This is a genomic window from Ornithinibacillus caprae (genome assembly GCF_009728145.1).
In the GTDB taxonomy this organism is placed as follows: domain Bacteria; phylum Bacillota; class Bacilli; order Bacillales; family Amphibacillaceae; genus Ornithinibacillus; species Ornithinibacillus caprae.
Genome location: NZ_WOCA01000013.1, coordinates 57672 through 115342 on the forward strand (window position 1 = coordinate 57672; position 57671 = coordinate 115342).

Below are 57671 nucleotides of genomic sequence, written 5' to 3' on the forward strand. Positions count from 1 at the left end.
GTACTGGAATTGGTATGTCTATCGCAGCGAATAAAGTAAAGGGCATTCGCTGTGCACTAACGCATGATGTATATAGTGCTAAACTAACTCGCATGCATAATGATTCGAATATGATTGCAATGGGTGAACGTGTGATTGGCCCAGGTTTAGCACGTGAAATTGCAAAAGTTTGGTTAGAGACAGACTTTGACGGTGGTCGCCATGCGAACCGAATTGGTAAAATTGCAGAATACGAAGGGCAGTAATTCAGGGCAATTTTAGGTAGGTGAAAAATGATGGGAACTCATGATAACATACAAGAAAATTTGGATGCAGTCGTTTCTGAATGGCTGCAAACCTCCTACCTTCATGAAGATGATCTTTTTGTCATCGGTTGTTCTACTAGTGAGGTAGCTGGGAAAAAGATTGGGACTGCAGGTAGTGAGGAAATTGCAGCACATATTTTTAATGCGATGCAAACATTAAATGAAAAAACGGTAGTCCATCTCGCTTTTCAGTGCTGTGAACATCTGAATCGAGCAATCGTCATGGAACGTTCAACCATGAAGCAATACCAGCTTGATGAAGTTTCGGTTATTCCTGTACCGTCAGCTGGTGGTTCTATGGCTTCTTATGCATATAAACATTTTCACGATCCAGTAGTAGTAGAATCAGTTCAAGCACATGCTGGAATTGATATCGGTGAAACAATGATTGGCATGCAATTAAAGCATGTCGCAGTTCCAATCCGTCTCAACCAACGGTATATTGGAAATGCTCGAGTAAATGCAGCTAGAACACGTCCAAAATTGATCGGTGGAAAACGTGCAGTGTATGAACTAACGAAAGATAATAATTCGTGTACATAAAGGGACGAGACTGCTAAACTAGAATCTGTATGAATCTATTCAAAGCGGGATAAAAACGAAGGGGGTTTTACGATGGAACATGTAAAACAAGCAGATGTAGAATTGTATGAAGCGATACAAGCGGAGAAAAAACGTCAACAGGAGAAAATTGAATTAATTGCCTCCGAAAATTTTGTTTCTGAAGCAGTAATGGAAGCAATGGGTTCCGTTTTAACGAATAAATATGCAGAAGGCTACCCGGATAAACGCTATTATGGTGGCTGTGAGCATGTGGATGTGGTAGAAAACTTAGCTCGTGATCGTGCGAAACAATTATTCGGTGCGGATCATGCAAATGTACAACCACACTCTGGTGCACAAGCGAATATGGCTGTATATTTTACGGTTTTAGAGCCAGGTGACACTGTTTTAGGAATGAACTTAAACCACGGAGGACACTTAACACATGGAAGTCCCGTGAACTTCAGTGGTACACTTTATAAATTTGTTGATTACGGTGTTGAACAAGAAACGGAACAACTTGACTACAATGCTGTATTAGAAAAAGCAAAAGAAGTTAAACCAAAATTAATTGTAGCAGGGGCAAGTGCATATTCACGTATCATTGACTTCGAAAAATTCCGTGAAATTGCTGATGAAGTTGGTGCTTATCTAATGGTGGATATGGCACACATCGCAGGACTTGTTGCAGCAGGTCTACATCCAAATCCAGTACCATACGCAGATTTTGTAACAACAACAACACATAAAACATTGCGCGGACCACGTGGTGGGATGATTTTATGTAAAGAAGAATACGCAAAGAAAATTGATAAATCTGTATTTCCGGGCATGCAGGGTGGACCATTAATGCACATCATTGCTGCAAAGGCAACAGCATTTAAAGAAGCATTAACGGATGATTTTAAAGTATATTGCCAACAAATCATTAATAATGCCAAAGTTCTTGGAGAAGCTTTAGTTGCGGAAGGAATCCGTGTTGTTTCTGGTGGAACAGATAATCACTTATTATTATTGGATGTTACGCCACTAGGATTAACAGGGAAAGTCGCAGAAAAAGTACTAGATGATATCGGAATCACAACAAACAAAAATACAATTCCATTTGATACAGAAAGTCCATTTATAACTAGCGGTGTCCGTATTGGAACAGCAGCTGTTACAACACGTGGCTTCAAAGAGGAAGAAATGAAAGAAATTGCTGCCATCATCTCTCTAACATTGAAAAATCATGAAGATGAATCCGTCTTAAAAGAAGCAGCAGAACGTGTTCTTGAATTAACTAGTAAAGCACCATTATATGTTTGAGATGTGTTTGAGTGAGGAGGATGCCCTGATTAGGGCGTCCTTTTGATTTTGGGACAATGGAAGTAGGAGAGCAACTATTGGACACAAAAGCGAGAACATCGGACACAAGCGCGAGAACATCGGACACAAAAGCACAAACATCGGACACAAGCGCGCGAACATCGGACACAAGCGCGCAACCATCGGACACAAAAGCGCGACCATCGGACAGAAGCGAGCAAACATCGGACAGAGGAGCGTGAACATCGGACACAAGAGCGAGAACATCGGACACAAGCGCGTGAACATCGGACACTGGAGCGGAAACATCGGACACAAGAGCGAGAACATCGGACACAAAAGCGCAACCATCGGACACAGAAGTGAGAACATCGGACACAAGCGCGCAACCATCGGACAGAAACGCGAGAACATCGGACACTGGAGCGGAAACATCGGACACAAGAGCGAGAACATCGGACAGTAGCGCTTGAACATCGGACACAAGCGCGCAACCATCGGACACAAGCGAGCAACCATCGGACACAAAAGCGCGACCATCGGACAGAAGAGCGCGACCATCGGACACAAAAGCGCAACCATCGGACACAAGCGCGCAACCATCGGACACAAAAGCGCGAACATCGGACACAAAGCGCAACCATCGGACACAAGCGCGCCAACATCGGACACAAACGCGCAACCATAGAACACAAACGCGCAACCATCAGACACAAAAGCACAAACATCGGACACAAGCGCGCAACCATCGGACACAGATCCACACCTCCCCCAAAAACCACAATTCCAAAACAAAAACCACCACATACTTGAAAGCAGCTCAATTTTTAAGTACAATTTGATAGATATAAATAAATTTAAGGAGTGGTGAGCAATGGGAAATGTACACGTACTAGATCATCCGTTAATTCAGCATAAACTAACGCACATTCGAGATAAGAATACCGGCACGAAAGAGTTTCGTGAGCTTGTAGACGAAGTTGCGATGTTAATGGCCTTTGAAATTACTAGAAATCTTCCGTTACAAGAAACAACAATTGATACGCCGGTAATGGAAGCGAAAGCTAAAATACTTGCTGGTAAAAAGATCGGTTTAATTCCAATTCTTCGTGCAGGGTTAGGGATGGTTGATGGTGTATTAAAACTTATTCCTGCTGCAAAAGTGGGGCATGTTGGTTTATACCGTGATCCAGAGACGTTAAAACCAGTTGAATATTACATAAAATTACCTTCTGATATCGAAGAGCGTGAATTGATTGTAATCGATCCAATGCTTGCTACAGGAGGATCTGCCAATGATGCCATTGCTTCCTTGAAAAAGCGCGGTGCAAAAAATATTCGTCTTATGTGTTTAATTGCTGCTCCTGAGGGTGTAGAGGTAATTAAAGAAGCACATCCAGATGTAGACATTTACTTAGCGGCAATGGATGAGAAATTAGATGACCATGCATATATTGTTCCTGGACTGGGAGATGCGGGCGACCGTTTATTTGGAACGAAATAAAATAAGTTGGAGTGTCTATTATGGCGAAGCGTATTAAAGTAATGACGATTTTTGGGACAAGACCAGAAGCAATTAAAATGGCTCCACTTGTCCTAGAATTACAAAAGCGTTCGGATGAATTTGAATCTATAGTTACGGTTACCGCACAGCATCGTGAAATGCTTGATCAAGTGCTTGAGATTTTTAATATCCATGCAGATTATGACTTAAACATCATGAAGCAGAAGCAAACACTTGCTCAAATAACAACACGCGCATTAGAAGGTCTGGATGACGTAATGAAAAAAACGAAGCCAGATATTGTTCTTGTTCATGGTGATACGAGTACCACCTTTGCAGCTTCCCTTGCAGCACTTTATAATCAGATTGCTGTTGGGCATGTGGAAGCAGGACTTCGGACATGGAATAAGCAGTCACCATATCCAGAGGAAATGAATCGCCAACTTACAGGTGTTTTAGCAGACTTACATTTTTCGCCAACAGAAAAGTCAAAACAAAATCTCCTAGCTGAAAATAAACCTGAAGAAAGTATTTACGTAACTGGAAATACTGCCATTGATGCGCTGAAAACTACTGTAGATGATTCGTACACTCATCCGATTTTAGACCAACTAGAGGGCAAACGTCTTGTCCTCATGACGGCACACCGCAGAGAGAATTTGGGGGGGAATATGCAACAAATGTTTCGCGCGATTAAACGTTTAGTAGAGTCGCATGATGATATTCAAGTTGTATATCCGGTTCATTTAAACCCACTTGTTCAACAAACGGCAAACGAAATTTTAGGAAACGATGAACGAATACAATTAATTGAACCCCTTGGGGTTGTTGATTTTCATAACTTTGCTAGTCGAGCACATCTGATCCTTACTGATTCTGGTGGAGTTCAGGAAGAAGCTCCATCACTAGGTGTACCAGTCCTTGTTTTACGAGATACAACGGAACGGCCTGAAGGAATTGATGCGGGTACATTAAAATTAGCAGGTACGGATGAAGATACGATATTTAATCTAGCAAATGAATTATTATCCGATGAAGGGGCACATCGAAAAGTGGCCAAAGCTTCTAATCCTTATGGAGATGGAGAAGCGTCACGAAGAATCGCTGAGGCTATCCTTGAATATTTTAACTAATGAAAGGGGGAATCCTAATTTACTGGATTCCCTTTTCCTATGCATGTTTCCTCCTAAATTACACAATCTATTGGAAAAGGAGGTTTCCCTACATGCGCTACTTGATCATAACCATCCTATCTATAGGAACCATCACGCTATTAAACCTCACAACCAATTCATTATATGCAGAAGAAAAGAATGATAAAGAATCCATCATCATTGAAGTTGAGGGTGACCCCCACAAGCATAAGGAATATTTGGAAACCTACCATCCTTTTGTTGAAGTTATTGCAGTTTATGACAAGTTATTGAAAGGCTTAGCATTACAAGCCCCTCCAGAAAGACTAACAAAGATGGACACATTAGATTTTGTAAAAGCGATCCATCCTGTTCGTGAATATTCCATTGATGTTACAGAAAAAGATTTTAAAAAAGCAGCCGAACAACCAAATATTGTACTCCCATCTACAGTTAATAATACAACCTACACGGGAAAAGGAGTAAGAGTAGGGGTAATTGATACGGGGATTGATTACAATCATCCAGATTTACAGATCAACTATATGGGAGGGTATGACCTTGTAGATTTAGATGAGGATCCGATGGAAACACTCGCATCAGAGGGGATGCCAACCATTCATGGCACACATGTTGCCGGCATTGTTGCTGGAAATGGAATGTTTCAAGGGGTGGCACCAGAAGCGGAAATTTATTCATATCGTGCTCTCGGTCCAGGAGGTGTAGGCACTTCTATTCAAATTATTGCTGCAATGGAACAAGCGATAGAAGATGGAATTGAAGTAATTAACTTGTCATTAGGGAATACGGTTAATGTACCTGACTATCCAACAAGTATTGCTGTGAACCGTGCAACGGAACATGGCATTGCTGTTGTGATTGCTAATGGTAACAATGGTCCAGATAGGTGGACTGTTGGTGCCCCAGCAACAGCTTCAAATGCATTATCCGTAGGGGCAACCGCACCGCCACAGGAGCTTCCTTTTTTATATGATGCACTTGCAGATAAATCGATCCAAATGATGCCAATGATGGGATCTGTACCATGGAGTTTAGAAAAGGATTATAGGGTAGTAGATGTTGAACAATCTTCTACTTCTGTACGTGGAAAAATTGCTCTAGTTAAAAGAGGGGAGGTTCCATTTTATGATTTGGCAAAGAATGCTGAACAACAGGGAGCGGTCGCTGTATTAATTTATAATAACGAGGAAGGACAATTCCAGGGATCGATTGCAGGTGGGGAGGATCCAATTCGTATACCAGTTGCATCTGTTTCTGATCAGGATGGAAAGTGGTTAAAAAACTATGCAGAGCAAAGCTTTTCCTATATTGAAACCGAGTATGAAAAAATAGAAGATGGAATTGCGCCCTTTAGTTCAAGAGGACCTGTTACCGTAAACTGGGATATCAAACCAGATGTTCTTGCTCCAGGTACAAATATAATCAGTACCGTTCCTGGAGGCTATCAAGCACTGCAAGGAACGAGTATGGCAGCGCCACATGTAACAGGCGCCATTGCCTTATTGAAGGAAGCACATCCAAATTGGTCAAATGAGCAAATTTTTGGCGCGTTACGAACAACTGCTTTACGGATGGAGGATGAAGAGGGCATAGTGTTTGACCCTATTATCCAAGGTGCTGGGAGTATTGATCCGAAAAAAGCGATTGCAACATCAACCATTATCCATGATTCTGCCTTACCCTTTGGAAAAGTTGGTGGTTTTGTTCATTCAAAAACAATTGAAGTAACTATTGAAAATACGACAGATCAGCCACAGACGTATTCCTTTGATATTCCGAATAAACAAAAGGGGGTAAGCTGGAAATTACCACAATCATTTACAGTAGAAGGTAATGATAAGAAGACGATCCCAATTGAATTAAGAATGACCTCTTCTCAATTAGAGGAAGGAGTTCATCAAGGGTGGTTGTCCCTGAACGAGCAAGATCATACCTATTATCTACCATATCTATTTATTAATGAAACAGCTGATTACCCAAAAGCGGCAGGCTTTGATTTTCATGTAAAACCTTTTTCCGATGAAGAATACTTCTATCAAATATATTTAACAGAGGATACAGAAAGTGTGCAAGTTGATCTATATCAACCAGATACACTGCTATATGATAGAACATTACTTCAGTTAAAAGATGTAGAAGTAGGAATGAATGAAGGTTACCTGAAGAAATCGGAATTAGGAGATCCTGGTAGTTATAAAGCATTGATTACCATACAGCTAGACAGCGGAGAATATGAAAGTTATGAAGTAGAATTGTATATCGATCCATAATTAGGTTGGTATACAATTTACTTTACTTTATAAGTTCACAAAAATTTCATAAATAGCACTCTCGATTTTACGATATAATGTGATTGAATAACCATTTTTAGACTATCATTACCATGCAAAAAAAGTATGTACATGCTAGTAAAAATTGGGATTCAAAATATATGTAAAATAACTCACATACCAATTGACAATGGGTTAGTGCTATTGTACACTTGCTTAGTGTGGAATGAAAATGGTTTCATTTACGTTTTTAAAATAATTATTATACCTCATTCATTCTACAAAAGATGTGATTTCCATCACTCATTATTCTATTTTACATAGAACGTAAACTAGTTGTGAGGAAATCATTTAAAAGTCTGCATATTAGCCAAACCACCCTATCAGAAAAGTATGATAGGTAGAGGGATTTTACAGGAGAAGATTATTCATGTCAGATTATGAAATTATGACTAATAGACAACGTAAGTGGATGTTTTATCTTCTCGCAATTTTGGTAATTGGGGCGGGCTTTACCCCGTATGTCCGTATTTTCCTCGGTCTTCTGCTAGGAAGCATCGTCAGTTTTTATAATCTATATCTCTTACAAAAAAAGACGAGTGATTTTGCAGATGCCGTTGTAAAAGAACAATCCCCAAGAGGGTTAGGCACAATATCTAGACTTGCCGCAACCGCACTAGCAGTCATTATTGCGCTTCGTTATGAAGAATACTTCGATATGATTGCTCTGGTAATTGGATTAATGACTTCCTATCTAGTCATTATGATAGATTTTATTTTTTTCCAAAATAAAGATAGTGCTTGAAAGAGGGGTGAATAAGGTGGATCATGAGGCACCGATAGTACACGATGTCTTTGGTATAAGTTGGCTTGATTTTAACTTGTCAAATGTATTGATGATTATCGTTACTTCATTAATTGTCTTCATTCTTTCTGTGTTAGGGGCAAGAAAGTTACAGATGAAACCAACAGGTGCGCAGAATGTGATGGAATGGGTCCTTGATTTTGTTAAAGGAATCATTAATGACACAATGGACTGGAAAACAGGGAAGATTTTCTTACCTTTAGCACTAACATTATTTTCTTACATTTTAATTGGAAATATGTTAGGGGTTATCACTAATGGAGTAGTAGGACATGAAGTATGGTGGAAATCACCAACAGCAGATCCAGGTATTACGCTTACTCTAGCAGCGATGGTAATTGTGCTATCACATTTCTATGGAATTAAGTTGCGTGGTGGAAAAGAATATCTTAAAGATTATTTCCGACCAATGTGGCCACTATTTCCTATCAAAATTGTCGAAGAATTTTCGAATACATTGACACTTGGTTTACGTCTATTCGGTAACTTATATGCCGGAGAAGTATTATTAGCATTATTAGTAAGTTTAACAACATCTGGAGTATTGGGCTTCCTTGGAGGAGCTATTCCATTCTTAGCATGGCAAGGATTCAGTATATTTATTGGAGGAATCCAAGCATTTATCTTCACAATGCTAGCGATGGTTTACATTTCGCACAAAGTAAGTGAAGAACATTAAGGGATTAATTAACCTGTTTTAACTTAAAACGGGAAATTATTAAAAATTTATATAATTATTTTGAGGAGGATTTATATTATGGGAGCTTTAGCAGCAGCAATAGCAGTAGGTTTAGCAGCACTTGGTGCAGGTGTAGGTAACGGTTTAATCGTAAGTCGTACAGTTGAGGGGATTGCTCGTCAACCAGAATTAAAAGGTCAACTACAAACAACAATGTTCATTGGTGTAGGTTTAGTTGAGGCAATGCCGATTATCGCAGTAGTTATCGCATTAATGGTAATGGGTGGCTAATCAAATAATAAATGTTAAAATGGCGAAGATTATCTTCCATAGAACCTTCGCCGTTGTTTATACTTGAGTGTAAAATAATGATAGATTAATGTTCACGATTTAGGGTGAAAGGAGTGAATTACGTGCAAGCATTCACCGGATTTTCATATATTCATGCAGTTGGTGGTTTCCAAGTAGGAGACATGTTAACGCAATTATTCTTCTTCATCGTACTACTATTTTTAGTGGGTAAATTTGCATGGGGTCCAGTAATGAACATGATGCAAAAACGTGAAGAATATGTAGCTAATGAAATTGAATCAGCTGAAAAAAGTCGTGCTGAAGCTGAAAAAGCAGCGAAAGAGGCGACAGAGCAATTAAAGCAAACAAAACAAGAAGCACAAAAAATTATTGAAGATGCAAAAAATGCTGGTGTGAAACAAGAGCGAGATATTATTGAATCTGCACGCCTTGAGGCAACTCGTATTAAAGAGGCAGCTCAAGAAGAGATTCAAAATGAAAAAGAAAAAGCACTTCAAGCACTTCAAGATCAAGTTGCATCATTATCCGTTCTTATTGCAAGTAAAGTAATAGAAAAAGAACTTAATGAACAAGATCAAGAGAAATTGATCAACGACTACATTAAAGAGGTAGGAGAAGAGCGATGAGTGAAGCAGTAGTTGCCAAACGTTATGCAGATGCTCTTTTTCAGTTAGGACAAGAAAAGGCTACACTAGACCAACTTGTAGAAGAGTTTCGTGTAGTGAAAAATGTTTTTCAAAATGATAATCAACTTAACATTTTCCTAGCACATCCTCGAGTGAATAATGGAAAGAAGAAACAATTTTTAGATGAAGCATTTCAAGGAGTTTCTAAAGACGTATTAAACACGTTAAAGATCCTTGTTGATCGTGGACGTACTGAAATGGTTTTATCCATTATTAATCATTTTACTCAAAAGGTAAATGACGCAAAAGGAATTGCTGAAGGAAAAGTTTATTCTGTTCGCAAACTTTCTGACACGGAGAAGACGGAGCTTGAAAACACATTTGCTAAACGTTTCAACAAGCAAAAAATCCAGCTTGAAAATGTGGTAGATCCTTCGTTAATCGGTGGCGTGAAAATTCGTATGGGTAATACAATCATTGATGGTTCAATCAGTGGTAAACTACGTAGTTTTAAACGCAATCTTAAACTTGGCAGCTAAGAAGGCAGAATCTTTCTTACCTGCATAGTACAACTTGGATTATTGCGAGTAGCGGTAAACTAAGTTTTCTAACGAACAAGATGATAGGGGTGAAATGGTATGAGCATCAAAGCTGAAGAAATCAGTAAGTTGATTAAACAGCAAATCGAGACTTTTGACTCGGAATTAGAAGTTAGTGATGTCGGAACGGTTATTGAAATCGGTGACGGTATCGCACGTGCTCACGGTCTTGACAATGTCATGTCCGGTGAGTTGGTTGAATTTTCAAATGGTGTTATGGGTATGGCGCAAAACCTTGAGGAGTCTAACGTAGGTATCGTTATCCTAGGACCATATACAGATATTAAAGAAGGCGACGAAGTTCGTCGTACAGGACGTATCATGCAAGTACCTGTTGGTGAGGAATTATTAGGACGTGTCGTTAACCCATTAGGACAGCCAATCGATGGTAAGGGTCCAGTGGAAACTTCAAAATCACGCCCGATCGAATCTCCAGCACCAGGGGTTATGGCACGTAAATCCGTTCATGAGCCATTACAAACTGGTATTAAAGCGATTGACGCACTTGTGCCAATTGGCCGTGGTCAGCGTGAGCTTATTATCGGTGACCGTCAAACTGGTAAAACAACAGTAGCTGTTGATACAATCTTAAATCAAAAGGACCAAGACATGATCTGTATCTATGTTGCAATTGGTCAAAAAGAATCAACTGTACGTGGAACAGTTGAAACATTCCGCCGTTATGGTGCATTAGATTACACAATCGTTGTATCTGCTGGTGCATCTGATCCTGCTCCATTACAATATTTAGCACCTTACTCTGGTGTATCAATGGGTGAGGAATTCATGTATAACGGTAAGCACGTGCTTGTTGTTTATGATGATTTATCAAAACAAGCAGCAGCATATCGTGAACTTTCATTACTATTACGCCGTCCTCCAGGTCGTGAAGCATTCCCAGGGGATGTATTCTACTTACATTCACGTCTCCTAGAGCGTGCAGCAAAATTAAATGATGATTTAGGTGGCGGTTCATTAACTGCACTACCATTCGTTGAAACACAAGCAGGAGACATTTCTGCATATATCCCAACAAACGTTATCTCAATCACCGATGGACAGATCTTCCTACAATCAGATCTATTCTTCTCAGGTGTACGTCCAGCGATTAACGCAGGACTTTCCGTATCACGTGTTGGTGGTTCCGCACAAATTAAAGCAATGAAAAAAGTTGCTGGTACACTTCGTCTTGACCTTGCGTCATTCCGTGAGCTAGAAGCATTTGCTCAGTTCGGATCAGACCTTGATAAAGCAACTCAAGCTAAGTTAAACCGTGGTGAGCGTACTGTTGAGGTACTAAAACAAGGACTTCACAAACCACTTGTAGTTGAAAAACAAGTTATGATCATCTACGCATTAACAAAAGGTTTCTTAGATGATATTCCAGTAGAAGATGTGGTACGTTTTGAAGATGAATTCCATACTTGGTTAGATTCTAACCGTGCAGAGCTACTAGCATCTATCCGTGAAACTGGAAACTTACCAGATGACGCTGATATGAAAGATGCAGTAGAGTCATTTAAGAAAACATTTTTACCAACTGAAAAATAGAAAAGCGAAAGTGGGCTTGATAGGCGGAGAAAAGCATAAGCAGGGGGCCGAAGAACGCATGGTTTATTGCGTTCGGAGTGTCAAATGCTTATGACTCGAGCCGTTAGCCCACGTAGCTAGACACGTAGAACTAGCCTAATACTTTATATATAGTTTTCAACCTTTCAATGAAAGTGTGGTGAAAAAGCTTGGCATCACTAAGAGATATTAAAGGTCGGATCGACTCGACCGCCAAAATGAAAAAGATCACAAAAGCGATGGAAATGGTATCAGCATCGAAAATGAATAAGGCAGAACAAAATGCCAAATCATTTGTTCCTTATAGTGAAAAAATCCAAGAGGTTGTTGCTAGTATTGCAAGCAACACAGATGCAGATCATCCAATGCTCTCTAAACGTGAAGTGAAAAAGACAGGATATCTTGTCATTACATCTGATCGTGGTTTAGCAGGTGCATACAACAGTAGTATTTTAAGAAGCCTGTATCAAACCGTAAACGAGCGCCATCAATCTTCAGACGAATATACAGTTATTGCAATTGGGCGTATGGGTTATGATTTTTGTAGAAAACGTAACATGCCAGTTGCAAAAAGTATATTAGGGTTGGCTGACCAACCGAACTTTGCTGATATTAAAGAATTAGCATCGGAAACGGTTCAAATGTTCAGTGATGAAGAAATTGATGAACTATACATTTTCTATAATCACTACGTAAGTGCCATCTCTCAAAAAGTTACGAAGAAAAAATTATTACCGATTACAGATATGGCAAATAGCGCAACTGGTAGCCAGTATGAATATGAGCCAAATCAAGAACAAATTTTACAAGTGCTTTTACCTCAGTATGCAGAAAGCTTGATTTACGGTGCACTACTTGACGGAAAAGCTAGTGAACACGCAGCACGTATGACTGCAATGCGCAGTGCAACAGATAATGCGAATGACCTTATTGATGGCTTAACATTATCATATAACCGTGCACGCCAAGCAGCGATTACGCAAGAAATTACCGAGATTATTGGTGGAGTAGCTGCGTTAGAATAGAATTTTTTTGGCAGATAGGAAAACACTCCTATCCTGCTTTAAGCAGAATATGGCTTTCGCCGTGAAGGCTTGGTGATTATCCAAGTGTTCAAAAGAGTTAGTTAGGAGGGAAATCGATGAGCAAAGGACATGTTACACAAGTTATGGGACCTGTTGTTGACGTAAAATTCGAAGACGGCCAGCTTCCAGATATTTATAATGCATTAACTGTCCAATTGGAATCATCTGAAGGTGAAGGAGTAAGTGGTGAGCTTACGTTAGAGGTTGCTCTTCACCTTGGAGACAATTCAGTACGTACCATTGCAATGTCTTCAACAGATGGTGTAAAACGTGGTATGGAAGTAGAAAACTTAGGTAGACCGATTTCTGTACCAGTTGGAGAGGTAACACTAGGTCGTGTATTTAACGTAATGGGAGATAAAATCGATCTTGATGATCCACTACCATCAGATACACGTTTAGATCCGATTCACCGTGATTCACCTAAGTTCGAGGACTTATCAACTGAAACAGAAATTTTAGAAACTGGTATTAAAGTAGTTGACCTTTTAGCACCATACATTAAAGGTGGTAAAATCGGTTTATTCGGTGGTGCTGGTGTAGGTAAAACCGTATTAATCCAGGAGTTAATCAACAACATCGCACAAGAGCACGGTGGTATTTCCGTATTCGCTGGTGTTGGTGAGCGTACACGTGAAGGTAATGACCTTTACTACGAAATGAAAGACTCTGGAGTTATAACTAAAACAGCAATGGTATTCGGTCAGATGAACGAACCACCAGGTGCACGTATGCGTGTTGCCTTAACTGGTCTAACAATGGCAGAATACTTCCGTGATGAGCAAGGACAAGACGTATTGTTCTTCATCGATAACATCTTCCGTTTCACACAAGCAGGTTCAGAGGTATCCGCACTACTTGGTCGTATGCCATCTGCCGTTGGTTACCAACCAACACTTGCAACAGAAATGGGACAATTGCAGGAACGTATTACATCAACTGCTAAAGGTTCAGTAACATCAATCCAGGCTATTTATGTACCTGCCGATGACTATACGGACCCAGCACCTGCAACAACATTTGCTCACTTAGATGCAACAACAAACTTAGACCGTGGTCTTTCAGAGCAAGGTATTTACCCTGCCGTGGATCCACTAGCATCTACATCACGTGCACTTGACCCTGAAATCGTTGGTAGTGAGCATTATGAAGTAGCTCGTGAAGTACAGGCGACACTTCAAAAATATAAAGAATTACAAGATATCATTGCAATCCTTGGTATGGATGAGCTTTCAGATGAGGATAAATTGACTGTATCACGTGCACGTCGCGTTCAATTCTTCCTATCTCAAAACTTCCACGTTGCTGAACAGTTTACAGGTCAACCAGGTTCTTATGTACCTGTAAGTGAGACAATTAAAGGATTCAGAGAAATCTTAGATGGTAAATATGATGATTTACCAGAGGATGCATTCCGTCTAGTTGGACGTATTGAAGAAGTAATTGAAAAAGCAAAAAGTATGGAATAATAAGTAGACATAAGGTAGTTTTGATTTTATGGTCATGTTGATGAACGTGTACTATAACACGTTCACGAACTACCTGTCTAAGGAGGGGTTACATTGAAAACACTAACTGTGAGTGTTGTTACTCCTGATGGTCCTGTATTGGAAGATAGTTTTGAAATGGTTAGTTGTAAAGCAGAAAATGGGGAACTCGGTATCTTACCAGGACATATTCCATTAGTTGCTCCTCTTGCAATCAACGTTGTCCGTCTAAAAAATGGATCCGACGTGCAAAAGCTAGCAATCAGCGGTGGATTTTTAGAGGTAAGACCTGATAAAGTAACCATTCTTGCCCAATCTGCTGAAAAACCTTCAGATATCGATGTAGAGCGTGCGAGAAAAGCGAAAGAACGCGCTGAACGTCGCTTGCAGTCTAAACAAGATGATGTCGACTTCCTAAGGGCTGAATTAGCACTCAAGCGAGCAGCAAACCGAATCGATGCTGCTCAACGATAAAGAATAAAAAAGTCTCCCATGATGATATTGTGGGAGATTTTTTTATTTAGGAGCTGGTTTGGGGTTGGAGTATTGTCGCATGTTACGTGGTGTGGGGGCGTGTACGGTGAGCGGTGGATTCAGCACTTGAGTAGGATAATTCAGCATAAATAGTGATAATTCGATATATGGAAAAGATAATTCAGTATTATAGACAATAATTCAGCACATCACCAATATAATTCAGTATTTCCTCCAGAAGAGTAATACAGCATCAGACAATACTTTTACAATCTATGTCGATATTTCCCGGGAAATGGGAAAATATTTGTCAAAATAAAACCATGTCGAAAAGCACTCTCCTAATTGACATTTCCCATTATGAATGGCAAAGTAACTATTGAGTATTACATAGACAGTATATAGGTTTGATTTATTTTAAATAAGGAAATCCTATTATCAATTAGTTAAACAAGGTGGTTAATATATGTTTTCAATCGGGCAATTAGCAATCATGAGTATGATTTCTCATATCATATTTATCACAATTACTTGGAGATTAGTTCAAACATTAAACTTAGATCCATTAATTCGAAAAGGTAAAGCAGGTGAGGCAAGAATTCTTCTATTACTCATTACGATTGTAATAGGATCTGGAGTAAGCCGGTTCTTCTTAGAATTTATTCAATGGTCTCAGGACTTAAACTTTCTATTTTAACAAGTGGCAATACCATTAATTTGGTATTGCTTTTTTTATTCTATTAATCTATTGTTTTATGTATGTATTTTCGAGCCCTTGTTCATACTATGAATATAGTAAAACAAGGGAGATATTGATATGAAGAAAATGGTTCTTATAAGCCTATTTATATTATTAATAACCAATAATGTGATGGCACATGAAATATATTCTGATGAATTAATCGATATGGCAACGATTGTTTTAGAAAACGATGTTGAGGTTGATTCTTGGCAAGTTACGATTAAAGAAACAATGCATGAAGAACAATTAAAAAACGTTATGAAGAAATTAGAAAATAGTTATTTAGTCACTAGGAAGGAAAATGAAAACAGTATAAAATATTCATTTGGAGACGTCCAAAAAACGGGTAAGATCAACGAAAGATATAGTGCGATCATTCCTAAAAATCCATTACACCAAGGCGAACTAATAGCTGTACTGGAAGGTGATTCCTGGGATGCCACCACAAAAGCGGCATATCAAGAAAAAACCAAGTGGATACAACGGGAATATTTTACAAAAAACGTTCAAATATTTGCTTGTCTGACAACATCTGATAATGCTATAATAAATAGTGATTATTTTTTGTCTAAATTTAAGGAAAAACTTAACTTAACACATATCGAAAAACAAGAAGATACGGAATTAGAGCAAAGAGATATAATTTATGGCTATACGTCACAATGGAGCCGTAAAATGACCATCGTGGATAAGCCTGTCAATATACAAATCGTCGTAGAAAATTTGGATAAGGACAACGAAAAATACACAATTGGAACACCTATCCTAATAAATGAATATTAATATAGTGAAATTGGATCTGAAGGAGAATTGCAATATGGATAAAATCATCGTAAGAGGCGGACAGCAATTAAATGGTACTGTTCGAGTAGAAGGTGCGAAAAACGCAGTACTACCGGTAATTGCTGCCAGTATTCTTGCTAGTGAAGGACAAAGCGTTATCCATGATGTACCTGGCCTAGCTGATGTTTATACAATTAATGAAGTAATACGTAATATGAATGCTGATGTAAATTTTGAAGAAAATACAGTAACTGTTGATGCTACAAACAAGTTAGAAACAATAGCACCATTTGAGTATGTTCGTAAAATGCGTGCATCCGTACTTGTATTAGGTCCATTATTGGCACGATACGGTCATGCAAATGTTGCAATGCCTGGTGGGTGTGCAATCGGCTCTCGCCCGATTGATTTACACTTAAAAGGCTTTGAAGCTATGGGAGCGGAAGTCCACGTTGGTAATGGTTTTGTGGAAGCTCATGTAAATGGCCGTCTAAAAGGTGCAAAAATATATCTTGATATGCCAAGTGTTGGTGCCACAGAAAACATTATGATGGCAGCTGCTTTGGCAGAAGGAAAGACGATATTAGAAAATTGTGCAAAAGAACCTGAAATAGTTGATTTAGCAAACTTCTTAAACAAAATGGGAGCGAAAGTAGTTGGTGCGGGAACAGATACAATCCGCATTGAAGGAGTAGAGAGACTACATGGAACAACTCATTCAATAATTCCTGATCGTGTAGAGGCTGGAACATTTATGGTTGCAGCAGCTATTACTGGCGGAAATGTATTGATTGAAAATGCAGTTACTGAACATTTGCGTCCCATTATCTCAAAACTTGAGGAAATGAATGTTACGGTAATGGAAGAGCACAATGGAATTCGTGTCATTGGGCCAGATAAGCTAAAAGCTACAGATGTCAAGACATTGCCACACCCGGGATTCCCTACAGATATGCAATCCCAAATGATGGCACTCATGTTATTTGCCGAAGGAACAAGTGTAATTACCGAGACTGTTTTCGAAAACCGTTTTATGCATGTAGAAGAATTCCGTCGCATGAATGCGAAAATGAAAATTGAAGGCAGAAGTGTATTCATTGAAGGACCTTCTGATTTACAAGGTGCAGAAGTAGCTGCAACAGACTTACGTGCAGCAGCTGCATTAATTTTGGCTGGACTCCGTTCTGAAGGATTAACTAGAGTAACTGAATTAGTCCATCTAGACCGTGGTTATGTTGACTTTGCAGGAAAACTTGCTTCATTGGGAGCAGACATTGAACGTGTAGATGAAAATGGAGATGTAGTTAATCCAATAGTCCAAGTAGATTACCAGACTGATAGAATTGTCGCAGGATTGAAATTATAAGAGAATACTAAATTTGAAACGAAGTCCCTGTGGGGCTTCGTTTTTTCGTGTTGGGAATCTTTATGGTTAAGGGACTTGAGAGCGGAACCATCGGACACGAGAGAGCGAACATCGGACACAGAAGTGCGAACATCGGACACGAGAGTGGAAACATCGGACACGAGAGCGCGAACATCGGACACTGGAGAGGAAACATCGGACACGAGAGCGAGGATATCGGACACGAGAGCGGAACCATCGGACACAGGAGCGCGAACATCGGACACAGGAGCGGAACCATCGGACACGAGAGCGGAAACATCGGACACAGGAGCGGAACCATCGGACACGAGAGCGGGGACATCGGACACAGGAGCGGGAACATCGGACACAGGAGCGGAAACATCGGACACAGGAGCGGAACCATCGGACACAGGAGCGGAAACATCGGACACAGGAGCGGAAACATCGGACACAGAAGCAGGAACATCGGACACAGGAGCGTGAACATCGGACACAGAAGCGAGAACATCGGACACGAGAGCGCGAACATCGGACACGAGAGCGGAAACATCGGACACAGGACCGAGATCATCGGACACTTGAAAGAATTCATCGGACACAGAAGCAGCGAAAGCCTCAACCCCCCAACTCCCCAACCCAATAAACAAACCATCATCTATGCTATCATTCTATCATATACTATATTAAAAACGATAAAGGTGGGAATATCCAAATGAAATTATATCTTTCTGTAGACATGGAAGGAGTTACTGGACTACCAGATTATACATATGTCGATTTCAGGGAGCATAATTATGAACGAGCTCGTAAAATCATGACGGATGAGGCAAATTATGTGATTGAGGCTGCATTTAAGCATGGATGTACGGATATTTTAGTGAATGATAGTCATTCAAAAATGAATAACTTACTAATTGATCAGTTGCATCCAGATGCCCAGTTGATTACTGGAGATGTAAAGCCTTTATCTATGGTACAAGGACTGGATAGCACGTATGCCGGGGCGATGTTTATCGGATACCATTCACGTGCAGGTCAGCCTGGCGTCATGTCTCATTCGATGATCCATGCAGTACGTAATTTTTATATCAATGATAAGCCAATTGGTGAAATGGGATTTAATGCATATGTAGCAGGATATTTTGGTGTTCCAGTATTACTCGTTTCTGGCGATGATTATGCGGCTTTGGAAGCGATTGAGTTGATTCCTAATGTGACAACAGCGGTTGTAAAGGAATCGATTTCCAGGTCTGCTGTAAAGAGCTTAACACCTAAAAAAGCTGGTGAGTTATTAACAGATAAAGTTGCAGAGGCTCTAGAGAAGCGTAACCAAGTGGAGCCGCTGTTACCACCAGATAAGCCGGTTCTCGAAATCGAGTTTGCGAATTATGGTCATGCGGAATGGGCAAATTTAATGCCTAGAACGGAGATCATTCCGGGAACAACCGTCGTTCGATATGAGGCAGAGGATATAGTAGAAGCATATAAAGCAATGCTTGTCATGATCGAGCTGGCACTTTGTACGAAGTTTTCATAAGGATGTGTAACGATGGAACAGCTTGCGGAAAAAATAAGCCAAAAAATCGAACAAGTTGGTGGAACTTGGGGAATTGCGTTAGAGGATTTGGATACAGGTGAGGTATGGTTAAGGAATTCAGACGAAACGTTTTACGCTGCGAGTATTATAAAAGTTCCCATAATGATTGCGGTTTTTCATGCGCATGAATATGAAGGACTTTCCTTAAGTGAAACGATTAAATTAAGGAGCGAAGACATTGTTGGTGGGTGTGGGGTATTACAACATCTCACACCTGGAATAGAGCTTTCTCTGCATGACTTAACTACATTAATGATCATTCAAAGTGATAATACAGCGACGAATATGTTAATTGATGTTCTGGGAAAAGAACAGATTCAACAAGTAATGAAAGACTATGGATTAAATAAATCTGAATTTCATCATAAATTAATGACTGTTCCAGTTGAAAAGGAAGGTTCTAATTGTATCACCGCTTTTGAGATGACAAGTCTCTTAAAAAAGATCGTGACAGGAAAAGTGGTCTCTTTTCATGCCTGTGAGAAAATGATTGAAGTATTGATGAGACAACAAATAACAAATGGTTTACCGGCAAAATTACCAACACCAAACCCAGCTATAATTGGTGATGCAAAATCATGGATGTTTGCACATAAAACAGGGAATGTTCATCAAACGAGACATGAAATAGGGATCTTCTATATTGGTAAGCGAAAAATGATTGTCTCTGTTCTAGCAAAGGGGATAGATGATCGTATACTACAGGAAGCGTTCACGGAGATTGGATTATTAATCTATTATTCTTTGAATAAATAAAAGAAAACAAGCATAGATATCAGTAGTAATAACTACACGCAACTATCACACAACCATGCAGGAGTAGAAGAAAACGGGAGTTGGGAACATGCTCAGGTATATGTTAAAACGATTGCTTATTATGGTCATTACGTTGTGGATCATTGTGACATTAACTTTTGTGTTAATGGTGTCAATTCCAGGATCTCCGTTTAACAGTGATCAAACGTCGAATGAGATTGTCCAAGCCAATTTGGAACGCCATTATAATCTGGATAAGCCGTATCATATTCAGTATTTACTCTACTTAAAGTCAATTGCCACACTCGAGTTTGGTCCATCTATTAAACAACCAAACCAAACGGTAAATGATCTACTAGGGAGAGGATTCCCAATCTCCTTTGAACTTGGGATTGTAACCATAATAGTAGCGGTTGTGTCTGGAATTATTTTAGGGATATTGGCAGCGCTACGGCATAACGGAATAATTGATTATATGGCTATGGGAATTGCTGTCCTTGGGATATCCATTCCGAACTTTATCCTAGCAACACTGCTTATACAGCAACTAGCGGTGAACTTGGAATGGTTCCCAGTTGCAACCTGGTCAAGCCCAAAGCATATGGTACTTCCTGTTTTAGCTCTTGCAACTGGACCGATGGCAATCATTGCTAGGCTAACACGATCGACGATGCTAGAGGTCTTAACCCAGGATTATATAAAAATGGCTCGAGCTAAGGGGCTGACCCCTTGGAAGGTTATTATGAAGCATGCACTTCGCAATGCGCTCATGCCAGTCGTAACGATTATGGGAACACTTTTAGCTGGAATATTAACAGGAACCTTTGTCATCGAGCAAATTTTTGCCATACCTGGAATGGGAAAATATTTTGTTGAAAGCATTAATCACCGAGATTACCCAGTCATCATGGGAACGACCGTATTTTATAGTGCATTTTTAATCATCATGCTATTCCTCGTAGATATCGCCTATGGAATATTGGATCCACGAATTAAAGTAAATAATAAGGAAGGGGAGTAACATGAAACAGAAACATAATCCCCGACACATAAAATTACAGTCGCAGGTACCTGATGAATGGTTTAGATGGAAGGAACGGGACCAGAATCAAGCAGAGGTAGTATCCAGACCATCCTTATCCTACTGGCAGGATGCATGGAAACGGCTCGTTAAAAATAAATTAGCCATGTCTGGTTTGTTTTTTCTTATTGTTTTAGTGATCATGGCCATTATTGGTCCAATCGTATCACCGTATGAAGTAAATAAAACCGATCTACCAAACCAGTATCAAGCACCATCTGCGGAGCATTGGTTTGGAACGGACTCCCATGGACGTGATGTATTCACAAGAACTTGGTACGGAGCCAGGATATCGTTGTTTGTCGGATTTATGGCTGCACTAATCGATGTAACGATCGGTATCATTTATGGTGGAATTTCTGGCTATAAAGGTGGTCGTACCGACAATATTATGATGCGTATTATTGAAATTTTATATGGGCTGCCCTACTTATTAGTTGTTATCTTACTGTTAGTTGTTTTAGGCCCTAGTCTAACGACGATCATTATCGCTTTAACGGTTACAGGCTGGGTAGGGATGGCCCGAATAGTGCGGGGACAGGTTTTGCAAATTAAAAATTATGAATTTGTCCTCGCTTCCAAGTCATTTGGTACGAGATCCTCACGTATTATACGGAAAAATTTACTCCCAAACGCGATGGGGCCAATTATCGTACAGATGACATTAACTGTACCATCTGCGATTTTTGCAGAAGCATTTTTAAGCTTCATTGGACTTGGAATCCAAGCCCCATATGCAAGCTGGGGTGTAATGGCTAATGATTCATTGGGTGCAATTTTATCAGGAAATTGGTGGACGTTATTTTTCCCTGCATTTTTCATATCGTTTACGATGTTTGCCTTTAATGTATTAGGAGACGGACTTCAGGATGCACTGGATCCGAAACTAAGGAAGTAGGTGCCTGAGATGGAAAAAATTCTTGATGTAAAAGATCTTCATGTAACCTTCTCCACATATGGTGGAACTGTTCAAGCGGTTCGTGGAGTTAACTTTCATTTAAATAAAGGCGAAACACTTGCGATTGTTGGAGAATCGGGATGTGGGAAAAGCGTGACATCCAATGCAATCATGCGTTTAATCCCCAATCCACCAGGTAAAATTGCCGACGGAAAAATTATGTTTAAAGGGAAGGATTTAACGAAAGTCTCCGAGAAGAAAATGCGCTCTATTCGCGGTGTCGATATATCGATGATTTTTCAGGATCCAATGACAGCATTGAATCCAACACTAACGATTGGCACACAGCTGATGGAAGGACTTAGACAGCATCAACAAGTCTCTAGAGAAAAAGCAAAGAAAAGAGCGCTAGAAATGATGGATTTAGTTGGCATTCCTAATCCAGAAGAACGATTAAAGCAGTATCCACATCAATTCAGTGGGGGAATGCGACAACGTATTGTAATAGCAATTGCATTAATATGTGAGCCTGAATTGTTGATTGCTGATGAACCAACAACAGCATTAGATGTGACCATCCAAGCGCAAATCCTGGAGCTTTTTGAAAAAATTCAAGACATAACTGGTGTATCCATCATTCTGATTACGCATGATTTAGGAGTTGTTGCCAAAATAGCGGACAGGATTGCTGTGATGTACGCTGGAAAGATTGTCGAGACAGGCACAAAGCGAGATATTTTTTATAATCCGGAGCACCCATACACAAAGGGATTATTAAAATCTGTTCCAAGATTGGACGTACAAGGAGAAAAATTAATTCCAATCGATGGAACACCACCAGATTTATTCTCACCTCCTAAAGGCTGTCCATTTGCACCACGATGTCCATTCGCAATGGAGGTGTGCAATAAAATGTACCCTGATGCCGTAGAGCTCAATGAATCACATCAAGTGAATTGCTGGCTCCAGGACGAACGGGGTAAAAAGCTATTGGCTATGAAAGCCACGAACTAATTATCAAGGGGGAAAAAGGATGAAAAAGTTTCTCATGTTGCTATTGGCATTACTAACGGTTATGGTTATAGCCGCATGTACTGCTAATGAGGATGCTGGGGAGGACCCAACAGATTCGGAAGAACCAGACACAACAGAGGAAGGCACAAATGATGATGACGAAGATGCAACCGATGACGGTACTGAAGAAAAAGTTCTTCGCTTAAATAATGGCATTGAGCCATCATCACTGGATCCATCGATCGGATTTGATGCGGTATCATGGGATCCACTGAATAACTTGATGGAAGGGTTGACACGCTTAGATCAAGACTCCAGAGCTGCAGAAGGAGTTGCGGAAAGCTGGGATATCTCCGATGATGGTTTAACATACACCTTCCATCTACGTGAGGATGTCAATTGGTCTAACGGAGATCCAGTTGTTGCAGAGGATTTTGTTTTTGCATGGAAATACATGCTTGATCCTGAAACGGCATCTCCAGCGGCATTTCTAGGATACTTTATTGAAGGAGCAGAAGCATTTAACAGTGGAGAAGGATCTGCAGATGATGTCAACATCACAGCAGTAGATGAAAAAACGCTTGAGGTCGTGTTAGAAGCACCAACTGGATTTTTCCTAGATCTTTTAACAAACCCAGCTTTCTTCCCAATTAATCACCAAGTAGCCCAGGATAATCCAAATTGGCATACCGAAGCGGAATCATTTGTTGGCAACGGTCCATTTAAATTAGAGTCTTGGGAGCATGACGTTGAAATGGTGTTTACGAAAAATGAACACTATTGGGATGCGGATACGGTGAAGTTGGATAAAGTTCACTTTGCAATGGTTAATGATTCAAATACCCAATACCAAATGTTTGAAAGTGGGGAGCTAGATACAGCTAGTATTCCACCAGAGCTATCTGATGAGTTAATCGATGGTGACAATGTATTTATCGGTGATTACGGCGGTTTAGAATTCTACCGTTTTAACATTACCGAAGAGCCATTCCATAATAAAAATATTCGTAAAGCATTTGCATATGCCGTTAATCGTGCAGACATTGCCGAGTATGTTGTGAAAAATGGTGTAGAACCAGCATATGGCTTTGTGTCACCAGGATTTACAAGCCCAACAGGTTCAGACTTCCGTGATGAAAACGGAGATTTGGTAACCTTTAATCCTGAGTTAGCTCAGCAATATCTAGAAGATGGAATGGCTGAAGAGGGCTATAATGAGCTGCCTGAAATTGTGTTAACGTATAACACGAGTGATTCCAATAAAGCAGTTGCTGAAGCACTACAAAGTATGTTCAATGAACATTTAGGTGTAGAAGTAACATTGGAAAACCAAGAATGGAATGTATTCGCTGAAGCACAGCAAAACCTCGAACTCCAGTTTTCGCGTAGTTCATTCATTAATGACTATAGTGATCCAGTCAACTTCTTAGAGAGCTTTGTAACCGATTCCTATATGAACCGTACTGGATTCTCTAGCGCGGAATACGATGAGTTGATTGAAAAAGGGAAGTCAGAGACAGACGAAGAGCAACGCTGGGAGTATCTATATGAAGCAGAAAGAATGCTAGCAGAAGAAATGATAGCAATGCCAATTCGCTACTACAACACGGTTGTTTTAGAAGCGGATGGTGTAAGCGGAATTTTACGTCATCCAGTAGGATATTTTGATCTAAAATTTGCGGATAAAAACTAACGTATAAGAATATCATTTGAAGAGCTGGCTCATTTACATTCGTATGTGAGCCACTCCTTTTACATAAGAGTTTCATAGGTTAAGAATATAGAAGGAAGGTCATACATATGCTTTATCCTAAAGCCATTCAACAAGGGGATACGATTGGAATCGTTGCCCCAGCAAGTCCAATTGAAATGGATACATTAAAAACAGCAATTCCTTTCTTTCAGGACATGGGTCTATGTGTCGAGTTGGGTAAAAATATTGATGCTGTGCATGGATATTTAGCAGGTACAGACGAACAACGACTTGCTGACTTCCATGATATGATTGCTAATCCGAATGTGAAAGCAATAATTTTTGCCCGGGGCGGCTATGGAACAGCTAGATTTGCAGCGGATATCGATTACGACCTCATCTACAGTCATCCAAAAATCATCTGGGGCTACAGTGACATTACTTATTTACATACCGCCATTCGCCAACAAACAGGATTAGTCACATTCCACGGACCGATGCCTGCTTCTGATATAGCTTCACCTGAATTTGATTTACTATCAGCCAGCATGTTTAAACAACTATTTAAGGAAACAGCACTCTGTTATAGCGAAGCGGTTAGTGAATTAGAAGTTTTGCAAGAAGGAAGGGTGACAGGAACCCTCGTTGGAGGAAATCTATCATTAATTGTAAGTACACTCGGAACGCCATTTGAAATAGATACAAAAGAAAAACTGTTGCTGCTAGAAGATATTGATGAAGTACCGTACCGAGTGGATGGAATGCTGAACCAACTAAAGCTTGCAGGAAAACTTGATCAAGCAGCTGGAATCGTAATCGGAGACTTTGCCAAATCAGCCCCCAAAAAAGAACCTTCATTAACGTTAGATCAAGTATTTAATGATTATTTTAAGGAGCTTGAAGGACCAGTCATGTCTGGATTTAAAATAGGCCACTGCTACCCACACTTTGCGGTGCCACTAGGTGTGAAAGCAACGATGGATACAGAGAGGAAAGAATTACGTATTATGCCTGGGGTACGAGGGTAGGGGATTGGAGTGGAGGAGTGAGAGAATCGGTTTTAGGAGTGAGAGTATCGTTTTTGGGAGTGAGAGTATCGTTTTTGGGAGTGAGAGTATCGGACACGAGAGCGCGAACATCGGACACGGGAGCGCGAACATCGGACACGGGAGCAGAAACATCGGACACGAGAGCACGAACATCGGACACGAGAGCGAGAACATCGGACGCAGGAGCACGAACATCGGACACAAGAGCGGAAACATCGGACACAAGAGCGGAAACATCGGACACAGGAGCACGAACATCGGACACGAGAGCACGAACATCGGACAGAGGAGCGCGAGTATTGGAAAATTCCCGCACAAGGAAACTGAACAAACCACTCTCCAGCAATCCCAACCTACACCCCTTGAAAGGAGCACTATAACATGTTTAAACAAACGTTTGATCAACTTGAAGAGGAATTATGGATAACAGCTGTGCAGGTAGCGACTGTATGGACATCACCGGAGTCAGCTAGAGATATAGATCTACCAGGATTAACGAATCCAACCAATATCAATCAATGGTTGAATAGCTTGAGCTATGAAACTACTGTTGCATTATGTGATGAAAACCGAGTGCAAACGCAGCTACTACTTGGTGAAGCAGTTATTGTTACTGAAATAAAAGGAGAATGGGCACATGTTGTGATCCCATCCCAGCCATCTAAAAAAGATGATAGAGGATATCCAGGTTGGGTTCCACATAAACAGCTTAAAAAAATGGATAAAAATGAATGGTTCCGTGCTAAAACGGCAGCAGTTACAGCTCCTAAAGTGTGGTTAGAAGCGGCAAATGGGGATAAGCAGATGGAGGTTAGCTACATGACCTGCTTGCCAGTAGTTCATCAAATTTCCAACCGAGTGAAGGTAAAGACTCCAGATGGGGATTATTTTTTACCAACTGATTCCGTATCCGTATTTCATACAAACCATGGAATAAAGGAACCGGGAACTGGAGATGACATTGTAAACTCAAGTAAACAGTTTCTTGGACTCGATTATTTCTGGGGTGGAATGAGTTCCTTTGGATATGATTGCTCTGGGTTTGTCTATGCAATGAATAAAGCTAATGGGTATCAAATCCCGCGTGATGCGTCAGATCAAGCTAATGCAGGTAAAGAAGTGTCACTCCACAAAATACTGCCAGGCGATTTGCTATTTTTCGCCTACGAGGAAGGAAAAGGAAGGATTCATCATGTCGGAATATATATTGGCAATGACCAGATGGTTCACTCACCTAAGACGGGAAAGCCGATTGAAATTACGTCAGTAAAAAATACAACATATGAAAAAGAGCTTTGTAAGGCAAGACGTTATTGGAAATGGAGGTGAATGAGATGGATGAAAAAGTATTACAGGTACAGAACCTGACCAAGTATTTTAATCTTGGAAAAGGCCGAATTCTCCAGGCGGTGAATGATGTTACTTTCCATATTTATAAAGGGGAAACATTCGGTCTAGTTGGTGAATCTGGTTGTGGAAAATCCACAATCGGTCGAACCATCATGGGCTTGTATGAACGCACAGCTGGGGAAGTGATCTATGATGGAGACAATGTACATGAATTAGATGAGAAGGGAAAATTTAAGCTGCGCAGAAAAATGCAGATGATTTTTCAGGACCCATATGCGTCATTAAATCCTCGTTCAACGGTTAAAGAAGTAATCTCGGAGCCGATGGAAGTCCATAAAATGCATACGAGTAAAAAAGAGCAGCTGGAAATGGTGTATCAATTATTAGAAGAAGTTGGTCTAAACCGAGATCATGCCAATCGTTACCCACATGAATTTAGTGGGGGACAGCGACAACGAATTGGAATTGCTCGTTCTTTAGCATTGCGTCCGAATTTTATCATTGCTGATGAACCAATCTCTGCACTTGATGTTTCGGTGCAAGCACAGGTAGTTAATCTGTTGAAGGAGCTTCAGAATGACAAAGGGCTAACCTTTTTATTCATAGCCCACGATTTATCCATGGTTAAACAAATATCCGATCGTATAGGGGTTATGTACTTAGGAAACATGGTTGAATTAACGACTAGTGAGGATTTATATAAAGATCCTCTCCATCCATATACACAAGCACTCTTATCCGCAATTCCAATCCCAGACCCCGACGTTGAAGAATCGAGGGAACGCATCATTTTACAAGGAGAGCTGCCTAGTCCGATTAATCCACCGAGCGGATGTGTATTTCGAACAAGATGCCCATTTGCGATGGATATTTGTGCACAGGAAAAACCAGAATGGCAGGAAGTAGAGGAGAATCATTTTGTTGCCTGTCATTTATATAATGATAAGCATAAAAATAAGAAGCAACAAGAAACAATAGTAAATATTCGATGAGGCATCCATTCACAATGGACAGCCTCTATTTTTTTCCAGATAGAAAAGTATAAAGCTTTCTTATCCTGCATGAAAAGCTAAATTATATAACTAGATTTGTCCACTTCGATAAATAATTTTCCCAATCTTAAGTTCTATTGTCCCCTCTACTTGTATAAGTTTAATAGTAGGAATACTAGAAAGGCTTGTTCTATATCCACTACATTCCAAAAATTGTAAGGAGGGTACCGACTAATGCGTAACCGCAAATATAATAGTAAGCTAATCCAGAAAAAATTAAAGCAAAAAGCTTCTTTACAACAGTTATCCAAAACCAACAAAGTCACCAATCGTAATCTGCCTTCGCCTAAAACGTTAGGTGCCAAGATGAATAAGGGGCACTCTAAGTGGAAGCTACCAAGTATTTTTATTGTCGGCCTAATTGTTATCATTCTAGTTATTCCTACACTAATTGTTGTACCATCCATCTCCAAAGATCAGTATCAGGCTTCAACGATGGAACAAGAATCTGAATATGAGGATTTACTAGAAACGGATTCAGCCGTTACCGTTTCCGTCATGCGTACTCAAACTAACAGCATAGAAGATGTACCGTTAGAGACTTATGTTTCGCGGGTTGTCGCAAGCGAAATGCCAGCGGAATTTGAGATGGAGGCATTGAAATCACAAGCACTTGCAGCGAGAACATATATCGTCAATAAATTGATATACCAAGAAGAGGATGCTGAATCAGATGTGAGTGATTCGATTTTTGATCAAGTATATAAAAGTGAAGATGAATTGCGAGATATCTGGGGAAAAAATTATAATTCGAATATGAAAAAAATTGCTGAAGCAGTAGCAGCAACGGAAGGGAAAATTTTAACCTATAATAACTCTCCAATTGATCCGCAGTTTTTTTCAACAAGTAATGGTTATACCGAGAATTCCGAGGATTATTATTCAAATGAAATACCATACTTACGAAGTGTAGAAAGTCCATGGGATGAAGCTTCCCCTTACTTTTTAGACCAAGAGACGTTTGAAATTGCAGATGTAGAAAATAAATTAGAAATCGATCTACCTGACAACAATCAATTTGCCATTGAAACAACACGTACAGAGAGTAACCGTGTGAAAGAACTGAAGCTAGGAGAGTACACATTCTCTGGAAGAGATGTCCGTGATGCACTTGAACTAAGGTCCAGTGATTTTACAATTGAGCAAAAAAACGATTACCTTATATTTAAAACAAAAGGAAACGGTCATGGAGTTGGCATGAGTCAGTACGGTGCTAATGGAATGGCAAAAGAAGGAAAAACGTATGAGGAAATCGTAACTTATTATTATAAGGATGTTGAGATCAGTACCGTATCTGATTCTGCTCCTGCAATAGTTGCAAGGTAATATCATCAACCAGCCTTTTTAATAGGCTGGTTTTTGTTTATCCAAACGAAACATAAATGATAGAAAGCTATCAAGCAAACTACTAAAAAAAGCTTCATATATAGGTTGTAAACGCTTAATATACCCAATTTTTTATAAAAAACACATAAAAATAGAAAAAAATTTGCTTAGAATGTATAGTTTTCCCTTTTTCTGATCAGAATGGTTGTTGAGGTGATGATCAATGAAAGAGGAAAACAAAGGCGCTTCAAAAAATAAGTGGAGCAGCATTTTCCGCAAGAAATGGTTCTTCCCAGCAGTTTATTTAACAGTTGCTGCAATTCTGTTAGCTGTAGTTGTTTGGTATAACAACCTGGATAATCAAGTTCCAGATGTTACAGAGGGAAATGAAGAGTTAACAGATAACTACTCTCCAAATCCACATGGAGATGATGCAGAAACGGTTATGGATCAACAAGAGGTAGTTAAAATGCCTGTTAATGATCACGATCAAGCAGAAATCGTAACTAAGTATTATGACTTCAACGCAGAGGAAGAGGATCAAGCAAATGCACTGATCCTATATAACAATCGTTACTATCAAAGCACTGGTATCGACATTAAGTTTGCAGATGACCAAGCATTCGATGTTGTTGCATCCTTAAGTGGTACGGTTACTGAGGTAAAAGAAGATCCTTTACTTGGTAATGTCGTCATTCTATCACACGACAATGATGTAACTACTTATTATGCTAGTCTTGGTGAGGTTAATGTTGAACCAGAAGATGAAGTTAAACAAGGCGATGTGATCGGAACAGCTGGACAAAACTTATTCGGTAAGGATAATGGTACACATGTACATTTTGAATTACGTAAAGATGGAAAAGATGTGAATCCTGAGGAATTTTTTAACCAGCCGTTAAGTAAATTAGATGCTTCAGAGGAAACTACTGAACAACAAGATAATGAAAACAGTGGTGACCAAGAAGAAGGCATGGATGAAGAAGAACCAAGTGAATCATCTGAGGATGACGCAGAAGATGATGATGAACAAACTAGCGGAATCTCTACAGATGATGAGGAAGCTGACTCTACAGATAGTGCTGAATAATGTAAGTAAACTTGAATCCTAGTAAATTTAATTTACTAGGATTTTTTTTGGCAGATAGGAAAGTATAATTTCCTATCCTGTATAAATGCAACGAAGGCTTTTGCCATAAAGAATTGGCAAAAACCAAGTATTCTAAAGTAAATATAACAAAGGCTACTAAAAAGATAGTAATGGGTCTTTTCTCTTATAAAGATGAAGAAGTATAGTTGCAAGGTTCTTTTAATAGATACTACTTGAAAAAAATATAGGTCTTGGGATATACGAATAATTAGGAAGTATATCATTTCTCCTATTCAACAACCTTCGACAAAACCTCGTCTAGTTCTATGGTAGCTAAAGAAATTTGTCGAACGATTCTACCTTGTATTTAGCATAATATGTGATAATATAATTTTAGCTTACAATTTCAGACAGACAAATCTAGCAAAGCTTGTAAAAGAAACTCTCCGACATGTTTTACAAACTTTTTTGTGTTATTCCACTAGGAAAATACTACTATTAGAAAACACCTCAAAGAAATACAAACCGATTACAACATGCTAGAAATAAATCTCCGTGTATTAGAAAGGCAGGATCCCCGATTATGAACTCTGAAAGTATCAAATTAATTCCTGGCTATATGTCGTCTATGACAGAATTAACGATGAGTCAAGTCATCTTATTACTAAGCCAGGAACACGATGAGCATGTAGCAATGGACTTGACTCGAAAATACTGTTTACAATCCACTTCCAGCGAGATACAAAAAAAAGGGTTAGAATTTTTATATATCAACGGTTTTTATGAAGACCTAAAACAGCTAATATACATTAATGAAAAGTCAGAACATCTTTCTAATCGTCAATGGGCAAAAGTATATCAGCTAGAATTGGACAGAAGAGCAAGACGCTTATCTCAGGAAGAGTTACGTCGAGAATTGTTAGGCATTCATACAAATTCTCCAGAATTAAGATGTTTAATAGAGTTCACTATAGTGAATACATACTATAGTCAGCAAGAGTTCGGCAAAATCGGAAATCTACTATCTAAACAGCAAGAGTTATTTGATGCTATTGACGATCAATTTATGCTTTCATCTCTTAACTTGAGATTATATCAAAAGCTGTTTGTTTACTATTGGAAACGAAATGAATTAATTATGGCTCGAAAATATGCATTCCGTGCGATTAACCAAAGTAAGAACCCGAGTACCAAAATTGGTCTCCACATTAACCTTGGACTAACCTATACATTTGATACCTATAACCAGGGAATGTATCACTTAAAAGAAGCGTTGAAAATCGCCAAAAAATATAACATGAAAAAAGTTATCTACTCCATTGAAAATAACAATATTCCATTCCTTTCAGCGAATTTTAATAAGGTAGAAGGTATATCTACAGATGATGTAGCCGAACAAGCCCATATTGAAATTGCAAAGGGAAATTATACAAAAGCAATTGAACTTTTAGAGAACGTTGAGCTAAACAGTCCATTTAAGCTCTATTATATGGGACTAGCAAAACAAGATAAAAACATGTTGTTGGAATCATCAACATTATTTTTAGAGAAAAGAAGTGATTACTTTTTCAGCAGGCTCCCAATAAATGCACTAAAGAAGCTAGGTGGCATATAAATTTGGTTGTTATAGGATTCAACTAAATATCACAGATAGTACTTTTAGGTGAGAGGAGGAATAGGATGAAAAACATAAAAGCGTTAGTCTTTTTGACATTTTTAGTTTTTATGTTTGCCTTTTCTACAATTCAGGACAACACCCAACTACTTTGTGATCCAGAGTACGGTGAACTTGATAATTTAAACACTTCATCATGAGTTTTATAAATAGAGAAAAAAGATTATTGATGGGATGAGAAATGTCAGTTTCAACTAGTTGAATCCAATTATATAGCAAAGAAAAATTCCATGCTTATTTAAAGCGTGGAGTTTTTTATTTAGCAGTTCATAACCTTGAAAAATCTCATATACGAATGAATGTGAGGCGTAAATTTTAAATATATTTTAATAATTACAAAAAAACTTCTTGTCCTCCTCGTCCATTGTTTATTTTTAATCATAATCCCCCCACCTTCGTAATAAAATGTTACAAACACAAGCATTCAGTAAGTCTGAGGTGAGAGCTCATGTGGCTCTTATACTACCTTTACAAAATACATCATATACATAATCTCAGTGAAGAAAAAGTACATATGGATAAACGTTACTTAAAACTTAAAACAACCATATAACCATTGTAAAAACGTTGCACTATCATTTATCGCTCATTAACATGTCCCACGAATATTAGTTAGCCACAATGATTGTATTGCCAGCGTGTTCAGAAGTGTGAAATCGGAAAAACGACGGAATTTGCCAAGTGAACAGGCAATCATTAATTTTTTCGAATCACCTAGTCTCAACCCACACCTCGGAAATATTCAACATAGGGAGGCGAACGGTGTGCACGATTACATCAAAGAAAGAACTATCAGGATAGGTGAATATGTCGTGGAGACGAAAAAAACCGTCCGAGTGATAGCAAAAGAATTTGGTGTTTCTAAAAGCACAGTTCACAAAGATTTAACAGAACGCTTACCAGAAATAAACCCAGAGCTATCTCAAAAAGTAAAAGAAATTCTCGAGTATCACAAATCAATACGCCACCTCCGTGGAGGAGAAGCAACCCGAAAGAAATACCGGACCGACTCTAAATCCGATAAAAAAGTCGAACCAGTAGGGTAATAGGGGTATTGAAGCTTGAAAGTAAGTAAGTAATAAAGTAAGCGGAACTTCTCACTACCAACTAAAAGGAGGTGGTTAGAAGGGAACAATTCGGTAAATCGCGAACATAGTAGAATCAAAAACGCAGCCTTTGGGGGGCTGCGTTTTTGTGTGGGAGGGGAGAACGATCGGACACACGCGGGAGAACGATCGGACACACGCGGGAGAACGATCGGACACACGCGGGAGAACGATCGGACACACGCGGTAGAATATCGGACACACGCGGTAGAATATCGGACACACGCGGTAGAATATCGGACACTCGTGGTAGAATATCGGACACACGCGAGAGAATATCGGACACACGCGGTAGAATATCGGACACACGCGGTAGAATATCGGACACTCGTGGGAGGATATCGGACACTCGTGGGAGGATATCGGACACTCGTGGGAGGATATCGGACACACGCGGGAGACCATCGGACACACGCGCGGGACCATCGGACACTCGCGAGAGACCATCGGACACTCGCGCGGTAGAATATCGGACACTCGTGGGAGACCATCGGACACACGCGTGGAAATATCGGACACAAGAAACGAGATATCAGAAGTTGGAAACGATCATAGATTTTAACTTATTTTCACAATAAATCTTACCTTATTTCTATATTATAGTTTTGGGAATTGATATCATTTGGGATGGATGAATTTTGAGGGAATTCATGAAGTGGAGGTGCATGGTATTTTCTAGCACTATTGTTGCCAGTGCTTTCAAGGTTCATAGCCCTGAGCAAACGGTAGGCTGTTTTAGAAGATTTTAATTGTAACAGTTCTCTACATTCCTTATTTGTAATTGTAGTATTAAACAATAGAAAGTAATCAAGAATAACTCTTTCATGTGCTTTTGAATCTACATGGTGACATTTTTGACAAAACCAAGTTTTATTCTGACGGACCATTGGATAATGTTCGCATTTCGAACAAGGAATACCTTTGATGAGGTTATTTTCTGTAACGTTAAATTGTTTAATTAAATCTGTATCAAGTGGGTTGTGTGCATTTAATAAATAATTATTTAATTCAGTAATTGTTTTCTTATCAAATCTGTTCACATTGTACTTATCGAAAAGATCATTAAGAATGGGTGGAAGATTTTCTAAATTAATTAGTTTGTTGAAAATACTGGGGTCATCCTGGACATTTACCAGAATTGATGAAGGATTACTAATAACAGCGATTGTCTCAATAGGAATAGGAGGGAATCCTCGGTCATTTAACCATTTAATTAAATTCATTTTTTGAGCCTCGGCTTGTAATATGGGGCTTTTGTGACGTTTTTTAACATTACCATATTTTTGGATTAGCTGCTGAGTTCGAGAATCATACTCTAATTCTCCCCTTAAATTTTTAATTTCTAAAATAATTATTAACTTTGCAGTGACAATTAATGTATCAATTTGAAAATGAAAGGGACCATTATTTAGTCGGAGGTCTTGGTATATCCAAGAGTTTTTATGAGGGTAAATGGATAAAGTATAATCAGTAGCTTTTTCACCACGGTAACCTGCGAGGTAACTTGCGTATTCCTCTAGAAGAAGGTTAGAGTTCCTTACTGTTTTCTTTAAAAATCTAAACAATGCTTCAAAACAGAGAATAATATGTGGTTTTGTACGAAACTTATTAATCAAATAAAATCACTCCTTTTTAAAATATAATTCGACATAAAGAACTATAATTCCTTCTTCAAATTAAAAAAAATTATTATTGAATATTTTAATGTACTTTGTGACTTGTAAATTAGTTATATCGGACAGATTCAGTGGAACATCAGACAAATCCGTATAAGCATCGGACAGGTATTCACCAACATCGGACACATTCCAACAAACATCGGACAGATCTCCCCCAACATCAGACACATCCCCGCCACCATCGGACACATCTCCCCCACCATCGGACACATCTCTCCCAACATCAGACACATCTCCCAGAAAACCACCCCCAAACCCCACAAAAAAACAAAAAAATTCCAACCTTTTTCCTATTATTGCAGTTTATTGTATATTTTTGTGGTAAAATATCATATAAGTGGCATTGTGTTTTCGGACAGGTGCAAGTAGTAATTAATGTTAGGAGGATATATCGGACATGTTTTCTAGGGATATAGGAATCGATCTTGGAACAGCTAATGTATTAATTCACGTAAAAGGAAAAGGAATTGTACTTGATGAGCCTTCTGTTGTTGCGATGGACCGCAATACAGGGAAAGTGCTTGAAGTCGGAGAGGCAGCCCGTCGAATGGTCGGACGTACGCCGGGGAATATTGAAGCTATTCGCCCGCTAAAAGACGGAGTTATTGCTGACTTCGATGTAACAGAAGCAATGTTAAAATATTTTATAAATAAAATAAATGTAAAGGGCTTCTTATCTAAACCGAGAATGCTTATTTGCTGTCCAACAAATATTACAAAAGTTGAACAAAAAGCGATTAAGGAAGCTGCTGAGAAATCAGGAGGTAAAAAGGTTTATTTAGAGGAAGAACCAAAAGTTGCAGCAGTCGGAGCTGGTATGGAGATTTATCAACCAAGTGGAAACATGGTTGTTGACATTGGTGGCGGTACGACAGATGTAGCGGTGCTTTCAATGGGAGATATTGTTACTTCGGAATCCATTAAAATGGCTGGGGATAAGTTTGATGTAGAAATTCTTCAGTATATTAAGAAAAAGTACAAGCTCTTAATTGGGGAACGAACTGCAGAAAATATAAAAATCAATGTAGCAACAGTATTTAAAGACTCTCGTGATGAAGCAATGGATATTCGCGGACGCGATATGGTAACGGGACTACCACGTACGATTACCGTTCGTTCGAATGAAATTGAAGAGGCGTTACGTGAGCCGGTATCACTTATTGTTCAAGGTGCAAAAACGGTACTTGAGCGCACACCACCTGAGCTTTCAGCAGATATCATTGATCGCGGTGTGATCTTAACTGGTGGTGGAGCATTGATTCATGGAATCGATGAGCTGTTGGCAGAAGAACTCAAAGTTCCAGTATTCATGGCGGAAGAACCAATGCATTGTGTTGCAAAGGGAACTGGCATCATGCTGGAAAATATTGATAAAATCGAACGCCGAAAAATCGTTTAATTCCTGACGAAAATAGCCGAAATATAAGAGTAGACAATTATTATTACCCGTTAAAAATAGATTTGAAACCTAAATAAGGGAGGGGAACCATTTGTTAAGAGGTTTTTATACCGCAGCAAGCGGAATGATTGCACAGCAGCGACACCAAGAAGCGTTATCAAATAATATTGCTAATGCAAACACACCTGGTTATAAAGCAGATCAAGCAACCTTACGTTCATTTCCAGAAATGTTAATGCATCAAATGGGTTCAAAAAATATCCCAACACAACATAATATAAAATATCCGGTAAGTAATCCTATTGGATCATTAAGTACTGGAGTGTATGTACAGGAATACGTTCCTAATTTTGCACAAGGTGATATTCGTGATACAGGGATTACAACCGATTTAGCACTAGTAAATGGCAATATGCCAGATGAAACAGGAAGTATATTCTTCACGGTGCAAAACGATGCAGGTGAAGTAAGATATACAAGAAATGGTAATTTTACCGTTGATGGACAAGGATATCTTGTAACAAATCATGGCCATTATGTGTTGGATCAAGCAGGTAATCCAATCCAAACTGATGGGATGGAATTTACCGTAACACCAGAAGGGGCAATTCAAGTGAATGGACAAAACATCCCACTTGGTATTGCCTACACAGCTAATGCTAATGACTTTGAAAAAGAAGGAAATGACCTTTTTAATGGGGAAGCGGGAGCTGTTCCTGCTGATGCAACATTTACGATCCAACAGGGTTTCCTTGAAGGGTCAAACGTTGATTCAATGCAATCCATGACAAAAATGATGGAAGCATACCGGATGTTTGAAACAAATCAACGTGTATTAAAAGCTTATGATGAAAGCATGGACAAAGCCGTTAACGAGATTGGCAGAATTAGCTAATAAAGTAATTACTTGCACGCATATACTAAATTAACCATGGTGAGATTTTGATCAGGAGGAAAGATTATGTCTAGGATAATGACTCAAGCTGCAGTTACGATGAACCAGCTGCAAAATAAGTTAGACTTAATTGGAAACAATTTAGCTAATAGTGATACAACTGGATACAAAACACGTAATGCAGATTTTTCGTCCCTTTTAGTTCAACAAATAAATAATATGAATAACCCAGCTAATGCAGATGGGAGATTAACTCCTGATGGAATACGGGTTGGTTCAGGTGCCAAGCTTGGGTCGATTAATATTGATTTATCATTAGGGGCAATCAAAGAGACTGGTCGATCGCTAGATGTAGCTTTGCAACAATCAAATCACTTATTTCAAATTCAAGTAACAGAAAATGATGTAACCGAGACAAGATATACAAGAGATGGTTCATTTTATTTAAGTCCGATGGATAACAATCAGGTGATGCTTACGACAAAAGATGGTCATCCAGTGTTGGGGGCAAATGGACCAATTGTTTTTGCAGATGGATTTGATGAAATATCAATTAGTGAAAATGGATTAATAAATGTTCGCCGTGGAAATCAAACGGAGCTAGTTGGGGAATTAGAAACCGTAGAAGCAATTCGCCCGCGGTTACTTGAAGCTACAGGTGATAATAATTTCCGTCTGCCAAATTTAGCTGAGTTAGGCTATCAATTTGGGGAAATTATCCAAGGTGTAGATCCATCACTACGAAGTGGAGCACTTGAGAATTCAAATGTTGATCTATCGAAGCAAATGTCAGAGATGATTTTAACACAACGTGCGTACCAATTTAATGCGAGAACCATTTCAACTTCAGATCAAATGATGGGTCTGATTAATCAGTTACGTTAATCATCGTTACTCTAATTCAGTCCTAATTGCTCTTGGTGAAAGGTAGAGTAGGATTTAAAGTAAATTTTAGATGTAAGGGTAAGGAGAACCAAAATGTCAACAACTAACCAATCGGAACAAAAAGCCAATCGAAACCAAAAACAGCCCAAGCCAAAAAGTAATAATCATTCTGTTGAACGTAAGCGAAAAAGATCCCGTAGCTACGAAGAAGAGCTGACCGAGACAAATAAGCAAACACGAAAACAACAGAAGAAAAAACAAAAAGCAGAAAAAAGAAAACTGAAAAGATCTCGCCGTCGTATTTTCCCGATTTGGCTACGTATCATTGTAGTTCTTTTACTTGCTGGAGCGGCTTTAATAGGTGGATTAATGATTGGGTTTGGCGTGATCGGTGACGGGGATCCAAAAGATGCATTGAATAAAGAAACATGGCAACATATTATTGATATTATTAAGAAAGAATAATTCAAGCTTGCACTTCTTAAAGAGAGGTGTAGGCTTTTTTAGTGGGAGTGAAGGCATCGGTGAGATATTGTCATTACGACAGTACGAGGAAGCTCACCAGTCGCTCGCGGCAAAGTAGACACTGTAATCGCGACTAAACGGAACTTGATCATGTCGTCCTTGTACTGGAAGTGAAAGCCAAATGAATTTCGGTGCGATATCAGGGGAGTACATTACATCTCAAATTTTAACCAAGTTTCTCATACCATAATTTACTGCGCATTCTACATCAAATAAAAAACTCACCCACAAAATACATCCGAAAAAATACAAGCAAATGCCAACACCTCTTATCTTCTGCTATAATAGTGGAAAAGCTGAATACATAAAAAGGAGCATCATATATGAATATTGAACAAATAAAAGAAGTAATCCCTCATCGCTATCCATTTTTATTAGTGGACAAGGTAGAAGAAATGGAGGAAGGAAAGCGCGTAGTAGGGATTAAAAACGTTACAGTGAATGAACCATTTTTTCAAGGACATTTTCCAGAATATGCAGTAATGCCTGGAGTATTAATTGTTGAAGCATTAGCACAAACAGGTGCCATTGCCATGCTTAGCAAAGAAGAAAATAAAGGTAAGTTAGGGTTTCTTGCTGGAGTAGATAAATGTCGCTTTAAACGTCAAGTAAGACCAGGGGATCAACTAAAGCTTGAGGTAGAAATTACGCGACTAAAAGGCCCTGTTGGAAAAGGAAAAGGGATTGCAACGGTTGATGGTGAAGTAGCATGCGAAGCGGAGATTATGTTTGCGATTAAATAAAAGAATAATATTTGTGTACTTACAGAATATATAGTGACTTTGCAAAAAGTCACTATTTTTTACGCGGAAAATTATTGTAGGTAGTTCCTTCCAAGAAATGATTTTTGAATAAATTAGTATCACTTTATGTAAAAATGGGTAAACTATTGTCGAAAGTGAACAACTAAAGGAGGAAATTATCATGAAAAGGAAATGGCTACTTAAGTTTGGGGCTCCGATATTAGCTCTATCGTTGGTCACTACTGCTTGTGGAACTGATGATGAAGATGATCCGATGGATGAGGACATTATAGAAGATCCTGTTGAAGAAGATGATGCACCATTGAATCAAGATGAAGATGATATGGGCGGATTTGATGATGACGGCATGGATGACACGGATCAAAATGGAGACCAAAACGGGAATAATGGCTTGGAAGAAGATAACGGTGTTGACGACGGCCTAGGTGAAGATAATGGTCTTGATGAAAATGATGAAGGCATGAATACAGAAGACGAAAATAATAATGATGACGAATAATCGTCATGCTAAAAAAATCCCCTGTTAATGTAATTAGCAGGGGATCACTTGCGTTTTTATGTACATCAAACTTGAATGTCTAATTGTTTTCCAAGAGATGGATGCGGGGCACTTACAGATTGTTGAAGCATTTCTTTTAATTGTGCACCTTGCTGCTCCATTAAATCCTTCACATTCCCCATAACCGCTAGGCTTGCATCTGAACGAACTTGTGCCTGATTCATGACTACTGACATTGCTGCAATGTCCATGGTAAAACCTCCAATAATCCTTTGTTATTGTTAGTGTACCATAAACTAAAGTAACAAGCATCACTAATTCCTACGTATATTCCACTACTTACCAAGAATTTCTGACCAAATAGTCAATTTATCCCGCATATAACGGGCAGTAAGACTCCCACTTCAAACCTACGAGGAGAAACCAAGGAGGTTAAGTGAGGGATCACCTGCCCGTAAATGTCCGATTCGTTCATAACAATCAGTGGGGGATGTAGATAACCCCCACTGATTGACGATTCACTTTATAAAAACTTAACGTTATTTCGCTTGTTATTAAACCGTGTACCTATGTATAATAAGAATTGCGTTATTTATTTATGTTTATATGACTGACTGGTCAGTCACGGCAGAAAAGAGGTGACTTATCCTGAACCCAAAACAAATAAAATTAATTGAGGTAGGACTAGATTTGTTTGCTGAAAAGGGATATCATACGACATCCATCCAGGAAATTGCAAAAGCAGCAGGCATTTCGAAAGGTGCCTTTTACTTATATTTTCAATCCAAGGAAGATTTTATCACGTCTGCATTTCAATATTTTCACGAACAAATAACGAAACAATTGGAGCAAATAAAACGTACTAACGATGAGCCGAGTAAAAGTCTAGCAGACCAAATTACGGCAATCACAGAGTATATTCACGCACATAAAGGCTTTATTACCATGCATCTTCGCGAGGAAATTTCGATTAGTAATAAAACAGATCAGCTAATTAAACAAATGAAAACCGAAAATTTTCAGTGGATGAAGGACAGCATTTTAGCTATTTATGGAGAAAAGGTTAGCCATATATTACTCGATTGTATTATCCAATTAGATGGCTTAATAAATGGATACTTTAAGTGGATCATTATTGATGATATTAAAATTGACCGTTCAGAATTTGGAGCCTATATCGTTAGGAGGTTAGATAATCTTGTTCAATCGATGCTAGTAGAACAAGAAAATGCACTCGCTACGGTTGATCAAGATCCTGTTGGAAAACGAATGCAACAACTGGATATACCACAAATTTTATTGCAGTTGCGGGAGAAAATAAAAACATTACCGCTAGATCGGTCAAAGATAACCGAATTGAATCAGGTAGTTGATGAAATTGAAGTAGAAGCAAACAAGGATGAACCAAAAAAACTGCTTATTCAAGGGCTATTGGTACATTTGCAGCGGTATCCAGTTGTACACGATGAGTGTGAGCACTTAGCAGCCCGTTTCAATATGGAATTATTAGATTAATAAAAAGGAGCATGAACGATGAAAAAATTGATGATAATCGCAGGCATACTACTTATTGGTTTGCTTACTGCGTGTACGGAAGAAGACCAATCCAATGAGGAAGAACAGGAACGAGTAGCACCAGTTGAGATAGCTGAAGCTACAGAAGGGGATCTAGTTGTAGAAAGCTCCCTATTTGGGCGAACTGCACCAAATAGCATGACACCAATTATGCTACAAAACCCAGGGGAAATCGATGTATTAGAAGTAGAAGATGGGGATATGGTGGAAGAGGATGACTTAATCGCAACGATCCTTACCCCAGCCGGGAAGCAAAATGTGTATGCAGCTAAGGATGGAAAGATTGTAAACCTGGAAGCAGAAGAAGGCGCAATGGTTTCCAATTCTGATCCATTAGCAATGATTGCCGACATGGATACGATGAAGCTGCAATTTAATGTAACTGCAGATATGCTTTCTCATATTGAAAAAGGTGATACCTTTACAGCAATTATAAATGGAACGGAATATGAGGCAGAAGTATCAAAAGTTGGTCAAATGCCTAATGATACGGGATTATATGCCGTAGAAGCAAGTGTAGATAATGAAGAGGGCGATATAGTAACTGGCGTTGTTGCACAGATGAATGTACCTGTATCTCGTGTAGAAAATACCATTCTTGTACCAACGGCAGCCATTGTTGATGAAAGTGATGAAACATTTGTTTACATCGTTACAGATGATCAAGCAGTTAAAACCACTGTAACGATCAAAGAAACGCAGTCTGAGCAAACAGCAATTGAAGGTGACATAGCAGAAGGCGACCAAATTGTTGTAAATGGTCAGCTCTTGCTTTCTGATGGAACCAAGGTAGATATTATAGAAGAAAGCGGGGAATAGACAGTGAAGCTAGTCAGTACATCCGTAAAAAGACCAGTTGGTGTCATCATGATCGTACTAGCTATTATTGCACTCGGTGTTGTATCTCTCCGCAGTTTGGCAGTTGATCTTTTTCCGAAAATGGATTTGCCTATCGCAGTAATAGCAACATCTTATGATGACGCAGCACCACAAGAAGTAGAAAATTTAATCAGCAGGCCGATTGAGTCCGCTATTAGCTCTGTTGAAGGTATTGATACGATTCAATCCCAGTCTCAATCAGGGGCATCCCTTGTTGTTATGATGTTTAATAATGGCGTCGACCTCGATCAAGCATTGCTTGATGTTCGGGAGCGAGTCGACCAAATTAAAGGATTTTTACCACAAAGTGCTGGGGAACCAAACATCATGCGTTTCAATCCAGATCAAATGCCAGTTTTATGGGTTAGTTTGACTGGAAAAGAAGCAACCGCACTTACAGAAATAGCGGAAGACCAAATTGTTCCGTACTTTGAACGTCAAGGCGGTGTTGCATCCGTAACCGTTGAGGGAGCGAAAACACGTGAAATTCAGTTAATCCTGGATGAAGCTAAAATGCAACAATATGGAGTTAATCCACAGGTTATTATGCAAGCCTTGAATAATCAAAATCAGTCCTCCTCTGTTGGAACAGTAGAACGAGGAGATAAAGACTTACAGCTACGTGTGACAGGTACATTTGAGTCACTTGATGATATTGGAAAAACAGTTATTCAAACCCAAAGTGGAGCAACGATTCATGTAGAAGATGTTGTCGATGTACAGGATTCATATAAGGAATCGAATGGCTTAACCTTAGTAAATGGTAGCGAATCACTTGTATTATCTATCATGAAGAAAACCGATGGTAATACGGTTGAAGTTGCCTCTAATATAAAGGACGGAGTTGCAGATTTAAATAAAGAATTACCAGACGATATAAACCTAGATGTGGTTATTGATACGTCTGAGTTTATTGAGATGTCAATTGACTCTGTAGTAAAAAATATTTTACTCGGTGGAATCATGTCATTAATTGTGCTTTTGTTATTCCTAAAAAGCATTCGTGCAACGATTGTAATTGGGCTATCAATCCCAATCGCAATTATCTCTACCTTTACACTTATGTACTTTACAGGTGAGACATTAAATATCCTGACTCTAGGTGGATTAGCATTAGGACTTGGGATGATGGTGGATAGTTCAATAGTTATATTGGAAAATATTTATTCCTATAGACAACGGGGTTACAGCCTGAAGGAATCAGCGATTAAAGGTGCTTCGGAATTAGCACCGGCAGTTATTGCTTCGACTACGACAACATTGGTTGTATTTTTACCAATCGTGTTCGTTGAAGGAGTAGCTTCAGATATGTTTACTCCACTAGCGTTAGCAGTTGCGTTTTCATTAATTGCATCGTTAGTTGTTGCCTTGACATTGGTTCCAATGCTTTCTTCTAAATTATTATCAAAAGCAATGGAAAACCATGGACGTAGATATTGGTTCAATAGCTTTTTAGAGCGTGTTGGTAATGGCTATTCACGTGTTCTAAAATGGACGTTGAAACATCGTAAAACAACTGTTTCTGGAACAATTATAGCGATTGTTGCTAGTTTGGCTTTAACTCCATTGATCGGAGCAGAGTTCATCCCATCTGCAGACCAAGGTCAAATGCAAATTACAGTAGAAACAGAAACAGGGTCTTCCTTAAGTCATACGGAAGATATTGTTGAGAAAGTTAATGAACGATTAACTGGATATGAGGATTATATTGAAACCAATTATGTCAGTGTCGGCGGTGGAAGTCCAATGGCAATGGGTGGAGGTGGAAACTCCGCTACCTATATGATCCAGCTCATACCTGCTAGTGACCGAGATAAAACCACCACTGAAATCGTTCAAGAAATAGATGAGGATTTACAAGGCATACCAGGTGCAGAAATTATAGTAAGTGCATCAGATGCAGGTATGGGTATGGGAGATCCAATTCAAATTCAATTAAATGGACCAGAGCATGAAGTATTAAATGAGCTTGCTGAGGAAGTTGTAGCAGAAATACAAACCGTTAACGGTGTTTATAATCCAACAACAGCTGCATCAGAAGGTGTTCCACAAATGAACATTGTGATAGACGATGAAAAAGCAGTGATGTACGGATTAACACAGGATCAGATTTTAGGTCAAATTAGTCTACAATTTACAGGACAATTGGCAACTCAATATCGTGAGGATGGCCATGAGATGGATGTAACACTCCTGTACCCTGAAGGTCAGCGTAGCTCTATCAGCGATTTACAAGATTTAAAAATTACTACGCCAACAGGAGCGGTTATTCCGTTAGAGGAGGTATCTGATTTTCAAGAAATGCAAGGACCAGTTTCTCTATTAAGGCAAAATCAACAACCACAAATGAATATTACCAGTGATATTGTTGATCGTGATTTAGGTAGTGTTGTTTCTGATATAGAAGCGGCCCTTGGAAATATGCAATTCCCAGAGAATTATAATTACTCTATCGGTGGGCAAGCAGAAGATATGGCAGAATCATTTGCCGACTTAGCATTAGCGCTCGTATTCTCTATTTTCCTAGTGTACGCGGTAATGGCAATACAGTTTGAGAACTTCTTGTTCCCATTCATCATTATGTTCTCACTACCAGCTACCGTTGTTGGTGTTATGCTAGGCTTGTTTGTAACTGGTCTACCATTAAGTATTCCAGGCTTTATTGGAATCATTATGCTAGCCGGAATTGTTGTAAACAACTCCATCGTACTGGTAGATTATATTAATATTCTACGCAGAAGAGGGATGGAACGTTTTGAAGCAATTATTGAAGCAGGAAAAAGTAGGCTACGTCCAATCCTAATGACAACCTTAACGACGATTCTTGCGATGGTACCATTAGGTTTAGCATTAGGAGAAGGGGCTGAAATGCAACAACCATTAGCAGTAACGATTATATTTGGACTAAGTGTTTCAAGTATATTTACTCTAGTATTAATTCCTGTTGTCTATAGTATGTTTGACGATCTTACTAAAAAATTCGTAAGACGGAAGAAAAAAGAAGAAGTTGAAGTTGAATAAATAGATAGGAAAGCTCCCTATTAGGGGGCTTATCCTGTTTATAAGAGCAAGATTTTGGGAAAAATGATGATATTATCGGTAAAAATAGCTAAAATATCTAATAAATTCAAAAAAAAACTATTAAAACCTTGCTAAATATTGCCGATATAGTAAAATAGAAACATCAATAGAAAATTAATAGGAAAGGTTGATACATAATGAACAAAACAGAATTAGTAAATGCAGTAGCAGAGAAAAGTGAACTATCTAAAAAGGATGCAACTAAAGTTGTAGACGCAGTATTCGAATCAATTAGCGAATCTTTGAAAAACGGAGATAAAGTACAATTAATTGGTTTCGGAAACTTTGAAGTGCGTGAGCGTTCTGCTCGTACTGGAAGAAATCCTCAAACTGGGGAAGAAATCCAAATCGCTGCTAGCAAAGTACCTGCATTCAAACCAGGCAAAGCATTAAAAGAAGCAGTAAAATAATAGTGTAATTCATAATTGGGCTTTTCGCTAAGAATGTTTAGCGGAAAGCCTTTGTTTTGTGTATGAGACAAAAAGTTTATGGCTTTTACCAAGTCTAATGTATGCAGCGTAGAAATGGTTTCATATTTGCCAAAAAAGGTGTTCTTCTCGATAGAAGAACACCTTTATACGTTAACTTGTTTTTATTTTATAGTTGCCATGTCTAACAACGGTGTTTGGCATTTCATAGCCTAAGATTTTTGCTGCTTCTTTGGAAATTTCAACTAAAACACTGTTATCTCTTACAAGGAAGACCTTACCTTCACATAAATTGTCTTTTCGATCAAAGAGAATAACATCTCCGACACCTGCTCTTTCCATATCAGTTGTTGGTGCACTTTCAAAATTCTTCATCTTCTTCCATCCTTTCATATCGATCATTTGATAAGTTGAGGACATTTCAGGTTCATCATTCTTTCATATGCACTATCTAAATTATGTAAGCAATCTTTACGGAATGACTCTTCACAGACAAAATCATTGGAAATTTCAGATTTTAATCCTTCATAGATAGTCTTTATTACATCCATTTTAGATAAATGTTCTGCTTGATTCATTGTAATAGTCAATATTTCCTTTATTTCGTTTTCGAAATATTCGATTGTACCAAATAATACAGTCACTAGAACATCCACCTTTCAAATACTAAGCTTATGTAAAAGGGATATTCCTAAATCGGTATAAAAATATCCACCTTAATGGGGGTGGATAAAGATGTAATAACGTGTATCGCAATAACTATTTTTATCCGATCCGTTCTGGCAGTCCGACGATCATAGTCTAGAGACCTTAGACTCGTAACTTTGCGTCCTTACCTTTCAATAAGTTTGCCTTTTACATTAAGTTTTTACCATTATATTACTTTTGGTTTATATTTTCAATAAATTTCGTCTTTTTTAGACAATTTTACCCATGTGTGATGGGTAAAATGACCTAATTGATGGTTGTGTATTAAACTACAGATAGTAATGAACTCTTAAGAAACTTTCTTTACTCGTAGTGTTACTTTTCGAATGATTTGATTGGCAACCTCTGAAAACATTAAACCAATTGCAATACCACCAGCAAGTAACATTACTTTAGCTGAATATTGGACGGCATTAAAATAATCATTTACGACAAAGCTTCGCATGGCTTCATAGGCCATCCCACCGGGTACGAGTGGAATGATACCTGAAACAGTGAAGATAATGATGGGGGTCTTATACACCCTTGCAAAAATATGGCTAAATACTGCTACAAGCATCGCACCAAATACCGTTGCTGGAACTGAATCCATACCATTTTGGACAAGTATAAAGTATAAAATCCAACCAGCCATACCTACAAACCCACATTGTATTAATGACCTCCTGGGGGCATTAAAAAGAATCCCGAACCCCGCAGCAGCAATAAAACTCGTAATAAGCTGAGCAACAATACCCATAACACTAAACTCCTTTCAATCGACAATTTCCGACAAGTGCCTGTCACCCGCAAAATACGACAAAATATGACAAGTGACAGGCACCGACAAGACAAGGTTATAGAAAGGCGAGGACGGCGGCGATGCCTGCTCCGATGGCGAATGCGGTGAGGGTAGCTTCGACGCCTTTGGAGACTCCTGCTACGAGATGTCCTGCCATTAGGTCTCGTACAGCATTGGTAATATGTAATCCTGGGACTAGTGGCATAACCGCACCGATAATGATTTTATCGAGCTCCAGCCCTAATCCCGTTGTAATGAATCCCCATGCTAATAACCCAATAATAAGTGAAGCGAAGAATTCAGCAATAAAGCGAATCTCCACTAGTCGTTCAACGCTAAGCATGCCAGCAAATCCTATTCCCCCAGCAATACAAGCAGGGAGGAAATCTGTCCATGTACCACCAAACATGATGGTAAAACAACCACTAACAAGGGCAGCTGCTAGAATTTGTACTTTATTGGGATAGAAATACCGATTGGAATCCAATTTATTCAACGATTTTAGTGCCTCTTCTAATGACAGCTCATCGGCTACAATCATTCTTGAGATCCGATTTACCTCGGCAATTTTATATAAGTCAGTTGTACGCTTCGCAATTCGCATGAAATTAGCTGCTTCTGCTCGGTCAACGGAAAAGTTGATTCCTGTAGGCGTAGCATAGCTTTGTGGATTTTCAATCCCAAAAGCTTTCGCAATCCGGTCCATCGTATCTTCTACCCGATAGGTTTCTGCACTACATTCCAGCATAATTTTCCCTGCCAGCATACAAACCTTTGTAATTCTATTATGATTTTCCAATTTACATCCAACTTTCAAAACAACAATTTTCTCTGTAAATACTGCCAGTAAGATCCCCAATTTAACATCAGCGACTAGGAGGTGTTAGGGGGAACTGCTAGAGTATCTGATATGTATTAGAACATCAGTGGACCTTGCCATTGATTGAGGTTTTACTTTATCTCCATATTATAGTAGGAAACTTTACTTTAATAAAGTAAAAGAAAAAGACAGCTTTGTTATAGGGTGTTGTCGTATATAAGATGTAAAAAGAGAGGATCCATCAAAAACAGTGGAGCGGATTCTCCTTCCAAGCATAAATGTCATTACAATAAAAAAATCCTTCATCAAGAAGATGAAGGATAACGTACTGACAGGTTATTTTAAGGTGCCATCATCATTAAAGATACGATAGATATAATCGGTATCGCATTAATAAGGGCAACTCCTACCATTGCAAATGTAGTTACTTGTTCTTTGAGTTCTTCTGGAACACCAACAGATCGTTGTAAAAACACAAAAAATGATCCGATTACCATTGTTAAAATAACTATTATTCCTGGAATTAATAATTCATCTGTAGCTGCAACAGTCTCCATATTAGCTATGCCGAAAACAATTAATATTAGTGGAATAGCTTCACTAATTGCTGCCCCAATAAAAAAGTTCGTTTGCAGCTTGCCGATGTTCTCAGGATTCTCTTTTAATTTTTCTATATTTATCTTAAAGACAATGAGCATCGGTACAACAGCAAGTACTGCTGCTAAAGAAAATACGTAAGGACTCATTACAACACACTCCCAATTTTCGAATTATTTATAATAAACACTCAATTATTTTACCATATCATACCAATTGCCTCAATAATGATAATAGAAGAGCGAACCTGCCATCAAATTTGCAACCATGATTATCAGTAGCTATAATTTAGGCTACAATAGATACTATTAAGTATAATAGGAGAATGTCATGTTTTCATATATTGATTTAGCTATTGCATTTTTTATTGCACTCATTTCATCTTGGTTACTAACATATCCAGTAAAAAAATTAGCAATTAAAATTGGTTCGGTAGACTTTCCGAACCATCGAAAAATACATACGAAAGTAACGCCGAGAATGGGTGGCTTAGCCATTTTTTTAGGTGCTTTTTTAGGCGGGCTTTATTTACAGCCATACCACGAGCATTTGCCAGAGATTCTTATTGGAGCACTGGTAATTATTATTACAGGCGCATTGGATGACCGGTTTACCTTACGACCAGTTGCCAAGCTAACTGGACAGCTAATTGCTGCATCCTTTCTTATTTCGGGTGGCTTGATTATCGACCGAATTACATTACCGATATTTGGAATTATTGATTTGGGCTTTTTCAGTGTACTGATTACCGTATTATGGATCGTCGGTATCACAAACGCGATAAATCTTATAGATGGATTGGACGGGCTTGCGACAGGGGTATCCTCAATTGCTTTAATAAGTATTTTTATCATGGCAATCATTGATACTCAGGTTCTTGTTGCATACTTTTCTATCGTCTTAATTGGAGCTAATCTTGGGTTCTTATATCACAACTTTTATCCAGCAAAAATATACATGGGGGATACCGGTTCCAACTTTTTAGGATATATGATCGCGGTTGTTTCCATTCTTGGCTTGTTTAAAAATATCGCCTTATTTAGTTTTGTGCTTCCCATTATTGTACTAGCAGTACCAATCTTTGATACGTTGTTTTCCATCATACGCCGGGCACTAAAAAAGGAAAACATCATGATTGGCGATCAAAAGCATATTCATTATCAGATTCTCGCTGCTGGCTATAGCCACCGCAAGACGGTACTGATTTTGTACGGAATAAGTGCATTGTTTGGAACATTAGCAGTACTATTTTCAAACGCAACGATGACTACAAATTTAATTATTTTAGGAATTTTGCTGGTTTTACTACACATACTGGCGGAAATTGCAGGACTTGTAATGGGCGGGAAACGACCAGTGTTGCAAGCCCTTGGAAGGATGTTTAGAAGAAAAGCAAGAGAATAGGGTCAGGTCCCTTGTCCCATTTTCCGAATGGGACAAGGGACCTGACCCCAAATCATACAACCCAGTCTGGGGTATTTAGGGAGCATAATATTTGAAGTTCCTGTTCACGTTTGTTGGTATAGGAACTTACTTGAATCAAATCCTCATCCATTATTGCTGGATGTGTCATTACTTCGACTGATTTAACATTTAACTTCTGTAAATGATGGAATATTTTCTCATCCACTCCATCACCATAGAATCCAAGATATAATGTCTCTGTTAACAATATTTCAGGAAAATCTTTTAATGAATCAACATATCGAACTTTAACACCATACTCCTTTGCTAGTTTAACAACTACTTGTTTAAGCGGTTCCCAGCCATGAACATGATGATGGCTATCTATATGATGAAGGGGTAGGCCAGTTGCTAAAAAAGCTTCTATTTGTGCACGCCATTCTTTTTCTACCTGGTAAATATTTGGTGGGTCCATTTTGAGGAAGGTGTTTTTAAACTTAAATTCACCGTTAGGATCTAAAAGGTCACTAACATCCTTACTGACCGGCTTTCCCCATGTTAAAACAAGATGTATACCTACATGTAAAGAAGGGTGATTTTTTGCTTGTTTTACTGCATAATCTACTGCTTTTCCATTCATCATTAATGTTGTTGAATGGACAAGTCCTTTAGTATGTGCCTCCATGATTCCGTCAGTTATTCCTTTCGTCAAACCGAAATCATCTGCATTAAATAATACTTTCATCGATCATTCCTCCAGTTAGAATGTGAAATTATTCTTTGTTCGGCGGATAATTTCTCTCAATCATAAAGTTTGTTTTATCACCACGGAAGTATGAACGTGAAAATTCTACTTTATCTCCTTTGTCATCTTCAGCAATGGTTTCAATATAGAAACATGGTAAGCCTTCCTTGCATTCCAAGCGGGTACTAATAATTTCATCAGCTAGGGTGATTTCGATATGCTCAGTTGTCTTTGCTATATGAACATCAAAAGCGTTTTTTAGAGATCCATACAAAGAGACTTCTGCATGCTCTTGTGTAATTCCAGGTGCTACGTCCCAGGGAATATAAGATACCTCGTACTGTGTAGGCTCCCCATTTGCTCTTCGTATCCTTTCTATACGTTGGATAGGCTCTTTTGGTTTAACCCCTAAAGATTTTTTAAGGATTTCAGTGGCTGGAACAACATTGATTGAAATTAGTTCAATTTTTGCCTTTTTACCTTGTATCGCAATCTGGTCACTATAGCGTTTAACGGTACTCGAAAGGGTTTGTTTAACCTTTTGATCGGCCACGTACGTTCCTTTACCTTGCTTTCTATACAAATAACCTTCTAAAGTAAGCTGATTAAGTGCGGATCGTACAGTTGTCCTGCTCACATTAAATTCCTTACATAATTCTAGTTCTGGTGGGATTTTCTCCCCTTTTTTGTATTTATTCGACTTAATTCTATCTAATAATTCTTCTTTAATATAGGCGTGTAATGATTGATTTTTCTCCATCGTTGTAACTCCTTAACTAAATCTATATATAAAGTTTACAAGATAGTACAAATAATAACAACAAATAAAATTTGTCATTACAATTAAAGAAAATAAACAAAAATTTGTATAGACAATATAATATTTGTATGATACATTTTGTATAAAGGTATCAACAGGTGATTTAAACAAGAAGGAAATAAGTTATTTTTTTTGAAGGTAAAAATAAGCGCTTACATACCAGGAGTTAAAAATCTAAATGAACTCAACACATCATAAGGAGAGACCTATTATGTCATTAAAAGTAGTAGTAATTGGTGGAGGTTCCAGTTATACACCAGAGATTATTGAAGGGATGATTCGTCGTCATGATAGTTTTCCAGTGACGGATATCGTATTAGTTGATATTGAAGCGGGAAAAGAGAAACTAGATATTATCGGAAATTTAGCTCAGAGAATGATTAAAAAGGCGAAAAAATCTATTAATCTATCATGGACACTGAATCGAAAGCAAGCATTGGAAAATGCCGATTATGTTTCTACACAAATTCGAGTTGGTGGATTGGAAGCACGGGCAAAGGATGAACGAATACCGTTAAGTCATGGATTTATTGGTCAAGAAACTAATGGTGCTGGAGGTGCTTTTAAAGCATTCCGTACTATTCCAGTACTAATGGAAATTGCAGAAGAGATTCATACTATTTGTCCAAATGCATGGATGATTAACTTTACTAATCCAGCTGGAATCGTTACAGAAGCACTTTTAAAATATTCCAAGCACAAAAAAGTAATCGGTGTTTGTAACATTCCATTTAACATGCGCCATTCCGTAGCAGAAATACTCAATGTTTCACCCGAAAATGTAAGAATCGAATTTGTCGGCATGAATCACTTTGTTTTTGGCCAGAAGATATTTGTTAACGGGGAAGAGAAAACAGAAGAGGTTCTAACCAAACTAATTGATGAGAATCTCGATTACTCTCCAGCTAATATTGTGAACCTAGGTTGGTCCAAGACATTTATTGAAGCAACAAGACTTTTACCAAATCCTTACCACCAATATTATTTTCAAACCATTGATGTGCTTGAAAAGGATTTGAAAGCATACGAAGAACATGGAATAAGAGCAGAGGTAGTTCAACAACTGGAGGAATCTTTATTTGAGATTTACAAAAATCCAGAGCTACAGGTAAAACCAAAAGAATTAGAACAAAGGGGTGGCGCTTTCTATAGCGATGTTGCATGTAGTTTAATGGATTCCATCTATAACAATAAAGAGGATATTCAAACCGTGAACACCTTAAATAATGGTGCGATCTCTGATTTACCTGATGATGCCGTTATTGAGATCAATTCTATGATTACGAAAGATGGCCCAAAACCGATTGCTTTAGGGTCATTACCATATCAGGTAAAAGGAATTATTCAGCAAATGAAGGCATTTGAGGAATTGGTCATCCGTGCTGCAATAACTGGTAGTTATTATGATGCTTATTTAGCTTTTGTGATGAATCCATTATTAGGGGATGAGAAACGAAGTAAAGTTGTACTTGATGAACTTTTAGAAGCACATAAAGAGTTTTTACCACAATTTAAAAATAGGGGGAATTAAAAATGAATAGCAAATTTATGCAAAAATTTATTGAAATTGCTGGACGAATTGGTGCACAGCGTCATTTAGTAGCTATCCGTGATGGTTTCGTTGCAATTATGCCATTAATCATAGTTGGATCATTAGCTGTGCTAGTTAATAACTTTCCACCATTTGGAAAATTTGATTTTGTACAAATTTTAAATGGAATATTCGGAGATGGTAACTGGCAAGAAGTAGGTGGTTCCATTTGGAACGGAACCTTTGCAGTTCTTGGGTTATTAATCGCATTTTCCGTTGCATACAACCTAGCTAAATCCTATGAAACGGATGGATTAGGGGCTGGTTTACTCTCTGCTGCTGCTTATATTATGCTAGTTCCTGTTACAGAAGACTGGGGATTGAATTTTGCATGGCTAGGGGCGCAGGGACTATTTGTAGCAATAATTTTAGCCATCCTGGTAACAGAGCTTTTCCGAGTGTTAATAAAATCTAAGTTCACGATTAAAATGCCAGAAGGTGTTCCTGATGGAGTTGCAAAATCATTTAAGGCATTGATTCCATCGATTTTAATCTTAATAGTAATTGGGTTATTCCAAGCAATCATGAACGTATTTGCTGGTATGAGTGTTTTTGAAGTTATTTTTAATGTTATTCAACAACCATTACAGGGTCTTGGTAACACATTACCTGCTGCTATTGTTATTGCATTTCTTAACCATTTATTATGGTTCTTCGGATTGCATGGTACGAATATTTTAGGATCAGTTATTGAACCTATCTATCTACCATTAATCGAGAAAAATGCGGACCTTTTTGCTAACGGTATGTCAGCATTTGATGTGCCATATGTGGTAACGAAACCATTCCTTGATTCCTTTGTATTCATGGGAGGGTCAGGTACAACCATTGCATTATTGATTGCAATATTAATTGTTTTACGTAAACAACAGAAACATCCTTATAAAGAAGTTGCAAAGCTTTCTGCACCTGCAGGGTTATTCAATATTAACGAACCGGTTATTTTTGGTTTACCTATCGTGTTAAATCCTGTTATGTTAATACCATTTATTTTTGTTCCAGTAACCTTAACTATTATTTCTTATATTGCTATTTCAACAGGCTTGGTTCCTAAAACAGTTGCAATACTTCCATGGACAACACCACCAATTCTTAGTGGTTATCTAGTGACAGGAGGCAGCTGGCGTGGAATCGCATTACAACTTATTAATCTAACAGTTGCCGTAGTTATGTATATACCGTTTGTCATGGCAGGAGTTAGAGCATTAAAGCAACGTATGGAGGGTTAAACAATGACCGAAACAACAGAAGAAATGCAAATGCTATCATTTAACATCATTTTACATGCAGGTAATGCAAGATCTTTCGCAATGGAAGCAATCATGCTGGCAAAGGAGTATAAGTTTTCAGAGGCTAGAGAAAAAATTTCAGAAGCAGGTAAAGAATTTAATGAGGCACATCATATTCAAACCAAACTGTTACAAGAGGAGGCTAGTGGCAAACAAAATCAAGTTAGTATAATACTTGTCCATGCACAGGACCATTTAATGACATCGATGGCTGTCAAAGATCTTGCCAATGAAATGATTGATATGTATATAAAAATGCAACAATTGGAGGGGGAAAATTAATGAAAATAATTCTTGTTTGTTCAGCAGGTATGTCCACATCCATGCTCGTAAAAAAGATGCGTTCCGCAGCGGAAATGCGTGGAATGGATGTAGAAATTGAAGCAGTACCAGAATCACAGTTAAAGAATAATGTAGAAGGATTAGATGTCGTATTAATTGGACCACAAGTTCGTTATCTAGAGAAAAAAATAAGAGAATTTGTAGAACCAAAAGGCATTAAAGTAGATATCATTGATTCCATTGCATATGGAATGATCCAAGGTGACAAAGTATTGGAACAAGCAATTTCGCTGAATAACTAGGGTCAGGTCCCTTGTCCCATTTTCAAATGGGACGAGGGACCTGACCCCAAAACAAGAAAAACCACTCCATTTTAATTGATGGAGTGGTTTTTTTGTTGGATTTTCTGTGTTTTAACAAAAGATATGGTTTCACGCCACAAAAAACCAATCCATTAACCTGGTTCGATAGTCGCATCAAACGGCGGTGCATGTTGCATTATTGGGTTTTATTAACTATAAATGGTTGTTTTGCTTTTATTAATAGGGTATTATTTCCTATAAGGGTAATTTTTAGATTATTTCCCTTTTTAGAACTTATAAATTTAATAGATTTCAAATGAAATAGCAAACTCGTTGAAAGACGGGGGCGCAAAGCCACAGGTCTAAAGCAATAATTGCAATGACGGCTGGGTTGCCAAGTTGGATTTTTTAAGGGCATTCTGGCATAAGAATGCCCTTTTTTATTGTCGAGGATTCTACGACTGGCTTACTAAAAAGGAGGGATGTTTTGTATTGATAGATTTAATATGAAAAATGTTTGAGTGCGCACCTAAGATTACATCAAAGAACTCTCCTAGGATGATATATCAATTTATTTCATAACAACTATCAATGTTACTAGTGAACGATGAAAAAATTTTAAAAACAATTATCGGAAATTTTACACCATTTATACAATAGGAGAGATTTAATGTATAGGAATAAGTTTAGAAAAATTAGAACAGCATTTATTATTTTCATAACAATATTATTAATCTTTACTAGTATGCCATTAGCACCTCTTGCTGCTAGCGGGGAGCTTCGTCAGTTTGAATTACCTGGTGAAGCAGATTTTATGAATCCAGAATCGATTCTGGATTTTCTGCCGAGGACAGGTCAGGATCCTGTACCATTACTTAACCCGGTACAGGGGAATCAACCATTTTTGCCTTCTGCAATAGATGGGGATACAACACCTTCAGCGGCACCGCGGGATCGTATGTATGATGATACGGCAGAGGGGATATTATCACAATCCTTTGATCATCCTGTAGATTTAGTTTCAGGTGAATTGAAAATATCTGAAGTTGATCTCCTTTTACCTGGAATTGGCATGGATTATTTAGTAGAACGGACCTATCTACCAAACTCGGAAAAAGGTGACTTATGGCAATCAAGTTTATTTAATGAGCTTAGGATGTATGCAGAGTACCATATTGGTGAAACAAGGTTTGATGGAGGAGTTAATACTTATAATTTTGTCATTGGATCTGAGGATGGTTATATTACAAGCTATGATGATGACTCATTAATAAATTATGAATTACATAAAGGGACATATGTACCGTCAGAAGATGAATCGACACTAGAACGTATTGATCAGTATGAATATGTAGTGACCAAACCAGATGGTACGAAAATCACCTATTATGGATATTATGCTCCTTGGCGTTACAATACAGAAGATCCTGACCTTCCTGATTATCCAGATCAAGATTCAAAGCTAGGAAAAATGATTCGATATGAAGATAGAAAAGGGAATATCATTTCCTTTGATTATAATGAAAATGGAAATATTAACAAAGTAACGGATACAACTGGACACACCACTACCCTTAATTGGAAAGGTAACTTACTAGATTCTATGGAAGATCCTTTTGGAAGAGTAGTAAGTTATTCATATGATAGTTCTGATCGACTAAAGAAAGTAATTCAGGCTGACGGAAGAACGGTTAGCTATTCATATGATGGAGCAGATCGAATTACTTCCATAACAGATGATCAAAAGACAATGGAATTCTCGTATAACAGTAATAATCAAGTAACTAGTGTCCGTATGTATGGTAAGGAATACTTTAAATTATCCTATCAAGACGGAGTAACAATTGTTACGGATGCAGGGGATAACGTATGGAAGTATGAGCATAACGGAGAGCAACTAACGCGTGTAGTGAACCCGCTTAAAGAGGCTACCACTTATACGTACGAGGATGATTTACTAATTGGTATTTCCTCTCCACAGGGTACCATTAGCTATGATTACGATAACAAAGGTAATAAAGTGTCAGAAACCAATTTGGCAGGTGGAACCACAACCTATGTATATGATTATGATGATCCAAATACATGGGAGCAACCTGTAAAAATTATTGACCCTTTAAAAGGGGAAACTACTTTTGAATATGATTCACAAGGTAATGTTACTAAACGGACGGATCCAACTGGTGTAATCATGTCCTTTTCGTATGATGACAATGGCCTTCTAACGCATATGAAAGATGCGCATGATAATGTAACGAAAATGATTTATAACGATCAGGGATTTGTGGAAGAAGTAATTGATCCACTTGAATACAAAACTGCTTATACTTATGACAACTTTGGTCATGTATTAACTGAAAAG

Annotated in this window: 62 protein-coding genes and 2 riboswitches (2 of these 64 cut by a window edge); of the genes, 50 read left to right on the forward strand and 12 right to left on the reverse strand. The window is 38.5% G+C overall.

Translation table 11 applies throughout. From position 1 onward, the window contains the following. The 3 genes from rpiB to GMD78_RS14955 form a co-directional block, all read left to right on the forward strand. A protein-coding gene (rpiB, locus tag GMD78_RS14945; protein ID WP_155669695.1) for a ribose 5-phosphate isomerase B crosses the window boundary here: on the forward strand, window positions 1–245 show its 3' portion. The gene continues 196 nt to the left of window position 1, outside the view; the window shows 245 of its 441 coding nt (coding positions 197–441); its start codon lies off the left edge, out of view; it ends in the stop codon at window positions 243–245. A 30-nt stretch (window positions 246–275) separates the two neighbouring features. Next, window positions 276–848, forward strand: a complete 573-nt coding sequence (locus tag GMD78_RS14950) for a TIGR01440 family protein (protein ID WP_155669697.1) — start codon at window positions 276–278, stop codon at window positions 846–848. Between the two features lie 72 nt (window positions 849–920). Further along, entirely contained in the window at window positions 921–2156 is a 1236-nt protein-coding gene (locus GMD78_RS14955; protein ID WP_155669699.1) for a serine hydroxymethyltransferase, read from the forward strand. Here the strand turns inward: GMD78_RS14955 and GMD78_RS21420 are convergent. Then, window positions 2131–2787, reverse strand: coding sequence for a hypothetical protein (locus tag GMD78_RS21420; protein ID WP_196493838.1), 657 nt, complete (start codon window positions 2785–2787; stop codon window positions 2131–2133). The two genes, GMD78_RS14955 and GMD78_RS21420, sit on opposite strands and share 26 nt — an antisense overlap. A 243-nt stretch (window positions 2788–3030) precedes the next feature. Here GMD78_RS21420 and upp point away from each other — a divergent pair, with 243 nt between their 5' ends. The 31 genes from upp to spoIIID all read left to right on the forward strand — a co-directional run bounded on the left by upp (window position 3031) and on the right by spoIIID (window position 33301). Then, window positions 3031–3660 (forward strand): uracil phosphoribosyltransferase, encoded by a 630-nt coding sequence (gene upp / locus GMD78_RS14975; protein WP_155669707.1) that lies wholly within the window; start codon window positions 3031–3033, stop codon window positions 3658–3660. Window positions 3661–3680: 20 nt separating this feature from the next. After that, window positions 3681–4793 carry a non-hydrolyzing UDP-N-acetylglucosamine 2-epimerase gene (wecB, locus tag GMD78_RS14980; protein ID WP_155669709.1) on the forward strand — a complete coding sequence of 371 codons (1113 nt, stop codon included), beginning with the start codon at window positions 3681–3683 and terminating at the stop codon, window positions 4791–4793. A 92-nt stretch (window positions 4794–4885) separates the two neighbouring features. Beyond that, on the forward strand, window positions 4886–7084 hold the full coding sequence (locus tag GMD78_RS14985) for a S8 family serine peptidase (RefSeq protein WP_155669712.1): 2199 nt from the start codon (window positions 4886–4888) through the stop codon (window positions 7082–7084). 430 nt (window positions 7085–7514) lie between these two features. Continuing rightward, complete coding sequence (locus GMD78_RS14990) at window positions 7515–7889, forward strand: ATP synthase subunit I (protein ID WP_155669714.1); 375 nt, start codon at window positions 7515–7517, stop codon at window positions 7887–7889. A gap of 16 nt (window positions 7890–7905) precedes the next feature. Further along, window positions 7906–8628, forward strand: coding sequence for a F0F1 ATP synthase subunit A (atpB, locus tag GMD78_RS14995; RefSeq protein ID WP_343042353.1), 723 nt, complete (start codon window positions 7906–7908; stop codon window positions 8626–8628). A gap of 78 nt (window positions 8629–8706) precedes the next feature. Further along, a complete protein-coding gene (gene atpE / locus GMD78_RS15000; protein ID WP_155669716.1) occupies window positions 8707–8919 on the forward strand; it encodes a F0F1 ATP synthase subunit C in 213 nt (70 codons plus the stop codon). A 122-nt stretch (window positions 8920–9041) separates the two neighbouring features. Then, window positions 9042–9566, forward strand: a complete 525-nt coding sequence (atpF, locus tag GMD78_RS15005; protein ID WP_343042354.1) for a F0F1 ATP synthase subunit B — start codon at window positions 9042–9044, stop codon at window positions 9564–9566. Continuing rightward, complete coding sequence (locus tag GMD78_RS15010) at window positions 9563–10105, forward strand: F0F1 ATP synthase subunit delta (protein WP_155669717.1); 543 nt, start codon at window positions 9563–9565, stop codon at window positions 10103–10105. Before atpF ends, GMD78_RS15010 begins: the two co-directional genes overlap by 4 nt. Before the next feature lie 99 nt (window positions 10106–10204). Further along, entirely contained in the window at window positions 10205–11716 is a 1512-nt protein-coding gene (gene atpA, locus GMD78_RS15015; RefSeq protein WP_155669718.1) for a F0F1 ATP synthase subunit alpha, read from the forward strand. Between the two features lie 188 nt (window positions 11717–11904). Next, window positions 11905–12759, forward strand: coding sequence for an ATP synthase F1 subunit gamma (gene atpG / locus GMD78_RS15020; RefSeq protein ID WP_155669719.1), 855 nt, complete (start codon window positions 11905–11907; stop codon window positions 12757–12759). 116 nt (window positions 12760–12875) lie between these two features. After that, window positions 12876–14288 carry a F0F1 ATP synthase subunit beta gene (gene atpD, locus GMD78_RS15025; protein WP_155669720.1) on the forward strand — a complete coding sequence of 471 codons (1413 nt, stop codon included), beginning with the start codon at window positions 12876–12878 and terminating at the stop codon, window positions 14286–14288. Window positions 14289–14381: 93 nt separating this feature from the next. After that, window positions 14382–14780, forward strand: a complete 399-nt coding sequence (locus GMD78_RS15030) for a F0F1 ATP synthase subunit epsilon (protein ID WP_155669721.1) — start codon at window positions 14382–14384, stop codon at window positions 14778–14780. A gap of 466 nt (window positions 14781–15246) precedes the next feature. Continuing rightward, window positions 15247–15477, forward strand: a complete 231-nt coding sequence (locus GMD78_RS15035; protein WP_155669723.1) for a DUF1146 family protein — start codon at window positions 15247–15249, stop codon at window positions 15475–15477. 120 nt (window positions 15478–15597) lie between these two features. Then, on the forward strand, window positions 15598–16305 hold the full coding sequence (locus GMD78_RS15040; protein ID WP_155669725.1) for a YwmB family TATA-box binding protein: 708 nt from the start codon (window positions 15598–15600) through the stop codon (window positions 16303–16305). 34 nt (window positions 16306–16339) lie between these two features. Further along, window positions 16340–17671 carry a UDP-N-acetylglucosamine 1-carboxyvinyltransferase gene (gene murA, locus GMD78_RS15045; protein WP_155669727.1) on the forward strand — a complete coding sequence of 444 codons (1332 nt, stop codon included), beginning with the start codon at window positions 16340–16342 and terminating at the stop codon, window positions 17669–17671. A 62-nt stretch (window positions 17672–17733) separates the two neighbouring features. Continuing rightward, window positions 17734–18390: a hypothetical protein gene (locus GMD78_RS15050; RefSeq protein ID WP_155669729.1), complete on the forward strand. Its 657-nt coding sequence runs from the start codon at window positions 17734–17736 to the stop codon at window positions 18388–18390. Beyond that, on the forward strand, window positions 18387–19211 hold the full coding sequence (locus tag GMD78_RS15055) for a M55 family metallopeptidase (RefSeq protein ID WP_155669731.1): 825 nt from the start codon (window positions 18387–18389) through the stop codon (window positions 19209–19211). Before GMD78_RS15050 ends, GMD78_RS15055 begins: the two co-directional genes overlap by 4 nt. A 12-nt stretch (window positions 19212–19223) precedes the next feature. Then, window positions 19224–20027, forward strand: coding sequence for a serine hydrolase (locus tag GMD78_RS15060; RefSeq protein ID WP_155669732.1), 804 nt, complete (start codon window positions 19224–19226; stop codon window positions 20025–20027). Between the two features lie 88 nt (window positions 20028–20115). Continuing rightward, window positions 20116–21048, forward strand: a complete 933-nt coding sequence (locus tag GMD78_RS15065; protein ID WP_155669734.1) for an ABC transporter permease — start codon at window positions 20116–20118, stop codon at window positions 21046–21048. 1 nt (window position 21049) lies between these two features. Further along, on the forward strand, window positions 21050–22006 hold the full coding sequence (locus GMD78_RS15070) for an ABC transporter permease (RefSeq protein ID WP_155669736.1): 957 nt from the start codon (window positions 21050–21052) through the stop codon (window positions 22004–22006). A 9-nt stretch (window positions 22007–22015) separates the two neighbouring features. Beyond that, the gene (locus GMD78_RS15075) at window positions 22016–23020 is read left to right on the forward strand and encodes an ABC transporter ATP-binding protein (protein WP_155669738.1); all 1005 of its coding nucleotides are present in this window, start codon (window positions 22016–22018) and stop codon (window positions 23018–23020) included. 19 nt (window positions 23021–23039) lie between these two features. Continuing rightward, window positions 23040–24713, forward strand: a complete 1674-nt coding sequence (locus tag GMD78_RS15080) for a peptide ABC transporter substrate-binding protein (protein WP_155669740.1) — start codon at window positions 23040–23042, stop codon at window positions 24711–24713. 107 nt (window positions 24714–24820) lie between these two features. Next, a complete protein-coding gene (locus GMD78_RS15085) occupies window positions 24821–25741 on the forward strand; it encodes a S66 peptidase family protein (RefSeq protein ID WP_155669742.1) in 921 nt (306 codons plus the stop codon). Between the two features lie 4 nt (window positions 25742–25745). Beyond that, window positions 25746–26189 carry a hypothetical protein gene (locus tag GMD78_RS15090; protein ID WP_155669744.1) on the forward strand — a complete coding sequence of 148 codons (444 nt, stop codon included), beginning with the start codon at window positions 25746–25748 and terminating at the stop codon, window positions 26187–26189. Next, window positions 26144–27091: a C40 family peptidase gene (locus tag GMD78_RS15095; protein ID WP_155669746.1), complete on the forward strand. Its 948-nt coding sequence runs from the start codon at window positions 26144–26146 to the stop codon at window positions 27089–27091. The genes GMD78_RS15090 and GMD78_RS15095 overlap by 46 nt, the downstream gene beginning before the upstream one ends. A gap of 5 nt (window positions 27092–27096) precedes the next feature. Continuing rightward, a complete protein-coding gene (locus tag GMD78_RS15100; protein ID WP_155669748.1) occupies window positions 27097–28104 on the forward strand; it encodes an ABC transporter ATP-binding protein in 1008 nt (335 codons plus the stop codon). 234 nt (window positions 28105–28338) lie between these two features. After that, window positions 28339–29490: a stage II sporulation protein D gene (gene spoIID / locus GMD78_RS15105; RefSeq protein WP_155669750.1), complete on the forward strand. Its 1152-nt coding sequence runs from the start codon at window positions 28339–28341 to the stop codon at window positions 29488–29490. Window positions 29491–29713: 223 nt separating this feature from the next. Continuing rightward, on the forward strand, window positions 29714–30580 hold the full coding sequence (gene spoIIQ, locus GMD78_RS15110) for a stage II sporulation protein SpoIIQ (RefSeq protein WP_155669752.1): 867 nt from the start codon (window positions 29714–29716) through the stop codon (window positions 30578–30580). Between the two features lie 583 nt (window positions 30581–31163). Next, complete coding sequence (locus tag GMD78_RS15115) at window positions 31164–32195, forward strand: AimR family lysis-lysogeny pheromone receptor (protein ID WP_155669754.1); 1032 nt, start codon at window positions 31164–31166, stop codon at window positions 32193–32195. 65 nt (window positions 32196–32260) lie between these two features. After that, window positions 32261–32395 carry a hypothetical protein gene (locus GMD78_RS21770; protein ID WP_281349712.1) on the forward strand — a complete coding sequence of 45 codons (135 nt, stop codon included), beginning with the start codon at window positions 32261–32263 and terminating at the stop codon, window positions 32393–32395. Between the two features lie 624 nt (window positions 32396–33019). After that, on the forward strand, window positions 33020–33301 hold the full coding sequence (spoIIID, locus tag GMD78_RS15120; protein ID WP_343042355.1) for a sporulation transcriptional regulator SpoIIID: 282 nt from the start codon (window positions 33020–33022) through the stop codon (window positions 33299–33301). A 115-nt stretch (window positions 33302–33416) separates the two neighbouring features. Here the strand turns inward: spoIIID and GMD78_RS15125 are convergent, their stop codons facing one another. The 3 genes from GMD78_RS15125 to GMD78_RS15135 form a co-directional block, all read right to left on the reverse strand. Then, window positions 33417–33794 carry a hypothetical protein gene (locus tag GMD78_RS15125; protein ID WP_155669756.1) on the reverse strand — a complete coding sequence of 126 codons (378 nt, stop codon included), beginning with the start codon at window positions 33792–33794 and terminating at the stop codon, window positions 33417–33419. 148 nt (window positions 33795–33942) lie between these two features. Beyond that, window positions 33943–34977 carry a nuclease-related domain-containing protein gene (locus tag GMD78_RS15130; protein ID WP_155669758.1) on the reverse strand — a complete coding sequence of 345 codons (1035 nt, stop codon included), beginning with the start codon at window positions 34975–34977 and terminating at the stop codon, window positions 33943–33945. Between the two features lie 60 nt (window positions 34978–35037). Beyond that, window positions 35038–35271 carry a hypothetical protein gene (locus GMD78_RS15135; RefSeq protein ID WP_155669760.1) on the reverse strand — a complete coding sequence of 78 codons (234 nt, stop codon included), beginning with the start codon at window positions 35269–35271 and terminating at the stop codon, window positions 35038–35040. Window positions 35272–35437: 166 nt separating this feature from the next. Between GMD78_RS15135 and mreB the strand changes: the two genes are divergently transcribed. From mreB to GMD78_RS15165, 6 genes are all read left to right on the forward strand, one after another. Beyond that, complete coding sequence (gene mreB / locus GMD78_RS15140; RefSeq protein WP_155669762.1) at window positions 35438–36439, forward strand: rod shape-determining protein; 1002 nt, start codon at window positions 35438–35440, stop codon at window positions 36437–36439. 91 nt (window positions 36440–36530) lie between these two features. Continuing rightward, complete coding sequence (locus GMD78_RS15145) at window positions 36531–37334, forward strand: flagellar hook-basal body protein (RefSeq protein ID WP_155669763.1); 804 nt, start codon at window positions 36531–36533, stop codon at window positions 37332–37334. Window positions 37335–37400: 66 nt separating this feature from the next. Continuing rightward, entirely contained in the window at window positions 37401–38219 is an 819-nt protein-coding gene (locus GMD78_RS15150; RefSeq protein WP_155669765.1) for a flagellar hook-basal body protein, read from the forward strand. Window positions 38220–38312: 93 nt separating this feature from the next. Further along, window positions 38313–38684 carry a DNA-directed RNA polymerase subunit beta gene (locus tag GMD78_RS15155; RefSeq protein WP_155669767.1) on the forward strand — a complete coding sequence of 124 codons (372 nt, stop codon included), beginning with the start codon at window positions 38313–38315 and terminating at the stop codon, window positions 38682–38684. Window positions 38685–39067: 383 nt separating this feature from the next. Then, entirely contained in the window at window positions 39068–39487 is a 420-nt protein-coding gene (gene fabZ, locus GMD78_RS15160; RefSeq protein WP_155669769.1) for a 3-hydroxyacyl-ACP dehydratase FabZ, read from the forward strand. 181 nt (window positions 39488–39668) lie between these two features. Beyond that, window positions 39669–40007, forward strand: a complete 339-nt coding sequence (locus tag GMD78_RS15165) for a hypothetical protein (protein WP_155669771.1) — start codon at window positions 39669–39671, stop codon at window positions 40005–40007. A gap of 65 nt (window positions 40008–40072) precedes the next feature. On the opposite strand, the gene GMD78_RS15170 is transcribed toward GMD78_RS15165, so the two are convergent. Next, a complete protein-coding gene (locus GMD78_RS15170) occupies window positions 40073–40258 on the reverse strand; it encodes a YjfB family protein (protein WP_155669773.1) in 186 nt (61 codons plus the stop codon). Window positions 40259–40679: 421 nt separating this feature from the next. Between GMD78_RS15170 and GMD78_RS15175 the strand changes: the two genes are divergently transcribed. The 4 genes from GMD78_RS15175 (at window position 40680) to GMD78_RS15190 (ending at window position 45952) form a co-directional block, all read left to right on the forward strand. Next, window positions 40680–41522, forward strand: coding sequence for a TetR/AcrR family transcriptional regulator (locus GMD78_RS15175; RefSeq protein WP_343042359.1), 843 nt, complete (start codon window positions 40680–40682; stop codon window positions 41520–41522). 18 nt (window positions 41523–41540) lie between these two features. Then, window positions 41541–42401: an efflux RND transporter periplasmic adaptor subunit gene (locus GMD78_RS15180; protein ID WP_155669777.1), complete on the forward strand. Its 861-nt coding sequence runs from the start codon at window positions 41541–41543 to the stop codon at window positions 42399–42401. A gap of 3 nt (window positions 42402–42404) precedes the next feature. Next, window positions 42405–45482 (forward strand): efflux RND transporter permease subunit, encoded by a 3078-nt coding sequence (locus tag GMD78_RS15185; protein ID WP_343042357.1) that lies wholly within the window; start codon window positions 42405–42407, stop codon window positions 45480–45482. A gap of 197 nt (window positions 45483–45679) precedes the next feature. Then, window positions 45680–45952, forward strand: coding sequence for an HU family DNA-binding protein (locus GMD78_RS15190; RefSeq protein ID WP_155669779.1), 273 nt, complete (start codon window positions 45680–45682; stop codon window positions 45950–45952). Between the two features lie 171 nt (window positions 45953–46123). Here GMD78_RS15190 and GMD78_RS15195 read toward each other — a convergent pair whose 3' ends face one another. From GMD78_RS15195 to GMD78_RS15215, 5 genes are all read right to left on the reverse strand, one after another. Continuing rightward, on the reverse strand, window positions 46124–46345 hold the full coding sequence (locus GMD78_RS15195; RefSeq protein WP_246187671.1) for a DUF2187 family protein: 222 nt from the start codon (window positions 46343–46345) through the stop codon (window positions 46124–46126). 23 nt (window positions 46346–46368) lie between these two features. Then, window positions 46369–46614, reverse strand: coding sequence for a hypothetical protein (locus GMD78_RS15200; RefSeq protein WP_155669781.1), 246 nt, complete (start codon window positions 46612–46614; stop codon window positions 46369–46371). A 134-nt stretch (window positions 46615–46748) separates the two neighbouring features. After that, a riboswitch (cyclic di-GMP riboswitch) is annotated at window positions 46749–46833 on the reverse strand. A gap of 134 nt (window positions 46834–46967) precedes the next feature. Then, a complete protein-coding gene (locus GMD78_RS15205) occupies window positions 46968–47417 on the reverse strand; it encodes a threonine/serine exporter family protein (protein WP_155669783.1) in 450 nt (149 codons plus the stop codon). 97 nt (window positions 47418–47514) lie between these two features. After that, window positions 47515–48258 (reverse strand): threonine/serine exporter family protein, encoded by a 744-nt coding sequence (locus GMD78_RS15210; RefSeq protein WP_425495060.1) that lies wholly within the window; start codon window positions 48256–48258, stop codon window positions 47515–47517. A gap of 362 nt (window positions 48259–48620) precedes the next feature. Beyond that, window positions 48621–49025 (reverse strand): hypothetical protein, encoded by a 405-nt coding sequence (locus tag GMD78_RS15215; protein WP_155669785.1) that lies wholly within the window; start codon window positions 49023–49025, stop codon window positions 48621–48623. A gap of 181 nt (window positions 49026–49206) precedes the next feature. Here GMD78_RS15215 and GMD78_RS15220 point away from each other — a divergent pair, with 181 nt between their 5' ends. Continuing rightward, on the forward strand, window positions 49207–50280 hold the full coding sequence (locus GMD78_RS15220; RefSeq protein WP_155669787.1) for a glycosyltransferase family 4 protein: 1074 nt from the start codon (window positions 49207–49209) through the stop codon (window positions 50278–50280). A 52-nt stretch (window positions 50281–50332) separates the two neighbouring features. Here the strand turns inward: GMD78_RS15220 and chbG are convergent, their stop codons facing one another. Both chbG and GMD78_RS15230 read right to left on the reverse strand, forming a co-directional pair. Then, complete coding sequence (chbG, locus tag GMD78_RS15225; RefSeq protein ID WP_155669789.1) at window positions 50333–51025, reverse strand: chitin disaccharide deacetylase; 693 nt, start codon at window positions 51023–51025, stop codon at window positions 50333–50335. A gap of 28 nt (window positions 51026–51053) precedes the next feature. Beyond that, entirely contained in the window at window positions 51054–51785 is a 732-nt protein-coding gene (locus GMD78_RS15230; RefSeq protein WP_155669791.1) for a GntR family transcriptional regulator, read from the reverse strand. Between the two features lie 271 nt (window positions 51786–52056). On the opposite strand from GMD78_RS15230, the gene GMD78_RS15235 reads away from it, so the two are divergent. The 5 genes from GMD78_RS15235 to GMD78_RS15255 all read left to right on the forward strand — a co-directional run. Further along, a complete protein-coding gene (locus tag GMD78_RS15235) occupies window positions 52057–53376 on the forward strand; it encodes a 6-phospho-beta-glucosidase (protein ID WP_155669793.1) in 1320 nt (439 codons plus the stop codon). A 2-nt stretch (window positions 53377–53378) separates the two neighbouring features. Continuing rightward, window positions 53379–54665 (forward strand): PTS sugar transporter subunit IIC, encoded by a 1287-nt coding sequence (locus GMD78_RS15240; protein WP_196493840.1) that lies wholly within the window; start codon window positions 53379–53381, stop codon window positions 54663–54665. A gap of 3 nt (window positions 54666–54668) precedes the next feature. Then, window positions 54669–55007: a PTS lactose/cellobiose transporter subunit IIA gene (locus GMD78_RS15245; RefSeq protein ID WP_155669795.1), complete on the forward strand. Its 339-nt coding sequence runs from the start codon at window positions 54669–54671 to the stop codon at window positions 55005–55007. Beyond that, on the forward strand, window positions 55007–55309 hold the full coding sequence (locus tag GMD78_RS15250) for a PTS sugar transporter subunit IIB (protein ID WP_155669796.1): 303 nt from the start codon (window positions 55007–55009) through the stop codon (window positions 55307–55309). Before GMD78_RS15245 ends, GMD78_RS15250 begins: the two co-directional genes overlap by 1 nt. A gap of 313 nt (window positions 55310–55622) precedes the next feature. Further along, window positions 55623–55708, forward strand: a riboswitch (cyclic di-GMP riboswitch). Window positions 55709–55979: 271 nt separating this feature from the next. Next, window positions 55980–57671 carry part of the coding region annotated (locus GMD78_RS15255) for an RHS repeat-associated core domain-containing protein (protein ID WP_155669798.1) on the forward strand (this coding region is incomplete at its 3' end). 5902 nt of the annotated region lie beyond the right edge of the window, so 1692 of the 7594 annotated nt are shown.

Coding starts and splice junctions, on each gene's coding strand:
- GMD78_RS14950 (WP_155669697.1), top strand. CDS start 276: ATGGGAACTCATGATAACATACAAGAAAATTTGGATGCAGTCGTTTCT.
- GMD78_RS14955 (WP_155669699.1), top strand. CDS start 921: ATGGAACATGTAAAACAAGCAGATGTAGAATTGTATGAAGCGATACAA.
- upp (WP_155669707.1), top strand. CDS start 3,031: ATGGGAAATGTACACGTACTAGATCATCCGTTAATTCAGCATAAACTA.
- wecB (WP_155669709.1), top strand. CDS start 3,681: ATGGCGAAGCGTATTAAAGTAATGACGATTTTTGGGACAAGACCAGAA.
- GMD78_RS14985 (WP_155669712.1), top strand. CDS start 4,886: ATGCGCTACTTGATCATAACCATCCTATCTATAGGAACCATCACGCTA.
- GMD78_RS14990 (WP_155669714.1), top strand. CDS start 7,515: ATGTCAGATTATGAAATTATGACTAATAGACAACGTAAGTGGATGTTT.
- atpE (WP_155669716.1), top strand. CDS start 8,707: ATGGGAGCTTTAGCAGCAGCAATAGCAGTAGGTTTAGCAGCACTTGGT.
- GMD78_RS15010 (WP_155669717.1), top strand. CDS start 9,563: ATGAGTGAAGCAGTAGTTGCCAAACGTTATGCAGATGCTCTTTTTCAG.
- atpA (WP_155669718.1), top strand. CDS start 10,205: ATGAGCATCAAAGCTGAAGAAATCAGTAAGTTGATTAAACAGCAAATC.
- atpD (WP_155669720.1), top strand. CDS start 12,876: ATGAGCAAAGGACATGTTACACAAGTTATGGGACCTGTTGTTGACGTA.
- GMD78_RS15035 (WP_155669723.1), top strand. CDS start 15,247: ATGTTTTCAATCGGGCAATTAGCAATCATGAGTATGATTTCTCATATC.
- GMD78_RS15040 (WP_155669725.1), top strand. CDS start 15,598: ATGAAGAAAATGGTTCTTATAAGCCTATTTATATTATTAATAACCAAT.
- murA (WP_155669727.1), top strand. CDS start 16,340: ATGGATAAAATCATCGTAAGAGGCGGACAGCAATTAAATGGTACTGTT.
- GMD78_RS15050 (WP_155669729.1), top strand. CDS start 17,734: ATGGTTAAGGGACTTGAGAGCGGAACCATCGGACACGAGAGAGCGAAC.
- GMD78_RS15055 (WP_155669731.1), top strand. CDS start 18,387: ATGAAATTATATCTTTCTGTAGACATGGAAGGAGTTACTGGACTACCA.
- GMD78_RS15060 (WP_155669732.1), top strand. CDS start 19,224: ATGGAACAGCTTGCGGAAAAAATAAGCCAAAAAATCGAACAAGTTGGT.
- GMD78_RS15065 (WP_155669734.1), top strand. CDS start 20,116: ATGCTCAGGTATATGTTAAAACGATTGCTTATTATGGTCATTACGTTG.
- GMD78_RS15070 (WP_155669736.1), top strand. CDS start 21,050: ATGAAACAGAAACATAATCCCCGACACATAAAATTACAGTCGCAGGTA.
- GMD78_RS15075 (WP_155669738.1), top strand. CDS start 22,016: ATGGAAAAAATTCTTGATGTAAAAGATCTTCATGTAACCTTCTCCACA.
- GMD78_RS15080 (WP_155669740.1), top strand. CDS start 23,040: ATGAAAAAGTTTCTCATGTTGCTATTGGCATTACTAACGGTTATGGTT.
- GMD78_RS15085 (WP_155669742.1), top strand. CDS start 24,821: ATGCTTTATCCTAAAGCCATTCAACAAGGGGATACGATTGGAATCGTT.
- GMD78_RS15095 (WP_155669746.1), top strand. CDS start 26,144: ATGTTTAAACAAACGTTTGATCAACTTGAAGAGGAATTATGGATAACA.
- GMD78_RS15100 (WP_155669748.1), top strand. CDS start 27,097: ATGGATGAAAAAGTATTACAGGTACAGAACCTGACCAAGTATTTTAAT.
- spoIID (WP_155669750.1), top strand. CDS start 28,339: ATGCGTAACCGCAAATATAATAGTAAGCTAATCCAGAAAAAATTAAAG.
- spoIIQ (WP_155669752.1), top strand. CDS start 29,714: ATGAAAGAGGAAAACAAAGGCGCTTCAAAAAATAAGTGGAGCAGCATT.
- GMD78_RS15115 (WP_155669754.1), top strand. CDS start 31,164: ATGAACTCTGAAAGTATCAAATTAATTCCTGGCTATATGTCGTCTATG.
- GMD78_RS21770 (WP_281349712.1), top strand. CDS start 32,261: ATGAAAAACATAAAAGCGTTAGTCTTTTTGACATTTTTAGTTTTTATG.
- mreB (WP_155669762.1), top strand. CDS start 35,438: ATGTTTTCTAGGGATATAGGAATCGATCTTGGAACAGCTAATGTATTA.
- GMD78_RS15150 (WP_155669765.1), top strand. CDS start 37,401: ATGTCTAGGATAATGACTCAAGCTGCAGTTACGATGAACCAGCTGCAA.
- GMD78_RS15155 (WP_155669767.1), top strand. CDS start 38,313: ATGTCAACAACTAACCAATCGGAACAAAAAGCCAATCGAAACCAAAAA.
- fabZ (WP_155669769.1), top strand. CDS start 39,068: ATGAATATTGAACAAATAAAAGAAGTAATCCCTCATCGCTATCCATTT.
- GMD78_RS15165 (WP_155669771.1), top strand. CDS start 39,669: ATGAAAAGGAAATGGCTACTTAAGTTTGGGGCTCCGATATTAGCTCTA.
- GMD78_RS15170 (WP_155669773.1), bottom strand. CDS start 40,258: ATGGACATTGCAGCAATGTCAGTAGTCATGAATCAGGCACAAGTTCGT.
- GMD78_RS15180 (WP_155669777.1), top strand. CDS start 41,541: ATGAAAAAATTGATGATAATCGCAGGCATACTACTTATTGGTTTGCTT.
- GMD78_RS15190 (WP_155669779.1), top strand. CDS start 45,680: ATGAACAAAACAGAATTAGTAAATGCAGTAGCAGAGAAAAGTGAACTA.
- GMD78_RS15195 (WP_246187671.1), bottom strand. CDS start 46,345: ATGAAGAATTTTGAAAGTGCACCAACAACTGATATGGAAAGAGCAGGT.
- GMD78_RS15205 (WP_155669783.1), bottom strand. CDS start 47,417: ATGGGTATTGTTGCTCAGCTTATTACGAGTTTTATTGCTGCTGCGGGG.
- GMD78_RS15215 (WP_155669785.1), bottom strand. CDS start 49,025: ATGAGTCCTTACGTATTTTCTTTAGCAGCAGTACTTGCTGTTGTACCG.
- GMD78_RS15220 (WP_155669787.1), top strand. CDS start 49,207: ATGTTTTCATATATTGATTTAGCTATTGCATTTTTTATTGCACTCATT.
- chbG (WP_155669789.1), bottom strand. CDS start 51,025: ATGAAAGTATTATTTAATGCAGATGATTTCGGTTTGACGAAAGGAATA.
- GMD78_RS15230 (WP_155669791.1), bottom strand. CDS start 51,785: ATGGAGAAAAATCAATCATTACACGCCTATATTAAAGAAGAATTATTA.
- GMD78_RS15235 (WP_155669793.1), top strand. CDS start 52,057: ATGTCATTAAAAGTAGTAGTAATTGGTGGAGGTTCCAGTTATACACCA.
- GMD78_RS15240 (WP_196493840.1), top strand. CDS start 53,379: ATGAATAGCAAATTTATGCAAAAATTTATTGAAATTGCTGGACGAATT.
- GMD78_RS15245 (WP_155669795.1), top strand. CDS start 54,669: ATGACCGAAACAACAGAAGAAATGCAAATGCTATCATTTAACATCATT.
- GMD78_RS15250 (WP_155669796.1), top strand. CDS start 55,007: ATGAAAATAATTCTTGTTTGTTCAGCAGGTATGTCCACATCCATGCTC.